Source organism: Roseovarius sp. TE539, from assembly GCF_003298505.1.
Lineage (GTDB): Bacteria > Pseudomonadota > Alphaproteobacteria > Rhodobacterales > Rhodobacteraceae > Roseovarius.
In genome coordinates this window covers 1-57671 of the sequence record NZ_QNGB01000002.1, presented here as the reverse complement: position 1 = coordinate 57671, position 57671 = coordinate 1, and the positions used below count along the sequence as shown (strand labels likewise).

The window sequence follows — 57671 nt, the reverse complement described above, 5'->3', positions numbered from 1 at the left end:
CACTTCTCGATCTGGCCGCCAACGGCACCGCTGTCCTGTGCATAAGCCAGGACCTGGACGAGCTGATGGAAATCTCCGACAGGTTCGGCGCGCTGAATGAGGGGCGCCTTTCCGAGATCCGTCCTGCCCGCGGCCTGACCGTGGAGGAAATCGGTCTGATGATGGGCGGGGCCCACGGCATGGAGGTGGCGCATGTCTGAACCTTGGCGCCGCCCGCGTCCGATCCGGCACCGGACTGTTGGGCACATCATGACCGGCTGTCCGCCGCCCCTTCGCTTTTCGAGGCATCTCGCTGCGGGGGCCTCCTGCACTTTCTTCCCAAGCGATGCCTTGGCGATGGACATGGGGCGCGCACAATGCTGAAACTGGAACAGCGCCCCGAGCCTTCGCGCCTGTGGACCTACCTGACCCCGCCCCTCGCGGTTGCCGTGACGATGATCGCGGGAGGGGCGCTTTTCGCACTTCTCGGCAAGAACCCGGTCGAGGCAATCGCGACGATATTCTGGGAACCCCTTTTTGGCGAATTCGCCTTCTATTACGGGCCTCAGCTTCTGGTGAAGGGCGCCCCGTTGATCCTGATAGCGATCGGTCTCTCGCTGGGCTTCCGGGCCGGGATCTGGAACATCGGTGCCGAGGGACAGTATATCGTCGGCGCGATCACCGGGGCGGGCGCCGGTCTGGCCTTCTACCCGGCGGATTTGTGGGTCGTCTTTCCGGTCATGGTGGTGGCGGGAGCAGCCGGCGGGTGGGCGTGGGCCATGATCCCTGCGTTGCTGAAGCTGCGCTTCGGAACCAATGAAATCCTGGTGTCGCTGATGCTGGTTTACGTCGCCGAACAATTGTTGGCGGCGATGTCACTGGGTTTGCTCAAGAACCCTGACGGATTCGGCTTTCCCGGCTCCCGCAACCTTCAGCAGTATGCCCCGGCCCACAATGCCGAGCTCGTTGCGGGGACAGGGATGCACTGGGGGGTGGTCGCGGCCCTGATCGCCGTCATTTTCGCCTATGTCCTGCTCAACCGCCATGTGCTGGGCTATCATATCCGCCTCACCGGGCAGGCGCCTCGTGCCGCGCGCTTCGCGGGCGTTCGCCCGAAACGGCTGGTTCTTTTCTGTCTGGGCATGTCGGGTGCGCTTGCCGGTCTGGCCGGAATGTTCGAAGTGTCCGGCCCGGCCGGGCAGATCAGCATTGATTTCAACGTCGGTTACGGATTCACCGCGATCATCGTTGCCTTCCTCGGGCGGCTTCATCCGGTCGGCATCCTCCTGGCGGGGCTTCTGATGGCCCTGACCTATATCGGCGGCGAGATCGCGCAATCCAACCTTGGCCTTCCTGCCGCCGCGATACAGGTGTTTCAGGGAATGCTTCTGTTCTTCCTGCTCGCCGTGGACCTTTTCACCAACTTCCGCATACGCGTGATCCGGCCGGAGACAGCGTGATGGACCTCGCCTCGATAAGCCCCGTCCTGTTGCTCGCGTCGCTCATGGTGGCGGCAACCCCGATCCTGCTGGCCGCCCTCGGGGAACTGGTGGTGGAGCGGTCGGGGGTGCTGAACCTCGGGGTCGAGGGAATGATGATCACCGGAGCGATCTGCGGTTTCGCGGCGGCGGTCGAAACCGGCTCGCCCTTCGCGGGGTTCGTCGCCGCGGCACTTGGCGGTGCGGTGCTATCCCTGCTGTTTGCGGGCCTGACACAGGTGGCCCTGGCCAACCAGGTTGCCAGCGGGCTTGCCCTCACCCTTTTCGGGCTCGGGCTGAGCGCGCTCATGGGTCAGGGGTACGTGGGTGTTAAACCACCTCCGACTCCGCGCCTCGACATCCCTGTCCTTGGCGATATCCCGATCCTCGGCCCGATCCTCTTCGGACATGACGTGATGGTCTATGTCGGTCTCGGGCTGTGCGCGGCGATCTGGGCGATGTTGAAATATACCCGCGCGGGGCTTGTCCTGCGTGCGGTCGGCGAAAACCACGACGCCGCGCATGCGCTCGGCTACAAGGTTGTACGGGTCCGGGTGATGGCGATCCTGTTCGGCGGTGCCTGCGCGGGCCTCGGGGGCGCCTACATCAGCCTCATCCGGGTGCCGCAATGGACCGAGGGCATGACCGCCGGCGCGGGTTGGATCGCATTGGCGCTGGTGGTATTCGCAAGCTGGAAGGCAGGGCGTGTCCTGCTCGGTGCATGGCTGTTCGGTGGCGTGACGGTTCTGCAACTCAACCTGCAGGCGGCCGGGGTTGCAATTCCGGTCGAATACCTTTCGATGTCGCCCTACCTCATCACGATACTGGTGCTGGTCATCATGTCCGCCGACCGATCTCGGGCACCAGGGTCGTTGGGGCGTATCTTCCATGCGACCGGATAAGACGTTAGAAAGTACAAAACAGGGAGAAAATCATGAGACTCGAAAAAATCCTGGCCGGAGCAATCCTTGCCGCGGGGCTGGCCGTTCCGGCCGCGGCGCAGGACCCCACCAAGGTGGGATTCATCTATGTCGGCCCGATCGGCGATGGCGGTTGGACCTATGAACATGACAAGGGGCGGCTGGCCGTGGAAGAGCATTTCGGCGACAAGGTCGAGACGGTATTCCAGGAAAGCGTGCCCGAAGGCGCGGATGCCGAACGCGCCATCACGCAGATGGCGCTGCGCGGTGCCGACCTGATTTTCACCACCTCCTTCGGTTTCATGGAACCGACGATCACCGTGGCCAAGAAATTCCCCGACGTTAAGTTCGAACACGCGACAGGGTTCAAGACCGCCGATAACGTGTCCACCTATTCCGCCAGGTTCTATGAAGGACGTGCGATACAGGGCCATATCGCCGCCAGCATGACGGAAAGCAATGTCATTGGCTATATTGCCTCCTACCCCATCCCCGAGGTTATCCGCGGCATCAACGCGGCTTACATCCACGCCAGAAAGGCCAATCCGGATGTCGAGTTCAAGATAATCTGGGCTTATACATGGTTCGATCCGGCCAAGGAGGCCGATGCCGCGACCGCCCTGATAGAACAGGGCGCCGACGTGATCCTGCAGCACACGGACTCCACGGCCCCCCAGGCCGCGGCCGAAAAGGCCGGCGATGTCATCACCTTCGGTCAGGCATCGGACATGGCCGAATACAAGCCGTATCCCCGTGTCAGTTCCATCATCGACAACTGGGCGCCCTATTACATCGAACGCACCCAAGACGTGATGGATGGAACGTGGGAAAGCCAGCAGGTCTGGCACGGCATAAACGAGGGAATGGTGGAAATCGGTGAAATCACCGACGCGGTGCCCGAGGACGTCAAAACGCAGGCGCTGGCGCTCAAGGCCGAGATCGCATCCGGCGACTATCATCCCTTCACTGGACCCTTGAACAAGCAGGACGGCTCTGCGTGGCTGGCCGAGGGCGAGACGGCAGATGACGGCACACTTCTGGGCATGGATTTCTATGTCGAGGGGATTTCGGGCAAAATTCCGCAGTGATCCGCGCCCTTTGACGGGACCGGCCCTGCAGCGGTCCCGTCACCGCATGGCACAACTTGCCCCCCCCGAGCAGAGGCATGAATGGTACGCCGCCTGAATCTCCCCGACAATGCATCGGTCGCGACACCCGGCCAGGACGGTCGCTTGCACGCCCCGTCAGCAGAGCGCAATGCGGGCCCGATCACGGACCTGCTGCGCGACGTCGCACCGCCCCGCGGACGGGCCCTCGAGATCGCCAGCGGGACCGGGCAACACATCGTCTCGTTCGCCCGCGCCCTGCCCGGCCTGACATGGCAGCCCAGCGAGATCGACCCCGCCCGCATGGCCAGCATCAATGCCTGGGCCGCCTCGGCCGCGCTGCCCAATCTCATGCCGGCACAGCATCTGGATGCGACGACGCCGGACTGGCACTCGGTACAATCCGGGCAGACCCTGATCGTGGTCATCAATCTTCTGCACCTGATCAGCGACACCGAAACCCGGACATTGCTTCACGAGGCGTCTGTGGCGCTTGTGCCGGGCGGTCGGCTGGTGGTTTACGGACCGTTCCTGCGCGACGGTGAAACGACATCAGAGGGCGACGCGCGTTTCCATGCCAGCCTGCGGGCAACGGATCCGGCGATCGGATACAAGGATGATTTCGATGTGGTGGATCACCTTCAGGGCAACGGGCTCAGCATGGTCGAGGTTGTCGAAATGCCCGCCAACAACATTGCCATGATCGCCGAGCGCCGGTGAGTGTTGCCGCTTTTGGTACCCGAGGCCGGACTCGAACCGGCACGCCCGCGAGGGCAACGGATTTTGAATCCGTCGTGTCTACCATTCCACCACTCGGGCATTGCTTTCACCTGTAGCGAAGGCCCGGGGCGTCGTCCAGATATCGGGCTGCATTTTTTGCGTTCGCGCGGTTTCGCAGGCGCCACGGGACTTGACCGTCATGGCGGCCCATGCTCTGACGAGCCACCCATACGAGTGGAGCATCCGCCGAATGTTGAGACGCCTATATGACTGGACGATCCGCATGGCGGACCATCCGCAGGCGCTGTGGGTGCTTGCCTTCGTGGCCTTCATCGAAAGTTCCGTCTTTCCGATACCGCCCGACGTCCTGATGATCCCGATGATTCTGGCGCGTCCATCGCGCGCCTGGCTGATCGCGGGGGTGGCACTTGTGTCCTCCGTGCTTGGCGGGCTCCTGGGATACGCAATCGGCGCTCTGGCCTACGAACAGATCGGACGACCGATCCTCGAGGCGCTTGGCAAGGACGCGGCGATGGAGGCCTTCTCGGAACGGTTCAACGATTTCGGATTCTGGGCGGTCCTCACGGCGGGTGTCACCCCGTTTCCCTACAAGGTCATCACCATCATGTCGGGGTGGACGGCCATGCCGCTCGGGGTTTTCATGGCGACATCGGTTCTGGCCCGCGGACTGCGCTTTTTCATCGTGGCCGGACTTCTGTGGCAATTCGGCACCCCGATTCGCGGTTTCATCGAAAGACGCCTCGGATTGATGACACTGCTCTTCATTGTTCTGTTGTTTGGCGGCTTCTACCTTGTGAGGCACCTGTGATGGCACTGTCCCGGACCGTTCTGATCCTATGCGCCGCCGGCGGATCCCTTTTCTTGCTTGGGGCCGCTCTTGCTTTCCAGCACCTCGGCGGGTTGGCCCCCTGCGAGTTGTGCCTCTGGCAGCGCTGGCCGCACGCGGCGGCGGTCGTGATCGGGGGCCTGGCGCTGGTTCTGCCCGGGCGTCTGCTGCCGCTGGCGGGGGGCGCCGCCGCGCTTGCGACAGCCGGCATCGGGATCTACCATACCGGGGTCGAGCGTGGTGCCTGGCAGGGGCCGGGCACCTGCAGTTCCCCGACAACCGGTGACGTGAGTACCGACGAGCTTTTCGATCAGATCATGGCGGCCCCCCTGGTACGGTGCGATGAAGTCGCCTGGGAAATGCTGGGGCTTTCGATGGCCAGCTGGAACGCGCTGGCGGCGCTCTGCCTGGCGGTGCTCTGGTTTATGGCCGCGCGCACCGGTTAGGGCAGTTCGGAACGAATTACCGGGCTGATTTTCGGGTGCTCAGAAGCAGGCTGGTTTCACTGTTGGCAATCCCGTCAAAGCGGCGGATCTGCGCGAGAATGGTATCGAACTCCTCGAGTGTGGCGGCACCGATCTCGACGATCACGTCCCAACGTCCATTGGTGGTGTGCGTCTCGCGCACGGCGCTCAATCCGTTGAGCTGCCGCAGGATCCGGTCGGTGCCGCGCCCCTCGATCCCGAGCATCATGAGCCCGCGCACCGGATCGCGCACCGCGTCCCCTTTCAGCACCACGCTGAACCCCACGATATCGCCCGACCGCCTGAGCCGGTCGATCCGTGCCCGCACAGTGGTGCGCGAAACACCCAAGGCCAGGGCGAGTTCCGAAAGCGACGCGCGTGCGTCATGCCGCAGCGCAGATATGAGCTGGCAGTCTATTTCATCCAAATCGGCATTCCTTGCGTCCGTTTCGAAATTTCACTGCACGAATAGTTCAAAGTGATGGGTTCAATCCACCCCATTCCGAAAGAATCATGGCGGCACGCAAAAGCAAGGCGAATTTGTCATGTCACAAAAAAAATGCATTCTTGTCGGGGCTCCCGTGGATAGCGGCAAGCGGCGCCGCGGTTGCCTGATGGGCCCTGACGCCTACCGGGTCGCCGGCATTGCAGAGGCGCTCGCGACACTCGGTCACGAGGTCCGCGATCTCGGCAACCTGATCCCGGACGAGATCGAAACGCCGGCCACCACCCCGGACCACGTCCATGCTCCGGCCGAAACCATCGGTTGGACCACGCGGCTGAAAGCGGCCGGACAAGAGGCGATGGCGGATGGCGTTCCGATCTTCATGGGGGGCGATCATGCGCTGTCGCTCGGATCGGTGGCAGGTGCGGCGGCCCATGCCGCGGCGCAAGGACGGCCACAATTCGTCCTTTGGCTGGACGCGCACAGCGATTTTCATACACCGCACAGCACCGCGTCAGGAAACCTGCACGGCACGCCACTGGCCTATGTCACCGGTCATGGCGGCTTTGACGGATTTCCCGTGGTCATCCCCCCCATCCCCGAACAGAATATCTGCATCATGGGCCTGCGTTCGGTGGACGGCCCGGAACGCGAGATGCTACAGAAATGTGCCATCCGCCGCCACGACATGCGGGAAATCGACGAGTCCGGCATCGCGCGGCCGCTTTCGGCGTTTCTGGACCGTGTCGCGGATGCCGGTGGCGCGCTGCATGTCTCGCTCGACGTGGATTTCCTCGACCCGTCCTTCGCCCCGGCCGTGGGCACCACGGTGCCGGGCGGGGCCACCATCCGCGAAGCGCACCTGGTAATGGAAATGATCAGTGACAGCGGCCTGATGACATCCCTCGACCTGGTCGAACTCAACCCGTTCCTGGACGACCGCGGGCGTACCGCACAGGTGATGGTCGATCTGGCGGCTTCGGCCATGGGGCGGCGCGTTTTCGACCGCCCCACGCACGCATTCGCCTGAAGAAAGGGACGCGACAATGTCCAACACCCAGCCGTCCGACAAGGCGCTCGTGCCGTTCGTGAGCGTCGAGAACATGATGAACCTCGTGCATCACATCGGGATCGAGAGGATGCTTGGCGGGTTGTCCGCCTATATCGAGGAGGATTTTCGCCGGTGGGAGCTGTTCGACAAGACCCCGCGCATCGCCAGCCACTCCGCCGAAGGCGTGATCGAACTGATGCCCACATCGGACGGCGAGGTCTATGGCTTCAAATACGTCAACGGGCACCCGAAGAACACGCGCGCCGGGCTTCAGACCGTTACCGCGTTCGGCCTTCTGGCCAATGTCGGCAACGGCTATCCGGTGCTGCTCAGCGAGATGACGGTCCTGACGGCCCTGCGCACGGCCGCGACATCGGCGATGGTCGCCCGCCACCTGGCCCCGAAGGGCGCCGACACGATGGCGATGATCGGCGCCGGCGCGCAATCCGAGTTCCAGAGCCTTGCGATGAAATCCATCTGCGGCATCCGCGCCGTGCGCCTTTACGACATCGACCCGGCCGCCACCGCCAAGGCCGCGCGCAACCTCTCCGGCATGGGCCTCGACGTGGCAACCTGCGGCAGTGCCGAGGACGCCATGGAGGGCGCACAGATTATCACCACCTGCACCGCCGACAAGCAATACGCCACCATCCTCACCGACAACATGGTGGGCAGCGGGGTACATATCAACGCCATCGGCGGCGACTGTCCCGGCAAGACCGAGCTTGCCCCGGCCATCCTGAACCGCAGCGACATCTTCGTCGAATACCCCGAACAGACCCGCATCGAGGGCGAAATCCAGCAGATGCCGCCCGATCATCCGGTCACCCAGATGTGGGAAGTCATCAACGGCACCGCGCCGGGCCGGACGAGCGCCGCGCAGATCACGCTGTTCGACAGTGTCGGCTTCGCAATCGAGGATTTCAGCGCCCTGCGCTACATCCGCGACCATATCGGCGGCACCGATTATTACCTCGATCTCGACCTGCTGGCCGACCCGGACGATCCGCGCGACCTGTTCGGCATGCTCAGGCGCGCCGGGCCGGGGTGAGTGCAGGATCGCACGCGCCCTATCGCCTTGTGCCGTCGCGCCGGGAATTGTAAACATGCCGAAAACCCCGAGTGGCAATGGCATCCTTCAAGAAATGGCAAGATCGGCGGCGCAATCCCTGGAGGGGCGTCTTTCACGACGCCTTCCGCCTGTGGAAAAAGGAGAACGGGCAATCCCGGCTGCTTGATTACAATGGGCTTCCTGAGGGGGCTGTGGTTTTCGACTTCGGCGGGTTCAAGGGCGAATGGACGGACACCGTGCTTGGCCAGCAGCCGGAATGCTCGATCCATGTGTTCGAGCCGCATCCCGGCTTTGCGGAGAGGCTCGTAACGAAATACCGTGGCGACAGCCGGGTGTTCGTCCATGGTTTCGCCCTCGGATCGCGGGACGGCACACTGCGCTTGTCGGATGCCGGCGATGCCTCCTCGGCGGTGGCCGGTCACGAAGGAGGTTTCGAGGCCAGGGTCATGTCCGTGACGGAATTCTTCGGTTCAAACGAAATTTCCGGCATCGACCTGGCCAAATGCAACATTGAGGGGGGTGAATATGATCTCTTGCCGGCCCTGATCAATGGCGGGTTCATACGGCGGATCCGGCGCTTGCAGGTTCAGTTCCACCTTTTCGAGCAGGCCCTGGTTGCCGAACGCGACACGATAAGGCGCCAGCTGGCCGAAAGCCATGATTGCGAATGGTGCTACCCGTTCGTCTGGGAAGAGTGGATCCGCCACAGCGCTTACACCGGAGGACCTGCGTCGTGATCTTCCGGCGCGAAGCGCTTTCAGCTTCTCAACTTCCCGCACCCGCATTGAAGGTAAACAACTGCTCACCCGACAGCCGGTAGCCATTGATCAGTTCGGCCGCACGCCGCGAGGTCAGCCAATCCTCCAGCCTTCGGGCCGCGTCGGCCTTCACATGGGGGTGCCGCTCAGCGTTCACCGGCAGGTAGGCATACTGGTTGAACAGCCGCGGATCGCCCGCGTGAAGAAGCTCCAGATCGCCCTTGTTGCCGAAATTGAGCCAGCTGGCCCGGTCCGCCATGATGTAGGCATTCATGCCCGACGCGGTGTTGAGCGCAGCACCCATGCCCGCGCCCACGGCGCGGTACCAATCACCCCCCGGGGCGATGCCGGTCTCGTGCCAGAGCGCCATTTCCTTCTTGTGCGTGCCGCTGTCATCCCCGCGGCTGACAAACGCCGCACCGGTATCCGCGATACGCTCCAGCGCGTCGAGCACATCACCGGCAGCGGCCACGCCGGCCGGATCCTCCGCCGGGCCGACGATGATGAAATCGTTGTACATGATCTCGCGCCGGTGGGTGCCGTGCCCGGCGGCAACGAACGCCTCCTCGGCCCGGCGCGCATGCACCAGCACCGCGTCGACGTCGCCCGCCTCTCCAAGCCTCAACGCTTGCCCGGTTCCGACCACCAGAAGGTGCACCGTGATCCCGGTATCGGCCTCGATTTCCGGCAGGAGCACGTCGGCCAGCCCCGAATTGTGGAATGAGGTCGTCACCGCCATCTTCATTTCCTCGGCGGCTGCGGCGGCCGTCATCATGAGCAGCGCGGCCAGCGCCATGAACGTTTTTCTCAGCATTGCAGATCCTCCATTGCGGTCAGTCGATGATATCACCCTTGAGGAAGGCGCGCGCCTCGGCAGTTCCGGGACCGGCAAAAAAGCCTTCTGCGCCGACACGTTCGTGCACCTGCCCGTTCAGGATGAAAAGAACCTCGTCGGCCAGCCGGCGCGCCTGCCCCATGTCATGCGTGGACATGACGATACGTGTGCCCTTTGCCGCCGCGGCGAGGAGGATCGCCTCGATCTCGCGCGTTGCCCGCCCGTCGAGCGACGCGCAGGGTTCATCCAGGAAAAGCAGGTCCGGCCCGGCAATGAGGGCTCGGGCCAGGGCCAGTTTCTGCCGTTCGCCCCCGGATAGCATTGTCGCCGGCCGTGTCGCCGCGGCCTCCAGGCCGATCCGTGCGCACCAGTCATGCGCAGGTGGCCGCGCCTGGGCCCGCGTCATACCGGCGATCCGCAACGGGTAGATCAGGTTTTCAAGAACCGTGCGCCGCAGCATCACCGGCGTCTGGAAGACGAAGGCCTGCCGGCGCCGGGCCTCCTCCAGCCCGCAGGCCCAGCTCAGCTCGCCCCGGCTCAGCCGCTGAATGCCGTGCAGCATCTTGAGAAGGCTGGTCTTGCCGGCGCCATTGGGCCCGATGACGATGCTCAGACCGTCGCCGGCAAGCGTCAGGTCCACCGGGCCGATGAGGACCTTGCCGCGGTGGCGCACCATCGCGCCGCGTACCTCCAGTGGCAGCAGGACACTCACCACCGGCCTCCGCGCTCTGTGCGGCTCAGCCAGTGGATCGCGAGGTTGACCGAGATCGCCAGCGCGATCAGCACGAAGCCCAGCCCGAGAGCCAGCGCCAGATTGCCCTTGCCGGTTTCCAGCGCGATCGCCGTGGTCAGCACCCGGGTGACATGATCTATGTTGCCACCGACGATCATGATCGCCCCGACCTCGCCGATGCCGCGCCCGAAGCCGGCCAGCGAGGCGGTCAGCAGCGCCCGCCGCCCATCCCAGAGAAGGGTCGCGATGCGCTGCCCCTGCGTGGTGTTCATGGAAATGAGCAGGTCGTGATACTCGGCCCAGAGATCGCGAAGGGACTGGTGCGCGATGGAGGCCACCAAAGGCACGATGATGATCACCTGCGCGATGATCATTCCCGCCGGCGTGAAGAGCAGCCCAAGAACCCCGAGCGGTCCGCCCCGCGACAGCAGGATATAGACCAGCAGGCCGACCACCACGGGCGGCAACCCCATCAGGGCATTCAATGTCGCGATCGTCACCCGGCGGAACGGAAACCGGCGCACCGCCAGGAGCGCGGCCATCGGCAAGGCGATCACAGACGCGATCAAAAGGGCCGTCAGCGTGACGAAAAGCGACCTCAGGGCGATTTCCACCAATTCGGGATCCAGCCCGACAATGAGCCGGAACGCATGCAGGAAACCTTCACCGATCTCGGACATCGCCCGCACCCGCTGTCACTTCGCCGTACCCCGTGCCGGCCATGGCCCTTCTTAATCACAGCTTTCGATCCGGTGGAACAAGCAACTGCGACAGTGTTTCATCGCCCCGGAAACAGGCCCGACAGCGACAACATGGCCCACAGGGCCACCAGCACGGTGGGACAGAAGCTGGCGACCAGTCCGAAGACGCGCAGCGGAACCGAGATGCGGCACCCGATCCAGAAGACAATCAGCGCCAAGGCCAGGCCGAGCCCGAGCATGACGATGACCCCGGGGCCGGCACCGCCCAGTATCACCGCCGCACCGGGCCAGATGCACAAGGCGAGCACCAACTGCTCTGTCGCGGTCGACAGGATCCGGCGGTCAATCCCGGCGTTTCCGGATGGCGACTGCGCCCCGATGATCTTGTCGTCACCGAACCGGCGCCGCGCGATCCACCCGATCATGGCCGCCATCACAAGCCCCGGAGTCAGAAACGCGGTCATGATCGTCGGCATCAGGGTGAAGACCGGGATCTCGACAAAGCGCGCCGCACTCCAGAGCAGGGCCACCGACCAGACCAGGCCCCCGGCCATTGCGACCGTGATTGCTGCGTTCCTGCCCATGCACCTGCCTTTCGACCACCGCGGTGGTGCGACTTTCGGGGCAGGACACCGAACCTGTCAACAGGCCACGACGGCCCGCGGCCGGTTCAGCCGCGCGCGTCGCCGATCAGCCGCAGGATGTCCTGCGCGGCCTCCGGTATGTTGGTGCCGGGGCCGAAGATCGCCTTCACACCGGCTTTCTTCAGGAACTCGTAGTCCTGTTGCGGGATGACGCCGCCGCAGATCACGATGATATCCTCGGCGTCCTTCTGCTTCAGGGCCTCGATCAACTTCGGCGCAAGCGTCTTGTGACCGGCCGCCTGGCTGGAGATCCCGATGACATGCACGTCATTGTCAACCGCATCCTGCGCGGCCTCGTCCGGAGTCTGGAACAGCGGGCCGACATCCACGTCAAAACCGATATCCGCAAAGGCCGTGGCAATCACCTTGGCGCCGCGGTCATGCCCGTCCTGGCCCATCTTGACCACCAGCATCCGCGGGCGGCGGCCTTCGGACTCGGCGAACTCCTCCACCGATTTCTGGATCGCGGCGAAGCCCTCGTCCCCTTCGTAGGCGGCGCCGTAAACCCCGGCGAGCGTCTTGACCTCGGCGCGGTGGCGGCCGAACACCTTTTCCATGGCCATGCTGATCTCTCCCACGGTGGCACGATGACGGGCGGCCTCGACGGCCGCTTCCAGAAGGTTCCCGCCCCCGGCGGCGCAGGACGCGAGGTTGTCCAGAGCCGCGTCGCAGGCGGCCTGGTCACGGTTCGCGCGGATCCGCTGGAGCGCCGCGACCTGGCCTTCACGCACCTTGGTGTTGTCGATATCGCGGATGTCGATCGGGTCTTCCTCGTCGCGGCGATACTTGTTGACCCCGACGATCACTTCGTCGCCGCGGTCGATCATCGCCTGCCGGGTCGCGGCTGTTTCCTCGATCCTGAGCTTCGGCATGCCGGAGGCCACCGCCTTGGTCATGCCGCCCATCCCCTCGACCTCCTCGATCAGCTCCCAGGCTTTCTCGGCCAGTTCGTGGGTCAGGCTTTCGACATAATAACTGCCCGCCAGCGGATCGACCACGTTGGTCACACCGGTTTCCTCCTGCAGGATCAGCTGTGTATGCCGCGCGATGCGGGCGCTGAAATCGGTGGGCAGGGCCATCGCCTCATCGAGCGCGTTGGTATGAAGGGACTGGGTGCCGCCCAGAACCGCGCTCATCGCCTCATAGGCGGTACGCACCACATTGTTGTAGGGATCCTGTTCCTGCAGGCTGACACCGCTTGTCTGGCAATGGGTGCGGAGCATCTTCGACCGGTCCTCCTGCGCGCCGAACCCGGTCATGATCCGGTGCCACAAAAGCCGCGCGGCCCGCAACTTGGCCGCCTCCATGAAGAAATTCATGCCGATGGCAAAGAAGAACGAGAGCCTGCCGGCAAACTTGTCCACGTCCATGCCGGCCTCGATCGCGGCGCGCACGTATTCGCGGCCGTCGGCAAGGGTATAGGCCAATTCCTGCACAAGATTCGCCCCGGCCTCCTGCATGTGGTAGCCGGAAATCGAGATCGAGTTGAAGCGCGGCATCTCGGTGCTGGTGTATTCGATGATGTCGCTCACGATGCGCATGCTGGGCTCGGGCGGGTAGATGTAGGTGTTGCGCACCATGAATTCCTTGAGGATGTCGTTCTGGATGGTCCCGGATAGATCAGCCCGCGAGACGCCCTGTTCCTCGCCAGCGACGATGAAACTGGCAAGCACGGGAATCACGGCACCGTTCATCGTCATGGAAACGCTGACCTTCTCCAGCGGGATACCGTCAAAGAGCACTTTCATGTCCTCGACCGAATCTATCGCCACGCCGGCCTTGCCGACATCCCCCTCGACGCGGGGGTGATCGCTGTCGTAGCCGCGATGGGTGGCCAGATCGAAGGCCACGCTGACGCCCTGCTGCCCGTTCGCGAGGGCCTGACGGTAGAAGGCATTCGATTCCTCCGCCGTCGAGAACCCGGCATATTGCCGGATCGTCCAGGGGCGGCCGGCATACATCGTCGCCTTGACCCCGCGCGTGAAGGGCTGGTCACCCGGAATGCTGCCGAGATGGTCGAGCCCGGCCACATCCTCTTCGGTGTAGAGCGGGCGGACATCTATGCCTTCCAGCGTCTTCCAGGTCAGATCCTCCAGCGGCCGGCCACGCAATTCCTTTTCGGCAATATCACGCCAATCGTCTTTCTTCGAAGCCATTTGGTCGTCCTCTTCTCATCTGACCGGCCGGCGCCTTTCCGAGCGCACTTTTCCGGTCGGTTTCCTCTGTCAGTTCGGCCAGCCCGTCCGCACCGGAACGTAGCCAGAAAAGATCGTCCCCATACAATTCGCCAAGCGCGGCGCATTGCGCCTGCCCGAAGGGCTGCCACCGGCCGGGGCCGGGCGGCAACGCTTCGGGGTCGCCACCGCGTTCGGCCACCCGGTGGCGCAACTCCCACAGGTCCGGGGTGCGGTTGAGCCATTCCGGGGGAGGACACGCCGGCAGACGCTCGCGCCCCGTCATCAGAGCGAGCCTGCGCTCGGGTGTGCCTGCATGGATTTCATGCGGGAATATCTGGATGGGCGTATCGGGAAGCGCGCAGGCAAGATCGGTGATGACATCACGCCAGCCCCGCCGCGAATCCGCTATCCGGCGAAGCCTGCAATCATCTGGAATGCGCGCGCCGCGCGCCACCGAAAAGGCCATCAGCGACGGCCACAGGCTGTCCTGGCCGCGGATCGAAAGCGATACCCGGGCGATACGGCCGCCGAACGCCCTTGCGAAACGCGCCATACGCTCCCCGATGTCCGGATAAAGCGATCCATCACGCAGGGTGCGCCGCGGCGTGCCGATCATGTTCTCGTCACTGACAAGGATCTGACGCAGCCCCAGCCGGGCGGCCTGTTCGACCGCCAGCGAAATGCGTCCCGCGGCGCGCTGCAGTTGCGCATCCCGGCTTTGCGGCCCCGGCACCGGAATGACCCCGGTAAGCAGCCCGTTCCGCGTCCGGCGCGGCCCCCAGAAGCCAAGGCCCTCGGCCTCGAACCGCGCCTGGTTTTCTCGTATCAAATGCTGAAAACTGGTCGTGGCCGTCCTGTGCGCCCCGAGATGAAGGATGATGTCCATGGCTTTATGCGCCTCATGCCGCAGAACCGCGGCGAGCGGTTCAAGAAAGGTCAGGGGCGGCATTCTGCATTCCCGTTTGCCAAGAGCGGATTAACAGGCAAGTTTTCGCGGTTCTCACTCGGATTTGCCTTCGCAATCGGGGCCAACACCACTATATCTTGCTCATCAGGAGGGCACATGAAACCTGTCTTTTTCCTTTTCGCACTTGCGCTTGCAGCTTTCCCGGCCAAGGCCCAGGAAACCGAGGACAGCGCCGATCCCTCGATCATCATGTCGGGGGAAACAGCGGATTTGAGCGAATTCAAGTGGATAAAACGCCCGCTTGTGGTCTTTGCCGACAGCCCCGCCGACCCTCGATACGTGCAGCAGATGGAATACATCTCGGATCGGCTCGAGGATCTGGAAGATCGCGATGTCGTCGTACTCACCGATACCGACCCTGACGCTGACAGCGCCCTGCGTGAGCGTCTGCATCCGCGCGGTTTCATGCTGGTGCTGATCGGCAAGGACGGGACGATATACCTGCGCAAGCCGCTTCCCTGGGACGTGCGCGAGATTTCCCGCACCATCGACAAGTTGCCGATGCGCCAGCAGGAGGTTGAGGAGCGGCGCAGCGGGGACAGCTGAACGCACCCTGCCCTTCCCTCGCCGCCAGGGCTACGCCCGACGGAACAGAGTCGCCCGACATTCGGCAATTCCGGCATCTCCCTACTCGAATTCCATGATCACGTCATCGACGGCCAGGCTGTCACCCGGCCCGGCATTCACCTTTGCAACAACCGCCTTTCTTTCAGCCCGCAGGATGTTTTCCATCTTCATCGCCTCGACCGTGCAAAGCGCCTGACCTTCCTGGACTTCCTCGCCTTCTGCGACGTTCACCTTCACGATCAGGCCCGGCATCGGACAAAGAAGCATCCTGGACGTGTCCGGCGCCTGTTTTTCGGGCATCAACGCCGCCAGTTCCGCCTGTCGGGGGGTGCGCACATGCACCTTGAGGTCAGCCCCGCGCGACCGGATGCGAAAGCCCCCCGACACCTTGCCGACCTTCAGCACCAGCGGCGCGCCATCCACGTCCAGCACCGCCAACTGGTCGCCGGGTGTCCAGTCACTGCTGACGCGCAGCTGGCCTCCATCCTCGAAGCGGATGGTCGACCCCTCCTTGTCGGCCTTGATCGTGACCGCGAAGCGCATGCCCTGCAGGGTCACCACCCAGTCCGTGCCGACATGGCGTTCATGGTTGTCCATCCGCCCCGACACGCGCGATCGCCTGATCTCGGCCAGCCGGTGCATCGCCGCGACACTGGCCGCGATGCGGCGCAGCGTGTCCTCGTGCAGTTCGACCCCATGGAAACCGTCCGGATACTCCTCGGCGATGAATGCCGTCGTAATGGCGCCTGAAATGAACCGGGGATGGTCCATGACCGCGCTCAGGAACGGAAGGTTATGGCCTATCCCTTCCACCTCGAAGGCGTCGAGCGCGTTGCGCATCGCCTCGATGGCCTCGCCCCTCGTGTGCCCCCAGGTGCAGAGTTTTGCGATCATCGGATCGTAGAACATCGAGATCTCGCCCCCTTCGTAGACGCCGGTATCGTTACGGACCACCGCACCCTCGACCGAAAGCTCCTGCGGCGGACGGTACCGCGTCAGCCGCCCGATAGACGGCAGAAACCCGCGATAGGGATCCTCGGCATAGAGGCGGCTTTCGATCGCCCAGCCCGTCAGCGTCACGTCGGCCTGTCGTATGCCCAGCTCCTCGCCATTGGCCACGCGGATCATCTGTTCGACCAGATCCACGCCGGTGATCAGTTCCGTCACCGGGTGCTCGACCTGCAGGCGCGTGTTCATCTCGAGGAAATAGAAGTTCTTGTCGCCATCGACGATGAACTCCACGGTGCCGGCACTGGTGTAATCGACCGCCTGTGCAAGTGCGACGGCCTGTTCGCCCATGGCCTTGCGGGTCGACTCGTCCAGGAAAGGCGACGGCGCCTCCTCGATCACCTTCTGGTTCCGGCGCTGGATCGAGCATTCGCGTTCGCCCAGGTAAATCCCGTTGCCGTGCTGGTCGCACAGCACCTGGATCTCGATATGCCGTGGCTGGGTGACGAACTTCTCGATGAAGATCCTGTCATCGCCGAAACTGCTGGCCGCCTCGTTCTTCGAACTCTGGAAGCCCTCGCGCGCCTCGTCATCGTCCCAGGCGATCCGCATGCCCTTGCCGCCGCCGCCGGCCGAGGCCTTGATCATAACCGGATAACCGATTTCCCGGCTGATCTTCACCGCGTCCTCGGCATCCTCGATGAGGCCCATGACCCCGGGAACCGTGCTGACGCCGGCCTCCTGCGCGATTTTCTTGGATGTTATCTTGTCACCCATGGCCTCGATCGCGCCCTTGGGCGGTCCGACGAAGGCCACGCCCTCGGCCTCCAGCGCCTCGGCAAATTTCGAATTTTCCGAAAGGAACCCGTACCCCGGATGGACGGCCTCGGCCCCCGTCCGCCGGATCGCCTCCATCACCTTGTCTATGACGATGTAGGACTCGTTCGCGGGGGGAGGACCGATATGAACCGCCTCGTCGGCCATCTGCACGTGCAGCGCATTACGGTCCGCGTCCGAGTAGATCGCGACCGTTTCTATGCCCATGTCGCGTGCTGTCTTGATCACGCGGCAGGCGATTTCACCACGATTGGCAATCAGGATCTTCTTGAACATCTGTCGTCCCTTCTTCTTTCGGTTCCTGGGCGCGCGGAAAGGCGCACGGGCTGTGACGTCCGGGCGGCGGTGTCAAAGCCGGGCCGGGCTGTGCTTGACCACCGGGTCGGCGGAAAGCGCATTGTTGAATGACGGGAGGCGTGCCGCGACGAACACGAGGGGCAAGACGCGGCAATCGAAAAAAAGGGCGGCACACAGGAAGCTGCGATACCGCCCTTCAGGGGAAGGGTAACATTGAAGACCATCCGCCCGGAAGAATCGGGAACGAAACCGGGCGATGATGTCAACGGTGCACGCAATTGCTTGCACCACCAAGGGTCATCGGCCACGAGACCGGCGGTCGGCTGCATTCCGCGTAGAAAAGGCGGCATTGCGCGGGATCGTGCCGGCCACGCGGACAGGACGCCCGCTTTCATGTCATCACGACACATCACGGTTGTTCCTCCCGGACGAACGCGTCCGGGAACGCAGCGCGCGCCGCGGCTTCATCCAGCACCAGGAGCGCCTCGTAGCTCTCGGGATCGAAGGGGTCTTCCGCCGGAAGAACCTCTCGGCCAAAAAGCCAGCTGAGCCGACCGGCATCGAGATTTCCGCGATCAAAGGGCTGACTGCCGAAATGGGCCCAAAGTGCCGCCACGAACGCCGTGTCGGCGCGCCGGTCCGCGGGGCGGCGATCGCGGTAGCGTTCGCGCCGGGTGAGCGGGGTTGCGCCCTTGGGATTGGCGCGGCGTATCGTGAACTGGTAGTCCGTCCCGGGCAGACGGCCCGGAAAACCGCGATGTTTCAACATCCCGCCCCCTCCCTGAAAGAGGGGAGAATCCTGCGCCGGACCAATCCGGGGACCGGCCCGGCGCAGATATTTCCGCGGTTCTTACGAGCCGCTGTACTTTCCGTCGTACTTGCCGGTCGGCTCCGGCTCGACCGTGATCGGTTCGGGCTCGACCACGACATACTCTTCTTCCGCAGGCTGGGCACAGGCGGCCACGAGCCCGACAAGACCCAATGAAACAAGGCCCTTGATGCTGTTCGACATGCGTTTCTCCTGTCACTTTCGGCGGCCGGGCGCGGCTTGGAATCCCGGGCCCGTCCGGTTTGCGAGGTAAGGGTTGCGCGAATACAACCACACGCAAAAATAGACGAAATCGGACCGTAAAGATATCCACAAGAGCGGCGCTTGAATGTCTGTGACTCGAAAGCCTCAGAAGTCGTGAAACTTGAGCTTCGTTGCGCAAGATATTGTGGCAAAGGCAGAATCCTGCCCATATACAGACCACGGCGTGAGGCCATGCAATGACCATCCGGCCTGTGGATAAACTCCGGCAATGGCCATTGCCGCGCTGACATGCCAGCCCGGTGGCCAACTGCGCCCGCTGTCGCGCCGCGCCACGGGGTCTGAACGCGACGACGACATTGAACAGGGATTCTGAAGTGATCACCGGTCATGAGGCCCATCCGCTCCAACGTGTGCGGCAACCCGGATCGGACAGCAAGGCGTCGATCCTTGCCTCGACCGCGCTGCGGGCAAGCGGCCCCTCGACACGGCCGCCCGCGGTCACCACGAGACCGGCCCGGGTGGCACTGACACGCACCACGGGAGAGAACCCGCGCAACGACCGCAGGGCGCGCCAGAGATCCTGACGCACCTGCCGCGCCATGCGAAGCCGCGAACGGCCCGGCAACACGGTACGGGCGGCGACATCGAAACGCACTGGCAGGTGGCGGGCCATCGTCAGGCTGCCACCGTCGCGCAGGATATGCCATTCATCTCGTCGCATTGTCGGACCTCGCGATGGGCAAAGGACGGCACCGGCCGCACGCGGGCGCGGCCTTTGCGATCCACGGCTTCTTCTCAGAGCGGAATGTTGTCGTGTTTCTTCCACGGTGCGCTTTTCTTCTTGTTGCGCAGCGCCGCGAAGGCGCGGCTGACGCGCATGCGGGTGGAGTGAGGCTGAATCACCTCGTCGATGAAACCGCGTTCCGCGGCCACAAAGGGATTGGCAAATCGGTCCTCGTAACTCCGGGTATGAGCGGCGATCTTCTCGGGGTCGCCCAGATCGGACCGGTAGATGATCTCGGTGGCCCCCTTGGCGCCCATCACTGCGATTTCCGAGGTCGGCCACGCATAGTTGAAATCGCCGCGCAGATGCTTGGACGACATCACCACATAGGCGCCGCCATACGCCTTGCGGGTGATCACGGTGACCTTGGGCACCGTCGCCTCGCCATAGGCATAAAGCAGCTTGGCGCCATGCTTGATCACGCCGCCAAGTTCCTGACCGGTGCCGGGCAGGAAACCGGGCACGTCCACGAAGGTCAGCAGCGGAATTTCGAAACAGTCGCAAAAACGCACGAAACGGGCCGCCTTGCGCGAACTGTCGATATCCAGACACCCGGCCAGAACCATCGGCTGATTGGCCACGACGCCGACGGTCTGTCCTTCAAGTCGCATGAAACCGGTGACCATGTTGCGGGCGAATTCCGCCTGGATCTCGTAGAAATCGCCCTCGTCCGCGACCTTGTGGATCAATTCCTTCATGTCATAGGGCGTGTTCGGGTTATCCGGGATGAGCGTGTCGAGACTGCCTTCGCGGCGACCCGGCGTGTCGAAGAACGGGCGCATCGGCGGTTTCTCGCGGTTGTTGAGGGGCAGGAAATCGACAAGCCGACGCACCTCCGCCAAGGCCTCGACATCGTTTTCGAAGGCAGCGTCGGCAACCGACGACTTGCGCGTGTGGGTCAGGGCGCCGCCCAGCTCCTCGGCGGTCACATGCTCGTTCGTCACGGTCTTGACCACGTCGGGCCCGGTCACGAACATGTAGGAGCTGTCCTTGACCATGAAGATGAAGTCGGTCATCGCCGGCGAATAGACAGCGCCGCCCGCACAGGGCCCCATGATGACACTGATCTGGGGAATGACGCCCGACGCCTCGATATTGCGCTGAAAGACCTCTCCATAGCCGGCAAGGCTGTCGACGCCCTCCTGAATCCGGGCACCACCGGAATCGTTGATGCCGATGACGGGCGCACCGTTCTCCATTGCCATGTCCATGATCTTGCAGATCTTCTGCGCGTGCGTGGCGCTGACCGAGCCGCCGAGCACGGTAAAATCCTGACTGAACACACAGACCATGCGGCCGTTGATAGTGCCCCAACCGGTCACCACACCGTCGCCATAGGGGCGATTCTGCTCCATCCCGAAATCGGTGCATCGGTGGGCCATGAACATGTCGAACTCTTCGAAACTGCCCTCATCCAGAAGGATCTCGATACGTTCGCGGGCGGTCAGCTTGCCCTTTTCGTGCTGTGCGTCGATCCGTTTCCGGCCACCGCCAAGACGGGCCTCGGCACGACGGCTTTCGAGTTCGTGAAGGATATCTTTCATGGTCCACCCCTTGCGGTTTTCTTGCAGCATAGGGATGGCATTGGGCCGGCAAAAGGAAAATTCGGCAAATTTGCAAAGTTTTGCAAACAAATATTTTTCCGAATGCAAATCTGCAAACACCCCCCCCCCGGCATCCTGGCGTTGTGCCGCAGGGTGACGAACCGGCCGCCAACCCGACGGGTCCGCCGCCGCATGGACTTTCCGCGAAAAGCCTCCTACCGCTACGGTATGACCCACGCCCCCATAGTAGTGCGCTTTCTTGACCGCGGTACACCGCCGCACGTCCTCACCCTGGTCCTGATGGCCTCGGTATCGGCTTTGGCAATGAACATCTTCCTGCCAAGCCTGCCGGGCATGACGGCGCATTTCGACACCGATTACCGGGTTATGCAACTTTCGGTGGCCTTGTATCTTGCGATGAACGGGGTTCTGCAACTTGTCGTCGGGCCGATTTCGGACATGCTGGGACGACGGCCGGTCATCCTCGGTGGCTTGGCCCTGTTCGTGGTTGCGACGGCGGGCTGCCTGATGGCCGGAAACGTGATGGTTTTCCTGGCGTTCCGCATGATGCAGGCGGTGATCGTGGTGGCCATGGTCCTGAGCCGGGCGGTGGTGCGCGACCTGGTACCCGAACGCGAGGCCGCGAGCATGATCGGCTACGTGACCATGGGGATGGCGGTGGCGCCGATGATCGGGCCGGCCTTTGGCGGGCTTCTGGACGAGGCGTTCGGCTGGCAGGCCAATTTCTGGGCATTGATGGTGATGGGCGCGATGGTTTTTTGGCTGACATGGGCCGACCTCGGTGAGACGGCCCCCGCACGCGGCCAGAGCATGGCACAGCAATTCCGTGAATATCCCGAGCTTCTGACCTCGCCGCGATTCTGGGGATATGCGCTGGCGGCGGGATTTTCATCGGGGTCGTTCTTTGCCTATCTGGGCGGCGCGCCGTTCGTGGGCGAAAAGATCTTCGGGCTCAGCCCGGCCGAGGTCGGACTGTTCTTCGGGGCGCCATCGGTGGGGTATTTCGCGGGCAACTACCTGTCCGGACGCTTCTCGGTCCGGGTCGGGGTAAATCCGATGGTCCTCTGGGGCACGCTGATCAATGCGGGCGGCGTGGCACTGAACCTTGCGCTTTTCCGGGCCGGGCTGGGCACGCCGGTGGTATTCTTCGGGTTGATGATCCTGATGGGGTTGGGCAACGGCATGACCATCCCGAACGCCACCGCGGGGGCGCTTTCCGTGCGCCCGCGCCTCGCGGGGACGGCAAGCGGATTGTCGGGCGCGCTGATGATCGGTGGCGGGGCGGGCCTGTCGGCGCTGGCCGGGATGTTGCTGACGGCCGAAACCGGGGCGACGACCCTCTTGTGGATCATGCTGGCGACAGCGATTCTGGCGGTGGTGTCGATCCGGCTGGTGATGCGGCGCGAGGCGCGGCTGGCGCAGGGCTGATGTGGCCCGGACGGGCTTGTGCGCGATGGTTTGCAAACCTATCCTCCGTGAGAAGCAAAAGTGCAAATCAAAAGGGTCACGGATGGCTGTGCAGAAACTCTATGTCGGCGCCAAGCTGCGCGAAACCCGTCACCGGCTGGGCCTGACCCAGAAGGATTTCGCCGCCAAGCTGGGCGTGTCGCTGCCCTATCTCAACCAGATGGAGAACAACAACCGCCCGGTGAGCACCACCGTGGTGGTGGCGCTGGCGCAGGAATTCGGCTTCGATGTGACCGAACTGGCGACCGGTGACGCGGAGCGGATGGTCAGCGACATGCGCGAGGCGCTTGCCGATCCGGTCTTTGCCGACGATCCGCCGCCAATGGCAGATCTGCGGCTGACCGCCGCCAACGCGCCGGCGCTGGCACGCGCCTTCCTGGAGTTGCACAGCGCCTACCGGCAAACCCACGAGCGGCTGGCATCGCTGGACGAGGCCCTGGGACGGGAGGATGCCCGCACCCAGCCCAGCCCCTGGGACGAGGTGCGCGATTTTTTCCACTACTGCGACAATTACATCGACGCGGTGGACCACGCCGCCGAGCATTTCCTGCCCGGCGGGGACATGCGCGGCATCGAGGCGCGGGCGCGCGAACGGTTGGCCGTGGCCGGCGTGTCGGTGAGTGAACGCAGCACCGGCAACCTGCGGCATTTCGACCGTGACGCGAACGTGCTGCACCTGTCGTCGCGCGCGGCACCGGAATCGCGCAGCTTCCAGATGCTTCTGCAGGCGGCGCTTCTGACCCAGGACCAGCTTCTGGAAGCGACGCTGGATCTGGCACGGTTCCAGTCGGACGAGGCGCGTGCAATCGCCAAGATCGGGCTGGCCAACTATTTTGCCGGGGCCGCCATGATGCCTTACGGGGTTTTCCTGCAGGCCGCGCAGGACTGCCGGCACGATCTGGAAATCCTTGCCAACCGCTTCGGGGCCTCGATCGAGCAGGTGGCGCACCGGCTTTCCACATTGCAGCGCCCGGGCGCCAAGGGCATCCCGTTCTTTTTCGTCCGGGTCGATCAGGCCGGCACGATCACCAAGCGCCACAGTGCCACGCGCCTGCAATTCGCACGCTTCGGCGGTGCCTGCCCGCTTTGGAACGTCCACCGCGCCTTCGAAACGCCCGGACGTTTCCTGCGCCAGCTTGCCGAAACCCCGGACGGGGTGCGCTATATCAGCCTCGCGCGGGATGTCTCGAAACCGGGGGGCAGTTTCGGGGCGCCGGTAAGACGGTTCGCCATCGCGCTCGGATGCGAGGTCCGCCACGCCGACGCCCTGGTTTATGCCGACGATCTGGAACTGGGCAATGACCGCGCCTACGAGCCGATCGGCATATCCTGCCGGATCTGCGAGCGCCGCGATTGCCACCAGCGGTCAGTCCCGCCGCTGGAGCGGCAATTGAGCATCGACCCCGACGCGCGCGCGGTGCTTCCCTACGCTGTCGATTGAGGTGCGCGGCATCGGTGCCGGGCACGGGCCGGTCCGACAGGTCGCCCGCAGGTCTCAGATACCGGCCTCGCGCAACAGGCGCGTGGTGCGGCCGAGCCTGCGGGCCAGATGCGTGGCGGCGGTTCGATGGAAAAGATCGGCCAGCTCCGGAGCCGCTTCGGCCAGGGCACCGGGCACGATGCACAGCAGCTCGGACTCCGTTTCGGCGAGGATGGTCGCGGTGCGCGGACTGCCGGCGAAATAGGCGATCTCACCGATCAGCGCGCCGGGCTGGAAACGCGCGACACGCAGCCTCTCGCCCTCGTCGGTAGCAATCTCGGCCCGCAGGTTGCCCGACAGCAGGATGAAGGCATCATCGGAATTCGATCCTTCGGCAAGCAGAACCTCGCCCGGCGCCAGGGTCACGCGGCTGAGCGCATCCGGGGCGTCGCCGCGATCCAGCGCCGCGGTCAGCGTGGCGGCAAGACCGCCTGCCCCGTCCTCGCCGGGGGGCAGGCCGTCGGCGCCGCCGAGCAGCGTTTCCTCGAAGTCCTCGAGCGCGTCATCGAGCGCCTCGGCGATACGGGCCTTTTCATCCGGTCCGGCGCGGCGCAGGTAGGTGGCGCGCAATTCCTCGGACATGCCACTGAAAACGAGCGTCACGTTCTGCCGCCGGCAAAGCTTGCCGATCTTGATCAGAGCAAAGACCGCCGACGCGTCAAGCCCGTGCACACGGCTGAAATCGACGATGATCCGCGCCGGCGGATCGCTGACTGACAGCTCGTCACCGACCCGGCGGGCAAGGCGGTCGGCGGTCCCGAAGAAAAGGTAACCGTTGAGTTCAAGGATGACGGCGGCAGAGCCCTCGCGGGCCAGGAGCCGCAACGCGTCGTCGCCGCGCTCGACCCGCGAGCGGCGTTCGGCCGCCGTGGACCGCATGCGCAGCACGTCCAGCCGGGAATAGGAGAGGATGAAGACCAGTGCCGCCACCATCACGCCAAGCGCGAAGGCAACAATGAAACCCGCAAAAGCGGCAACCAGCAGGATCAGCCAGACGATGGCGTAGTCGCCGGGTGAAAGACGCCGCCTTTCGTCCCACAGCCAGTCGAACAGCAGGTTGAGGCCCAGAAAGCTGACCAGCGCTGCAAAGAGCCCCCTTGGCAAAAGTTCCAGAAGGTCGCTTCCGAAGACCAGTACAATGGCCGATCCAGCTGCGGCTGCGATACCCGCGGCCGGACCTGTCAGGCCGACCCGGGTGGCAAAGAGGGTGGCGCCAAGAAGCTGGAACCCCGATAGCCCCCCTCCGAGACCGCCCGCGACATTGGCAAGACCCGTGGCGCGCAGATCCTGCGCGATGTCGAGATCGCGTTCCAGCGCCATTTCCGTACCCGTCGAATTGAGCAATGTACCAAGGATCGTGAGACCGGCGATGGCCACGAGTGTCGGCGCCTGCGTGGCGATGAGCGCCCAGTCCGCCCGGACGAGAAGGGCCGGCGCGTCAGTGGGCAGAAGGCCCTCGGCGTGGAACGGCCCGAGCATCAGCCCGGCCGCCTGCGCCGCCGCCAGACCGGTGCCGGAAAGCGCGAGCCCCCCGTAGAAGACGACCAGGATAACGACCAGCCCCAGCGGCATGACCATGCTGCTGCCGGTCGCGCGGGTGATTGCCATCATGGCCGCGCCCGCCGCCACCCAGGGCACCCAGTCCCCGAACAGTTCGGGATCGGCCAGCGCCACCAGGCCTCGGTCGGAAAGTTCGGATCCCAGGCTCATGCTCAGCGCCCCGAACAGAAGCATGTAACCGGACGCGGCAAGAAACCCGCCGGTCACCGGAAACGGGATGACCCGGGCCAGATCCCCGGCCCGCAGCCGCCCGGCAAGGTAGGTGAGTGTGCCGGTCACGAAAGGAGCCACGATGATCAGCCCGAGAACCGTGGGCCAGAGCGTGTCCCCGGAGGCCGCCCGGCTGCCGGCGGCAAGACTGGCGGCCGCACCGGCAAGAAGGATCGCTGTGACGTCCTGTGGCTGGCAGATGGTGCCGCGATAGGAAAACAGCACGGACCCCGCCAGCCCCATGAAAACAGCCCCGAGCAGGGCAAGCCCGATCCCGTGGCCGAGATAGGGCTCGAGAGGCCCCCGGTAGACGATGGCGGCGAACGAGATCGCGAAGGCGGCCGAGGTGGCACCGATGACGACAACCGCGACCGCGGATTGCAGCGCCGTGCCGATAAAGCCGTTTAGCGCGGGTTTCGCCCTCATTCGCCCTCTTGTCCGCTGACGCACCTGACCCTTCCCGTGCGGCGACGGTGTCCGATGCTCCGGAACTGGGTAGCAGCAACCGCCGCGTCTGTCATCCTCACGGAACGGAAAGGATGAAGGGATCACGAGCACCCCGCGCGGTGGCGCCTCGCGAGGATCTCCAAAGAGCGGCCCCGGGGCGTCAGGCGGCCGACAACATACGGTAGAGTTCGTCTTTCAGTGCCGCCCGCTTCTTGCGCATCTCGACTTCGGCGAGTTCCTCGACCGGATCGACATTGGTTTCGGCGCGGTGCACGGCGCGGTTGATCTCGTGGTACTCTTCGGCGAGACGGGCGAAATGCGCGTCCGATTGCTTGAGGCGGCTGATGGCCTCGGCGTGTTCGGGAAATTCCTCGTGCAGTTCGTGCGGGGTGTGGGTCATCGCGCAATCCTTGTTGTGTCCTGTCGGGTCATTGCTATCGCCGCCGGCGGGGACGGTCCTTGACACGGATCAAACCCGGCCCGCGGACGGGATATGTCATCCGCGGCGCAGCCCGGCGGGTGATCCGCAGCACGCCAGCACCGGGATCCTCAGCGCCCGCCGTGGCCGGCGCGCAGGGCCGGCGCCCCACCCTCACCTCTGGGCCGTCTTCCACTCGGGGTGTATCCAGGGCGTGGCGTTGTCGGGCGGCAGGGGGGAGCGGCCGAGGATATGGTCCGACATCTTCTCGCCCAGCATGATCGACGGCGCGTTGAGGTTGCCGTTGGTGATGCGTGGAAAGAGGCTGCTGTCGGCGACGCGCAGGCCATCGGCGCCGATCACGCGGCCGTGCGGATCCACCACCGAGCGCGGATCGTCCCGCGCGCCCATCCGGCAGGTGCCGCACGGATGATAGGCGCTTTCGGCATGTTCGCGGATGAAATCGTCAAGCGCGGCATCGCTCCGGACCGCCTCGCCTGGCTGGATTTCATGTCGGCGGAAGGGCTTGAACGCGTCCTGGGCAAAGATCTCGCGGGTGAGGCGAATGCCACGGCGGAAATCGGTCCAGTCACTTTCGGCACTCATGTAGTTGAACCGGATGACGGGATCGTCGCCCGGATCGGCACTGCGCAGGGAGACGGCACCGCGCGACGCGCTGCGCATCGGGCCGACATGGGCCTGGAAGCCATGCCCCTCGGCCGCCGCGCGCCCGTCGTAGCGCACCGCGATAGGCAGGAAATGAAACTGGATGTCGGGATAATCGACCCCGGCACGCGAGCGGATGAAGCCGCAGCTTTCGAACTGGTTCGAGGCGCCGGGGCCGCGCCTGCCCAGCAGCCACCGCAAACCGACCCAGGCCTTGCCGGGCAGGTTCCAGTACCTGTAGAGGCTGACAGGCTGGCTGGCGGCCATCTGGATGTAGAGTTCCAGGTGATCCTGCAGGTTGGCCCCCACGCCGGGACGGTCGGCAACCACCTCGATGCCATGCGCGGAGAGATGCGCGCCGGGGCCGATCCCCGACAGCATGAGAAGTTTCGGAGAGTTGATCGCCGAAGCGGCCAGGATCACCTCACGGCGGGCGCGGATCATCTCTCGTCGTCCCTTTCGGGTCGCCTCGACACCGACGGCCCGTCCCTCCTCGATCACCACCCGGGTCACGAGGCCGCGCACGAGATCGCAATTCGGCCGCTTGAGCGCCGGCTTGAGATAGGCATTGGCCGCCGACCACCGCCGGCCGCGGAAGACCGTCATCTCGAAAGGGCCGAAGCCCTCCTGCCGTTCCCCGTTGTAGTCGGTGGTGCGGCCATACCCGGCCTGTGTGCCGGCTTCGACGAAGGCACGGGTGAGCGGGTTGGCCATGCGTCCGCGTCCCACATGCAGCGGGCCGTCCGAACCGCGCCAGGCGGGATCGCCGCCGTGACCGCCATCGGTCCAGTTCTCCATGCGCTTGAAATAGGGCAGCACATCGGCAAAGCCCCAGCCCTGGCAGCCCTCGTCGCGCCAGTGGTCGTAATCATGGGCATGTCCGCGCACATAGACCATGCCGTTGATCGAGCTGGAGCCGCCGATCACCTTGCCGCGCGGACAGGCCAGACGGCGGCCGCCGAGATGCGGTTCGGGTTCGGTGCGGTAGCCCCAGTCGTAGCGCTTCATGTTCATCGGGTAGCTCAGCGCGCCGGGCATCTGGATGAACGGACCGGCATCGGTGCCGCCATGTTCGACCACCAGGACCGACCGGCCGGCCTCGGACAGGCGCCAAGCCATGGCGCAGCCGGCGCTGCCGGCGCCGACGATGACGTAATCCGCTTCCATCATCGCGCCCCTTTCCCGGCAACGGGCCGGCGGCGGGCGCCGGCAGCCGAGTAATTGTGGAAAGATGAAGCCATCATTCGCCCCGCGGGAACCGCTGGTTCTCTTCCACCTCGTTGAGGTCCATGTGATTGCGCATGTAACGTTCGGAGGCATCGCGCAGCGGCTGATAGTCCCAGGGGTAATAGCCCCCCTGGCGCAGCGCGTCGTAAACGACCCAGCGACGGGCCTGGCTTTCGCGCACCTGGGCGTCGAAGGCATCGAGATCCCACCGCATGCGGGCCATGTCGCTGAACTGTCTCAGGGTGTTGGCATGAGCCGGATCATCCGCGAGGTTGGCAAGTTCGTGCGGATCGTCGCGGAGATCGAAGAGCTGGTCGGGGTCGAGCGCGCAGCGGGTGAATTTCCACCGCCCCCGGCGCAGAGCCACCAGCGGGGCATTCGAGGCCTCGGCGGCGTATTCCATCGCCACGGGCGCCTCCCGCCCGGCGCCCTGGCCAAGGGGCATGAGCGACTGCCCTTCCGTCCACGGGGCGACCTCGTCCATGCTGACGCCGGCCAGGTCGCACAGGGTCGGGCAGACGTCGATCGTGCTGACCGGATCGGTCACGAGGCCCGGCTCCATGCCGGGTGCGGCGATCATCAGCGGCACGCGTGCCGAGCCCTCGTAGAAGGACATCTTGAACCACAGCCCCCGTTCGCCGAGCATGTCACCGTGATCGGAAACGAACAGGATGATCGTGTCCTTGTCCTGGCGGGTGCCCTCGAGCGCCTCCATCACCGCGCCGACATGGGCGTCCAGGTAGGAGATATTGGCGAAATAGGCCCGGCGGGACCTGCGGATGTCTTGTTTGGAGATATCGAAGCTCCGCCAGTCATTGGCATCGAATATGCGCTGCGAATGGGGATCGTGGTCGGCGTAGTCCATCGCCTGCACCTGCGGCTCGAGATGCGCGCAGTCCTCGTAGAGATCCCAGAATTTCCGGCGCGCCACGTAGGGATCGTGGGGATGCGTGAAGCTGACCGTCAGGCACCACGGCCGGGCATCATGACCGCGCGCGAGGTCATAGACCTTCTGGGTGGCGTGGAAGGCGACCTCGTCGTCATATTCCATCTGGTTGGAGATCTCGGCCACGCCCGCCCCGGTCACCGACCCGAGGTTGTGATACCACCAGTCGATGCGTTCGCCCGGTTTGCGGTAATCGGGGGTCCAGCCGAAATCCGCGGGGTAGATGTCAGTGGTCAGCCGTTCCTCGAAGCCATGCAACTGATCGGGGCCGACGAAATGCATCTTTCCCGACAGGCATGTCCGGTAGCCTGCCCGGCGCAAGTGGTGGGCATAGGTGGGTATGTCGGCCGCGAACTCGGCGGCGTTGTCGTAGACGCGGGAACGCGACGGCAGCAGCCCCGACATGAAGCTCGCCCGGCCCGGCGCACAAAGCGGGCTTGCGGTGTAGGCGTTGGCGAAACGCGTCGACCGTTCGGCCAGTTTCGCCAGGTTGGGCGTGTGCAGCCACGCCGCGGGCCCGTCCGGAAAGAGCGTGCCGTTGAGCTGGTCGACCATGAAGATCAGGATGTTGGGGCTGGTCATTCGGGGGCCTCCTTGAGAGCGGTATCGAGGTATTGCACCAACACGTCGATCGCGGCATCCGGCGATATCGGGTCGGTTCGCAGGGCCTGACGGATATAGAGCCCGTCGATCATGGCCGCGAGGCCGCTGGTGAGCATCGGTGCGGCCGCGCCGGCGATCGGGCGCAGCGCGTGGCGCAGGTTCGAGCGCATGCGGCACTGGTAGATGTTGAGAAGCCGCCTGGCCCCGTCGGATTTCTGTGCCTGCACGTAGAAGTTGAGCCATGCCGAAACCATCTCGGGGCGGAACTGCGCGGTGCTGAAACTGGCGCGGATCACCGCCTCGACCCGGTCGCGGGGGGTGTGGGCCATGGTGTAGGCGCCGCGCACCTCGGCGCCGTAGAGGGCAAGGATGTGCCGCATCGCGGCCGCGAAAATCTGTTCCTTGGACCCGAAATAGTGATGCGCCAGCGCGGGGGACATGCCTGCGCGTCGGGCGATCTGGCTGACCGTCACGTCAAGCGAGCCGCGGGCGCCGATCTCGTGGATCGTGGCCTCCACAAGCGCAGAGCGGCGAATCGGTTCCATCCCGATCTTCGGCATTTCGCCTCCAGCGGAAAAAGGTTTGCCACGTCCGCCTAGCCGTGTTTAATTGACTCGTCAATCAATAAAAAACAGTGGAATGGAGACCTTTCACGATCAAAAAACGACATTGCCGTTGCACATCATGAAGACGTCATACTAACTTCGCACCATGCAGCCGGACAGAATGACGATACGCCGGAGCGACAACGGCACCGGGTCAGAACCGCGGTGCCGGCACGGCAACGACCGGCTCGGCAAGGACAACCAACCCAAGGGAGACACCAACATGTCCATTATCAAAGGCGGCCTTCTGGACCGCCGCGGATTTCTCAAGACGACGGCCGCCGGCGCGGCCATGGCCACCCTTCCGCTGGGTGGCGCGGCCGCCGCACCCAAGCGCGGCGGGCATCTGCGCGTCGCCAAGGGCCACGGCCAGACCACGGATACGCTGGATCCCGGCCAGTGGGAGAACGGCTACATGCTGGCGCTCGGCTTCGGCATCCACGGATTCCTGACCGAGGTGGCGCCCGATGGCAGCCTCGTGCCGCAGCTGGCGGAAAGCTGGGAGGCGTCCGCCGACGCCTCGGTCTGGCGCTTCAAGCTCCGGCAGGGTGTCACCTTCCATTCCGGAAAGCCGGTGACGGTCGAGGACGTCGTTGCCTCGATCAATCACCATCGCGGAGAGGATTCGACCTCGGCCGCCGGTCCGATCGTGGAACCGATCCAGGAGATCACCACAGAGGGTAACGATACCATCGTTTTCACGCTTGACGGTGGCAATGCCGACTTCCCGTTCATCCTCAGCGACTATCACCTCGCGATCTGCAAGGCCGAGGGCGAGGGCATCGACTGGAAGTCGGGCGACGGCTGCGGCAGCTACATCCTCAAGAACTTCAATCCCGGCGTCAGTTCCGAGTTCGAGCGCAATCCGAACCATTGGCGCGATGACGTGGCCTGGGTGGACAGCTGCGAGATGCTGTCGATCGTGGACCAGAACGCGCGCACCACCGCGCTCGTCTCGGGCGATGTGCATGCCATCGACCGCGTGGACCTCAAGGCCGCCGCCCTGCTGGGCCGCAAGCCCGGCGTGACAGTCGAATCGCTTGCGGGCACGCAACATTACACCTTCGCGATGTCCACCAATCAGGACCCCTACACCGACAACAACGTGCGGCAGGCCCTGAAATATGCCATAAACCGCGAGGAACTGGTCGAGAAGATCCTGTTCGGCTACGGCTCGGTCGGCAACGACCACCCGATCGGCGAGGGACAGCGATTCTACAACACCGAGCTGGAGCAGAAGACCTACGATCCCGACAAGGCCAAGTGGTACCTCAAGGAAGCCGGCATGGACAGCCTCTCGGTGGCGCTGCATTCTTCGGATGCCGCATTCTCGGGCGCGGTCGATGCGGCGACGCTGTACCAGAACTCCGCCAAGGATGCGGGCATCGACCTCAAGGTGGTGCGCGAGCCCAAGGATGGCTACTGGTCCGACGTCTGGATGAAGGATCCGTTCACCGCCGTTTACTGGGGGGGGCGTCCGGTCGAGGACCAGATGTTCGCCACGGCTTACAAATGCGGCGCGGCCTGGAACGACAGTTTCTGGTGCAACGAGCGCTTCGACGAGTTGATGATCAAGGCACGCGCCGAGCTGGACGAGGACAAGCGCCGCGAGATGTACTGGGAAATGCAGGATCTCGTGGCCAACAAGGGCGGTGTCTGCATCCCCATGTTCGCCAATTACGTCCAGGCCATCGGCCCCGACGTGGCCCATGGCGAGATGGCATCGAACTGGGAAATGGACGGCGAGCGCTGGATGGAGCGCTGGTGGCTGGCCTGACGGCCGCGCCGACCTGAGTTTCCGACCGAAAAGGAACGCTGGCGCAAGGATCGCGCCAGCGTTACCTTTTCCATTACCAAACGAAAATCCAAGGGAGAGACAGAATGACCCTCAAGACAACGTTGTCCGCCCTCGCCATCACGGCGGCGGCAGGCCCCGCTCTGGCCGAGTGCGGCACCGTGACCTTCTCCGATGTGGGCTGGACCGACATCACATCAACCACCGCGGCCACCACGGTGGTCCTGGATGCCCTGGGCTATGACACCGAGATCAAGGTGCTTTCGGTGCCGGTGACCTACACCTCGCTGGCCGCCGGGGATATCGACGTGTTCCTGGGCAACTGGATGCCCACCATGGAGGCCGACATCGCCCCCTACCGCGAGGCCGGCACCGTCGACACGGTGCGCGCCAACCTGGAGGGCGCCAAGTACACGCTGGCCACCAACGCCGCCGGTGCCGAACTGGGAATCACATCCTTCGGGGCCATTGCGGATCACGCCGAGGCCCTTGAGGAGACGATCTACGGCATCGAGCCGGGCAATGACGGCAACCGTCTGATCATGGACATGATCGACGCGGACGCCTTCGGCCTGCAGGCGTTCGAGGTCAAGGAAAGCTCCGAACAGGGGATGCTCGCCCAGGTCGCCCGCGCCGACCGCCGAGACGAGCCGATCGTGTTCCTCGGCTGGGAGCCGCACCCGATGAATGCCAACCACGACATGACCTACCTGACCGGCGGAGATGACTGGTTCGGCCCGAATCTGGGCGGCGCCACCGTCTACACCAACACCCGCGCCGGGTATGTCGAGGAATGTCCGAATGTAGGGGCATTCCTGAACAATCTCGAATTCACCCTGGCCATGGAAAACGAGATCATGAGCGCGATCCTCAATGACGGGGCCGATCCCGAGGATGCCGCGACCGCGTGGCTCAAGAACAACCCCGACGTTCTGGATGGCTGGCTCGACGGCGTGACCACCGCAGACGGCGGCGACGCGATGGCCGCGGTCAAGGGCGAGCTGGGACTCTGAAATCCCGGCCCTGCCGCCCCCTCGGCGGGGGCGGTCCCGGGAGGGGTGGCGCGGGCCAAAGGCCGCCGCGCCCCCTCCCCAAAGATGAAAAAGAAAAACCGGGGGACATCGCGTGACCTGGCTCACTGACACGAAAATTCCCGTCGGCGACGCGGCGGAGGCGTTCTTCCTTTGGCTTCAGGACAACGCGGCCGCCTTCTTCGATGCGCTGGCGCTGATGATGGAAGCGCTGATCGATGCCTTCCTCTGGGTGCTGCAAACACCGCATCCCTTGCTGATCGTGGCCGTATTCGCGGCCCTGACCTGGGTGTTCCAACGCAACTGGAAGACCTGCGCCTTCATCGTCCTGGGGTTCCTCTTCATCCTCAACCAGGACTACTGGGAAGAGACCACCGAGAGCCTCACATTGGTGCTTTCGTCCTGCGTCTTCTGCATGGCGATCGGCGTGCCGATCGGCATCGCCTCGGCGCACCGCCCGCGATTTTACAGCGCCATGCGTCCGGTGCTGGATCTCATGCAGACATTGCCGCCCTTCGTCTACCTGATCCCGGCGATCGTGTTCTTCGGCATAGGCATGGTGCCGGGGCTGATCGCGACGGTGATCTTCGTGGTCCCCGCACCGATCCGGCTGACGCATCTGGGCATTTCCTCGACGCCGAAGGCGTTGCTGGAGGCCGCGCAGGCATTCGGCGCCACGCCGCGCCAGACGCTTTTCAAGGTGGAGCTTCCCTATGCGCTGCCGCAGATCATGGCGGGGCTGAACCAGACGATCATGCTGTCGCTTTCGATGGTCGTGATTGCGGCCCTGGTGGGGGCCGACGGGCTGGGCGTTCCGGTTTTGCGGGCCATCAACACAGTGAACATCGCCCTCGGCTTCGAATCGGGGCTGATGATCGTGGTGGTGGCGATCATGCTCGACCGGATGTTGAGACTAGAGCGGCGCAATGACTGATGCCGTGACATTCGACCGTGTCTCGATCGTCTTCGGGGACGCCCCCGAGACGGCGCTGCCCCTCATGGACGAGGGGCTGGACCGCTCCGAGATCCAGACCCGCACGGGCCAGGTACTGGGTGTGCATGATTGCGACCTGACCGTGAAGGAAGGCGAGATCGTGGTGTTGATGGGGTTGTCGGGGTCCGGCAAGTCCACCCTGCTGCGGGCGGTGAACGCGCTCAATCCGGTCACCCGCGGCGCGGTGCATGTGCATGATGGCGAGGGGCTTGTGGATGTCACCCATGCCGACCCTGCCACCCTGCGGCGCCTGCGGCAGCACAACATCGCGATGGTCTTCCAGCAATTCGGCCTCCTGCCCTGGCGTTCCGTGCGCGAGAATGTCGGCCTCGGCCTGGAACTGGCGGGGATCGCCAATGACGAACGCGCCGAACGCACCGACCGTCAGCTCGAACTTGTCGGCCTTTCGGACTGGGCCGATCGCCGCGTCGGTGAACTTTCGGGCGGCATGCAGCAGCGCGTCGGGCTGGCGCGCGCCTTCGCCACTGACGCGCCGATCCTTCTGATGGACGAGCCCTTCTCGGCGCTTGATCCGCTGATCCGGACACATTTGCAGGATGAGCTTCTGGATTTGCAGACCAAGCTTTCGCGCACCATCGTCTTCGTCAGCCACGATCTTGACGAGGCGTTCAAGCTGGGTGACAGGATCGCGATAATGGAGGGCGGCCGGATCGTCCAATGCGGCACTCCACAGGAGATTTTTACCAATCCCGCAACGGGTTACGTGGCTGACTTCGTGGCCCACATGAACCCTCTGGGCGTGTTGTGCGCCCGCGACGTGATGGAGGAGGCCGCCACCACGCCGGACCGCACGGTGCCCGCCGGGGCGACGATCCAGCAGGTGATGGAGGCCAGCCAGGGCCATGACGGCCCGGTCGGCGTGACCGAAAACGGCGCGATCGTGGGCCAGATCACCCGGAACCGGATCTTGTCGAAACTGCTCGATCCAAGGGGGTGAGGGCCGGCCCCGGCATCAAAGCTTGGTGGCCGAGACCGGCGGTGTGACGGCCCGGCGCTTGAGCACCGCCTCGCGCCAGGTGATGAAGCTGACCGAAGCCACGATCACCGTGCCGCCCAGTATCACGAAGGGATCGACCCCTTCGCCGAAAACCAGCGCACCCAGAAGCACCGCCCAGACAAGTTGCAGGAAGGTCACCGGCTGCGTCACCGCCAGCGGTGCGGCGCGGAAGGCCAGTGTCATGGTGTAATGCCCCGCCGTCGCCAGGCAGGCGACCCCGAAAAGCACAGCCAACTCCCAGAGCGTGGGTGTCACCCAGTCCATCACCGCGAGCGGCGCCAGCCCGATGGTGACCGTGATCGACAGCAGCGCCACGACCTCCGCGGCACTGCATCGCGCGGAAAGCTGCTTGGCCAGCAGATAGGAGGCGCCGAACGCCACCGCGGTGAACAGCATCGCGACATGACCGGGACCGACCTCGCGCAACCCCGGACGCAGGATGATGAGCGCCCCCGCAAGCGCGGCAATCACCGCCAGCACCCGCCGCAGCGCAAGGCGTTCGCCCAGGAAAAGCGCCGCACCGATGGTCACGTAGATCGGCGAGAGATAGTTCATCGCGGTCACGTCCGCGATCGGAATCCGCGCCATGGCGAAGAACCACAAGGCCACCGCCAGAGTATGCGCCACGCCACGCCCGAGCGCCAGCGCCCACTGCTCCGCATCGAGGCGCAGGCGCATCAGGCCGCGCAGCATCGGCAAGAGCAGCACCAACCCCATCGCGTAACGCAGGAACGCCGCCTCGGCAGCAGGCACGCGGGTACCAAGCGTCTTGACCAGCGCGGTCACCCCGACAAAGAGCGCGCCTGTCGTCACCATCCAGAAAATGCCCCAGCCGGGACGCGTTTCGCTTTCGACCGTCATGGCGGCATTAACACGGCGCGGCCGGGAAATGTCGAGGCCCGCACCGGGAATTTCCCGTTTCACCGGCACCACGCTGCGGTGTCAGGCCGGGACGCGCGGTCAACAACGCCCGGGCGGTCTTGGCAAGGCCCGCCACAGGCCCGAGCACGGCCGGAAACACGAAGCAGGAAGCGCGGGATCTGCGCCCGTTTCCGGTCACTTCTGCCGCTTGTGCCGGAATGCGGCGGACCGCCCGCGGACACGGATCCGGTGGACGAGTGTCGCACCTGCAAAGGATCGTGACCCCGGCACGGAGGCGTGGCTGCGCCACACATGTCTCATTTGCGTTCAGGCCACGCGGGCCCCGGTGTCCGACGGTTGGCACGGCCGCCCGGATGAATGGCACTCCACCGGCACCTCCCCCAGGTATTTGGGGCCAGATGAAGGTGGGGAACGCACCCCGCTTCATCTTTCCCCAAATACTCACGAAGGAAACATCCGGAACGACAGCCACAGGCCGGAGGCAGGGCACGGATTCGCGCCTGAAAGACGCTCGATCGGGGAACAGGGCCGCCGAAGACGGATCACCGGGGATCAGTTCGCCGCCTCGCGATGGCTCAGGGTGGTGCCGGTCAGTTCCGCGCTGAACGGCACCGGGTGCGGCGGGCGGCCCAACCGGGCACGGTAAACCGGCAGGCTCTCGGCAACGCGCATGACGTAGTTGCGGGTCTCGCGGAAGGGAATATGCTCGATCCAGTCGATCACGTCCTTTCCGCCATCTATCACCGAAGCGCCCCCGCGCGGGTCGCCGAAGCGTTCCATCCATCGGTCGGGCCTCGAGGGGCCGGCATTGTAACCCGCCGCGATCATGACGACATTGCCCTCGAACCGCCGGGAAAGACCTTCGAGATAGGCGCTGCCGAGGCGGGCATTGTAACGCCAGTCGGTCAGCACGCGGCCGGGCTCGTGGCTGACAGTGATCTCGCGGGCCATCTCGCGCGCGGTTCCCGGCATGAGCTGCATCAGGCCCTGCGCGCCGGCCCCGCTGACGACGGACCCGTCGAATTCACTTTCGCGCCGTGCGATGGCCAGCGCCAGTTCGTGCGGGACCGGCAGATCCATCCTGTCGAGGGGGTGCAAGGCGTAATAGGGTCCCGGCAGGACGATCCCGCGGCGTGCCGCGCGCTTGCCCAGCATCACCTGCAGATGCGGAGTGCCCAGTTCCGCAAGCATGGCACCCATCCGGCCAAGACCGTCGCGATCCTGGCCGTCGGCAAGGTGCAGGAAAAGCCGCTCGGCAAGATCGAGCCGCCCTGCCGCCAGCGCCAGCACCCCAGCCCGGTAGACCGCGGAGCGTGTGAACCCCGCCGCGCGCCACGGTGCAAAATCCTCCTGTCCGGCCAGCGCCGCATCGAAGGGCACGCCGCCACGTTCCGCTGCCAGCAACCCGTAGAAACTGGTCTGGAACCGGGCGGCACGGCGATATGCGTCAAGTGCCGCCCCGGGGTCATCCAGCGCCTCTTGCGCGCGTCCGATCCAGTAGCCTGCCCGTCCCCGCGATATCGGGGTGTCGACCACTGCGGCGAAACGCTGGAAATGGTCCAGTGCAACCGCTGGTTCACCTAGATATCGCAGGGCGAGATATCCCGACAGCCATTCAAGATCGGCATAGGCATACCCGGTCCCCGGCGCCAGCTGGTGCAATGACGCCAGGTCGTAGGCTTCCCGCGCGGCCCCGTCTCGCATCCGGTCACGCGCCAGAAAGCGGCGCCAGCCTGCCCATCGTCGTGGCACGCCGAGTCCGCCGCGCACGCGGCTCTGACGCAGGATCACACGGATCGCGTCGGCGGTGCGGTTGACCGAGATGTAATGGCCGAAAATGGCGTGCGCGATGCCCGGGTGCGCCCTTTCTTCGGCGCTCAGATCATCGATGAGGGCCTGCGTGCCGCTGCCCCCTGCCTCGATCCGTTGCCGGGTGCGGGCCAGTGCACGTTCCGCCTCGGGCACCAGAGGCAGCATTTCCGCCACGTCCCGCAATCCCCGCCAGAGCGCCATCTCCAGCCGCGCGGAATGATGCGGAGCGAGAAGCTCCGCGGCCCGTGAGAGGAACGTTGCGTGCTCGTCGCCCTCGAGGTCGAGCGTGCGCCAGCCGAGCACAAGGGTGGCGTCCGCGGCGCCCGCCTGTCCCGCGGCCCGCTGCGCCGCCGCCAGGGCCAATGCCCCGGTGCCGGTCTGCGGCGCCGCATCGCCGAAAAAGGCCAGAACCTCATCGGGCCTGGTCTCGGCAAGCCCGCCCTCGTGTTGCCGGCGCATGTAGGCCAGGCCGGGCCAGCCCGGGTTCCGGGCAACGAAAATACGGACGTCCCGCGCCGTGCCCTGCCCCGCGCGCAGCCGTTCCCATTCGATAAGCTCGACTGCCGCCGGCCCGGCCCGGGCGGCCAGCCGGGCCGCAACATCCCAACGCCCGTCCGACGCGGCCGCATAGGCGCTGCGCAGCGGCCTCGGCCCCTCTGAAGGCGCGTCTGCGGCTGCGGCGCCGGCGCCTGCCAGGCTTGTCAGAAGCATTATCAGGCACAGAGCACGCAGCATCTCTTGCATTTCCCGCGATTGCGAAGGATAGACGGCCGCAGACTACGCGCGAGCGCCGGCGGCGTCCATGCCCCGCCTTGGCACACAGGCGGCTTCCCGCTAGGGTTTCACGGGGGCGAAGCGCGCGTCATGCACGAGACGGAACGCGAAACAAACAGGAGCGTGTCATGTTCAAAGGATCCATTCCTGCCCTGGTCACGCCGTTCAGAAACGGAGAACTGGATCTCGACACGCTGCGCAAGCTGGTGGAATGGCATATTGGCGAGGGCAGCGACGGGCTGGTGCCGGTGGGCACCACCGGCGAGAGCCCCACTCTGACCCATGCCGAGCACGAAACAGTGGTCGAGGAAGTGGTGCGCGCGGTGGCCGGACGGATTCCCGTCATCGCCGGGGCCGGCAGCAACAACACCCTGGAATCGATCCGCTTCATGCAGCATGCCGAGAAGGTCGGCGCGGACGCGGCGCTTGTCGTCACGCCCTATTACAACAAACCCACGCAGCGCGGGCTGATTGCCCATTTCACTGCCCTGCACGATTGTTGCGACCTCCCGATCGTCATCTACAACATTCCCGGCCGGTCGGTCGTGGACATGAGTCCGGAAACGATGGGTGAACTGGCGAAGCTGCCACGGATCGTCGGTGTCAAGGACGCCACCGGCGACCTGGCGCGCGTCAGCCTGCAACGCATGAGCTGCGGCAAGGATTTCGCCCAGATCTCGGGCGAGGACCCCACCGCCGTCGGCTTCAACGCGCAGGGCGGGTGCGGCGTGATCTCGGTGACAGCAAATGTCGCGCCGAAGCTCGTGGCGCAGGTTCAGGCCGCCACGCTGGACGGTGATTACGCGCAGGCGCTTGACCTGCAGGACAGGCTGATGCCCCTTCACCGCGCGATCTTCACCGAACCGGGGCTGGTTGGTGCCAAATACGCGATGTCGCGGCTGGGCCTGTGCAGCGAAGAGGTCCGCTCGCCGTTGACCGGCCTCAGTGACGAGACCAAGACCCTCGTCGAGGACGGGATGCGCCATGCCGGGCTGATCAACTAGGCCGGGGACAAGACGCGGTCAGTGCCCGCGGTGTGCATCCTCGCCCGTCGCCGCCGTCATGGCGGCGGTCATTGGGGGGCGCGCTGTGACGGGCGCGAGCCTGTCAGCCAAGCATCAGCTTCAGCGCGATAGCCCACATGACAAGCCCGACCGCCAGGTCCAGAATGCGCCAGGCGCCCGGTCGCCGGAACAGCGGATCGAGCATCCGCGCACCGTAGCCCAGCGAAAAGAAGAAGGCGAAGCTCGCGAGGACCGCGCCCACGGCAAAGGACGCGGGGGCTTCATATTGCGCCGAAACCGACCCGAGCAGCACGACCGTATCCAGGTAGACATGCGGATTCAGCCATGTCAGCGCCAGGCAGGTCAAGAGGGCGCGCTGCAGGCTCGCGGTGCCGGTCGCCGTGGCCATGGTCTCTCCACCACGCCAGGCCGCGCGCAGGTTGCGCGCTCCATACCATATCAGAAAAACCGCCCCGCCGTAACGCATGACCGTCTCGAGGCCCGGCACCATGGCAGCCAGTGCGCCAAACCCCGCCACGCCGACGCCGATCAGGACCGCATCGGACACGGCACAGGTCAGCACCACCGCCAGGACATGCTCGCGCCGCAACCCCTGCCGCAGCACGAAGGCGTTCTGCGCCCCGATTGCAAGGATCAGCGAAAATCCAAGCGCGAACCCCGCCAATGCCGCCTGAATGTCCATGTCGCCCTCCGCGCGGCAAAGGCGCCGCTGAAGGGGGTCAACACCACATCCCGACCGATCCTGCAATCCCGCAATGCGACCTGTGGTCCGGCGGCACGGATTGTTGCTGGACATTCGCGGCGGTGCCGCGTCAGATCGGATCCGTGGATGCAGACAGGAAATACCCCGCCCTGAGCGATCTGCGCCGCCGCGCCCGGGAACGGCTGCCGCATTTCGTTTGGGAATTCCTTGACAGCGGCACAGGCACCGAGGCCACGAAGGCGCGCAACCGCAACGCGCTGGACTCGGTCCTTCTGTCCCCGTCGATCCTGCATGGCGAGGTCACGCCCAATGTCGGCACGACACTTCTCGGCCAGCGGATGGCGCTGCCGGTCGGGATCGCGCCGGTGGGCATGTCGGGGCTGGTGTGGCCGGGCGCCGAACGGCAACTCGCACGCGCGGCCGCGGCGGCGGAAATCCCCTACACCCTGTCGACCGTGGCCAGCCAGACCCCGGAGGATCTGGGGGACGTTCTGGGTGACCGCGCCTGGTTCCAGATGTACCCGCCGCGCGATCCGGAGATTCGCGCCGACATGCTGCGGCGCGCGCGCGCCGCAGGCTTTTCCGTGCTGGTCCTGACGGTGGACGTTCCGGTCGGCAGTCGCCGCGAACGGCAGGTCCGCTCGGGCCTGACGCAGCCCCCGAAGCTGACCCCGCGGCTGCTGGCCCAGGTGGCCGCGCGGCCGGCCTGGGCCTGGGGGATGGCGCGCGGTGGCATGCCGCGAATGCGGCTTATCGATGATTACGCCGGGCGCAGCACCGGCCTGCCATCCACCAGGCATGCCGGTTACCTGCTGCGCACCTCTCCGGACCGCGATTACCTGCGCTGGCTGCGCGATCATTGGGACGGCCCCCTGATCGTCAAGGGCGTTCTGAGGTCCGAGGACGCCGCCATGCTGGAAGCCGACGGCGTCGATGCGATCTGGATCTCCAACCATGCGGGACGACAGTTTGATGCCGCTCCCGCCACGATCGAGGCGCTGCCGGACATTCGCGCCGCCTGCACCCTGCCCCTGATCATGGACGGGGGGATCGAGGGTGGTCTCGATATCCTGAGGAGCGTCGCACTCGGTGCGGATTTCGTCATGATGGGCCGCGGCTGGCATTACGCGCTTGCCGCCCTCGGGGCACAGGGCCCCGGGCATCTGGCCAAGGTTTTCAGGGCCGATCTGGAAGCGAACATGGGGCAGCTCGGTCTGAGCCGGCTGGACGAGGTGCGCACGCGCCTTCTGGCAGACCGGGCACACGCGGACGAAAGACCCGCCTGAGGCCCGCGCGCACCAACGACCGTGGACAGCCACGCGGCCCTGCTCTTGCGGGTAGGAAATGTCGCGAAAGGGTGAAAGAAGTCGCGGTGGCATTGCGCAAGCCCTTCACAAATCCTACAAGTTCGCCGCAACCGGCGCTGCGCTGCGGCAACCGTCGCAGTGGCCGCGCGCATGGAAAGGCATTCAATCACTCAGTCGGGGGATGCGGCAGTGACAGAGTTCGGAAAAATCCTCATCGCCAACCGTGGCGAGATCGCAATCCGGATCATGCGGGCGGCCAACGAGATGGGCAAGCGCACGGTCGCCGTCTTCGCCGAGGAGGACAAGCTTGGCCTGCATCGCTTCAAGGCCGACGAAGCCTACCGCATCGGCGAGGGGCTGGGCCCGGTCCAGGCATACCTGTCGATCGACGAGATCATCCGCGTGGCCCGCGAATGCGGCGCGGACGCGATCCATCCCGGTTATGGGCTTCTGTCGGAAAACCCCGATTTCGTGGACGCTTGCGCGGCCAACGGCATCACATTCATCGGGCCGCGTGCCGAAACCATGCGCGCCCTCGGCGACAAGGCCAGTGCCCGGCGCGTGGCCATCGAGGCGGGCGTGCCCGTCATCCCGGCCACCGAGGTTCTGGGCGAAGACATGGCCGCGATCCGCGCCGAGGCGGACGAGATCGGCTACCCGCTGATGCTCAAGGCATCCTGGGGCGGCGGCGGGCGCGGCATGCGCCCGATAAACGGCGCCGACGAGCTTGAGGAAAAAGTCCTCGAAGGCCGCCGCGAAGCCGAGGCCGCCTTTGGCAATGGCGAGGGCTACCTTGAAAAGATGATCACCCGCGCCCGGCATGTCGAGGTGCAGATCCTCGGTGACAAGCACGGGGAGATGTATCATCTCTATGAACGTGACTGCTCGGTGCAGCGGCGCAACCAGAAAGTGGTGGAGCGTGCGCCCGCCCCCTACCTCACCGAAGCGCAGCGCGCCGAGATCTGCGAGCTGGGGTACCGCATCTGCAAGCACGTGAATTACGAATGCGCCGGCACGGTCGAATTCCTGATGGACATGGAAACCGACCGCTTCTACTTCATCGAAGTGAATCCGCGGGTACAGGTGGAACACACCGTGACCGAGGAAGTGACGGGCATCGACATCGTGCAGGCCCAGATCAGGATTGCCGAGGGCAAGACACTGGCCGAAGCGACCCGCAAGACCTGCCAGGACGAAATCACCCTGAACGGTCATGCACTGCAGACCCGGATCACCACCGAAGACCCGCAGAACAATTTCATCCCCGATTACGGCCGCATCACCGCCTTCCGCGAGGCGACGGGCATGGGCATCCGCCTTGATGGCGGCACTGCCTATTCCGGGGGCGTGATCACCCGCTACTACGATTCGCTCCTGGTCAAGATCACCGCCCATGCCCAGACCCCCGAGGCGGCGATCGCCCGGATGGACCGTGCCCTGCGGGAATTCCGCATCAGGGGTGTGTCAACCAATATCGCCTTCGTCGAGAATCTTCTCAAGCACCCGACATTCCTGTCCAACGACTATACGACGAAATTCATCGACACGACGCCCGAGCTCTTCAAGTTCTCAAGGCGGCGCGACCGCGGGACAAAGGTGCTGACCTATATCGCCGACATCACGGTGAACGGGCATCCCGAAACACAGGGCCGCGCCAAGCCGGCCGAAGCGCGCCCTCCCCGCCCGCCGAAACCGCGCGCCGAGACCCCGCCCCGCGGCACCAGGACACTGCTGGAGGACGGCGGCGCCAAGGCGGTGGCAGACTGGATGCTGAATCAGGACAGGCTGCTGCTCACCGACACCACGATGCGCGACGGCCACCAGAGCCTGCTGGCCACGCGCATGCGCTCGATCGACATGATCCGGGTGGCCCCGGCCTATGCCGCCAACCTGCCACAGCTCTTCAGCGTCGAATGCTGGGGCGGCGCAACGTTCGACGTTGCCTACCGGTTCCTGCAGGAATGCCCCTGGCAGCGCCTGCGCGACCTGCGCGCGGCGATGCCCAACCTCTTGACGCAGATGCTCCTGCGCGCCTCGAACGGGGTCGGCTATACCAACTACCCCGACAATGTGGTGCAGGAGTTCGTACGGCAGGCGGCCGAAACCGGTGTTGACGTGTTCCGCGTCTTCGACAGCCTCAACTGGGTGGAGAACATGCGCGTCGCCATGGACGCGGTGATCGACACCGGGCGCATCTGCGAGGGCACGATCTGCTATACCGGCGACATCCTCGATCCCGACCGGGCGAAATACGATCTGAAATACTACGTGGGCATGGCCCGCGAGCTTCAGGCGGCGGGCGCGCACGTGCTGGGCCTCAAGGACATGGCGGGCCTTCTGAAACCGGCTGCCGCCACCTTGCTGGTGCGTGCGCTCAAGGATGAGCTTGATATCCCCGTCCATTTCCATACCCACGACACGTCCGGGATCGCGGGGGCCACGATCCTGGCCGCTGCCGAAGCCGGGGTCGACGCCGCGGATGCCGCGATGGACGCCTTCTCGGGCGGCACCAGCCAGGCTTGCCTGGGATCGATCGTCGAGGCGCTGCGGGGCGGACCAAGGGAAACCGGGCTGGACATATCACAGGTGCGCGCGATCAGCGACTACTGGGAACAGGTCCGCGCGCAATACGGCGCCTTCGAGAGCGGCCTGCAGGCCCCGGCGTCTGAGGTCTACCTTCACGAAATGCCCGGCGGGCAGTTCACGAACCTGAAAGCCCAGGCGCGATCCCTCGGGCTCGAGGACCGCTGGCACGAGGTTGCCCACACTTACGCGGAGGTGAACCGCATGTTCGGCGACATCGTGAAGGTCACGCCGTCTTCCAAGGTGGTCGGCGACATGGCGCTCATGATGGTGAGCCAGGGCCTCAGCCGCGAGGAGGTCGAGGACCCGGAGGTCGATGTTTCATTCCCGGACTCGGTGGTCGACATGATGCGGGGCAATCTGGGCCAGCCACCGGGCGGTTTTCCCGATGCCATCGTCAAGAAGGTGCTCAAGGACGAGGCGCCGAACCCCGAACGCCCCGGCAAGCACCTGGAGCCGGTGGACCTTGAAGCCACCCGCCGCAAGGTCATCCAAGAGCTGGACGGCAAGGATGTGGACGACGAGGATCTGAACGGCTACCTGATGTACCCGAAGGTTTTCCTGGACTACATGGGCCGGCACCGGCAATACGGGCCGGTGCGCAGCCTGCCCACCCGGACCTTTTTCTACGGCATGGAGCCCGGCGAGGAGATCACCGCCGAGATCGACCCCGGCAAGACCCTTGAAATCCTGCTTCAGGCCGTCGGGGAAACCGGAGAGGACGGCGACGTGAAAGTGTTCTTCGAACTCAACGGTCAGCCGCGCGTGATCCGCGTTCCCAACCGCCTGGTCAAGAGCCAGGCCGCGGCGCGCCCAAAGGCGGAAGCCGGCAATCCCGATCACGTCGCGGCCCCGATGCCCGGCGTGGTGGCCAGCGTCTCGGCACAGGCCGGCAAACCGGTCAAGGAAGGCGACCTGCTGCTCACCATCGAGGCGATGAAGATGGAAACCGGCATCCATGCCGAGCGCGACGCGACCGTGACGGCGGTGCATGTCCAGCCGGGAGGCCAGATCGACGCCAAGGATCTGCTTGTCGAACTGGAATAGCCGGGGGCGCTCGTCCGCCCTTGCGGTCGGCCTCGCAAGGTGCCGGCGCCGGCACCCGGGCCAGCCTTCCTGCCATACCGGACCCTGGTGGCCATGTGGCGCGCCGGGGCCCCAAAACCGGGAGATTTTCGATGCTTGAACTGCTGAACGATCCCGCCGTCTGGGCCTCCTTCGTGACATTGACAATCCTGGAAATCGTTCTGGGAGTGGACAATGTCATCTTCATTTCCATCGCCGCCTCGCGTCTTCCCGAACACCATCGCGCACGGGCGCGCATGATAGGCTTGTCCGGGGCGCTTGTGCTGAGGATCGTATTGCTCTTCTCGATCGCCTGGATCATCACCCTGTCCGAACCGTTCACCGAGATCATGGGCCAAGGCGTGTCCTGGCGCGATGTCATTCTGTTCCTTGGCGGGCTGTTCCTGATCTACAAGGCCGCGACGGAGATTTTCGAGGAGGTCGAGGGACAGCAAGCCGAAAGGGCCGGCCGCAAGGCGGCCGAGGCCGCCTTTGCCGCGGTGATCGTCCAGATCATGCTTCTGGACATGATCTTTTCGATCGACAGCGTGATCACCGCCGTGGGCATTGCCGATCATGTCGAGGTGATGATCGCCGCGGTCAGCGTGGCGATCGTCGTGATGATGATCTTCGCCAATCCGATCGCGGCGTTCATCGAGGCGCACCCCTCCACCAAGATGCTGGCGCTGGCGTTCCTCGTGATGGTGGGCATGGCTCTCGTGGCGGACGGCTTTCACTTCCATGTGGAGCGCAGTTTCATCTATGCCGCGATGATATTTGGCGGCGCGGTCGAGGGGCTCAACCTGCTGCGCCAGAAGCGACGCCGCGCCGGGGCATGACCCCCGGCCGGGACGATCCCGGAGCGGGCCGGTGCACAGGGCTCAAAAAATCCCGCCGACGATGCGATTTTCGCTTGCAGGCCGGGGCCAGAGTTTATATCTCACGCCTCACCCAAGGATGCGGGTGTAGCTCAGGGGTAGAGCGCAACCTTGCCAAGGTTGATGTCGTGAGTTCGAATCTCATCACCCGCTCCAACAAATCCTTTCCCGACGACGCAGTGCCGCGATATCCGGATCGCCTGTCACCCTTCGGCATGGCTCAGTATGGGTAGATCCATGGCACGCGACCGCGCCTCGCCCCGCCGTCACATGCCGGGGTCGTGCCGGCGACGTACGGTTGCCGGCCGGTGCGGGATTGACAGACGGGAATCGCCTCGTGGCGCCTCGGAAACAATCCTGCCATTGGAAATCACGCAAAGCCGGGCGGGGCGGAGCCGCAGCGCCTCCACCGGATCGCCGGCATCCAGAACCACGAGAGAGCCGCGCGCCCCCACATGCAGCCCGTAGTCGGGGAGGTTCAGGATGCGTGCGTTTTCCGTCGTCACCATGTCGAAGCACCGGCGCATCTCGTCGGGATGCGTCATCTGCGCGACATGCAGGCCCATGAAGGCCACGTCCAGCATGTCGGCCGTGCCCAGCGGATACCATGGATCGAGCACGCAATCCTGCCCCCAGCCCACGGTGATGCCATGCGCCTGCATTTCCTTCACGCGGGTCAGCCCGCGGCGTTTGGGAAAGGTGTCGTGCCGCCCCTGGATGGTGATGTTGATGAGCGGGTTGGGAATGGCGGACAGCCCGGCCTCGGCCATCAGCGGCAGCAGCTTGGAGACATAATAGTTGTCCATCGAATGCATCGAGGTCAGGTGGCTGCCCGCAGCCCGGCCCTGCAAGCCAAGCCGCGTGACCTCGTATGCCAGGGTTTCGACATGGCGGGACGCGGGATCGTCGGTTTCGTCGCAATGCAGGTCGATCATCAGCCCGCGCTCGGCGGCTGTTTCGCAAAGATCACGGACCGAGGCCGCACCATCCGTCATCGTGCGTTCGAAATGCGGGATGCCACCGACAACCTCGACCCCCATGTCCAGCGCGCGCAGGGTGTTGGCGCGCGCCGTGGGATCGCGATAGAGACCGTCCTGCGGAAACGCCACCAGTTGCAGGTCGATGTAATCCTTCACCTGTTCGCGAAGCTCCAGCATCGCCTGCACACCGAGGAGCCGGTCATCGCAGGTATCGACATGGCTGCGGATGGCCAGCAGGCCCGTCGACGCGGCCCAGTCGCAGTATCGCAGGCCCCTTGCGACCATCTCCTCGATCGTCACGATCTCCTTGAGTTCCCCCCAGAGGGCGATGCCCTCCAGCAGGGTACCCGAGGCGTTCACCCTCGGCTTGCCGTAGCTCAACGTCGCATCCATGTGGAAATGCGGATCGACGAAGGGCGGCGATACCAGATCGCCGCTCGCGTCGAACACGCGCCCCGCCCCGGCACCGGCCAGATCTCCGATCGCCGCGATCAGGCCGTCCCGAAGACCGATATCGGCCACGGTTCCGTCGGGGAGCGTCCCGCCCTTGACAATGATATCGAACATCAGCGTTCTCCGCGGTTGAAGGCCACCATGAGCGCCGCGGGCACCTCGGCCCGGCGCGACATTGCGATGAGCGCAAGGATCGACAGGATGAACGGCATCATCAGGAAGAACTGATAGGGCACCACCGCGCCGATCGGCGTTTGCTGAAGGCGGATCTGAAAGGCGTCGAACGCGGCATAGAGAAGCGCGCCGAGCACCGCCTTGCCCGGCTTCCAGGCGCCAAAGACCACCAGCGCGATGCAGATCCAGCCGCGCCCGTTGACCATCTCGAAGAAGAAGGACGAAAAGGCCGACAGCGTGAGGAACGCGCCACCCACGGCCATCAGGCCCGAGCCCACGATCACCGCGCCCATGCGCAGTCCGGTCACCGAAAGACCCTGAGCCGCCGCCGCCGCCGGGTTCTCTCCGACGCTGCGCAGCGCCAGACCAAGCGGTGTGCGGTAAAGCGTGAAGGCCACGAGACCGGCGAGAAGGAACGCCGCGTAGGTCATCGGCGTCTGCGCGAAAAGCGCCGGACCGATCAGCGGAACGTCGGACAGGAGCGGTATCTCGTAGGGTTGGAACGGCGCGATCTTGGGCGGCGACGAAACCTCCGGCAGCATCAGGCGATAGGCGAAATAACTGGTCGAGGTGGCCAGAAGTGTCACGCCCAGCCCGACCACGTGCTGCGACAGGCCGAAAGGCACCGTCAGCGTCGCGTGCAACAAGCCGAAGAGCATGCCAGCACCCATCGCCACGGCCACCCCGAACCAAAGGGGCGCCCCGACATACACGGCCATCCAGCCCGCGAAGGCGCCGATCACCATGATGCCCTCGATCCCGAGGTTCAGCACCCCGGCGCGTTCGCAGATGATCTCTCCCATGGTGGCAAAGATCAGCGGCGAGGCGATGCGCACCGCGGCGGCCCAGAAGCTCGCCGACAGCAGGATATCCAGAACCTCCATCATCCGCGCCGCACCCGGACTCGGGTGAGCAGGATCGCCGGAACCATGAACAGCAACGCGATGGCGGTCAGCATGTCGGCGATGTAGGTGGGCACGTCGGCCGCGCGGCTCATGCTGTCGGCGCCGACGAAGACACCGGCGACAAACACCGCCGAAACCACCACCCCGAGCGGGTGCAGAAGCGCCAGCATTGCCACGATTATGCCGGTATATCCGAAACCGGGGCTCAGATCGAGGCTGAGATGCGCCTTGAGGCCGGCGACCTCGGAAAAGCCCGCCAGCGCCGCCAGCCCGCCGGACAGAAGCGCCGTCTTGACCAGAACGGCATTGACCGGAATGCCCGCGAAACGCGCGGCCCGGATGTTTTGGCCCACGGCCCGGATCTCGTAGCCCAGCGTGGTGCGGGTCTGGATGATCCAGACGGCAAGCGCGGCGATCAGGGCAAGCGCGAACCCCCAGTGCAGCCGCAGGCCCTCGACGATCCGGGGCAGGCGCGCATCACCGGGGAGGCGTTCGGATTTGGGCCAGCCCATGCCCATCGGATCCTTCATCGGCCCCTCCAGAAGGTAGGAGACAAAGAGCAGCATGATGAAATTGAACAGCAGCGTCGTCACCACCTCGTCGACGCCGAAACGTGTCTTGAGGATGACAGGGCCAAGAAGGATCAGAGCCCCGGTCAGCGCCGCCGCCAGCCCCATCAGCAAAAGATGGGGCACCGCCGGCAGTGCCGACAATGCCGAGGTTCCGACAACCACGGTCAGAATGGCACCGCCGTAAAGTTGTGCCTCGGCGCCGATATTCCAAAGCCTGGCGCGGAAGGCCACCGCAACCGCCAGCCCGGTGAAGATCAGCGGCGTGGCCCGGTTGAGCGTTTCCAGCAGCGCGAACTTGCTGCCCGCGGCGCCCTTCAGGATGAGCCCGAGGGTGGCAAGGGGATCGGCCCCCGCGATCAGGGCCAGTGCCGAAGCCACGACGACGGTAAGGCCGAGTGCCAGCGCCGGATACCCCATGCGGCGGGCCAGCGAGGGGTTGGCAACGGGTTCAAGCCGCATCGATCGCCTCCCCGAACCCCTGCCCGGCCATCCAGAGACCCAGTTCCGCAGGTGTCCTGGACCCTCGTGAGAATTCCGGCGAGAGGCGGCCCTCAGATATCACGTGGATCACATCCGAAAGCTGGATGATCTCATCCAGATCCTCCGAGATGAGCAGGATGGCGGCCCCCGCATCACGCGCCGCGAGAAGGCGGTTGTGGACATAGGTGATCGCGCCGATATCCAGCCCCCGCACCGGCTGATTGGCGAGAATGACCTCGGGATCCTGTTCCAGCACCCGACCAAGGATCAGCTTTTGCATGTTGCCGCCCGACAGCAGGCGTATCCGCGCCGAAGGACCGGGGCAGCGAACGTCATAGGCTTCGATGACGTCGCGCGCCCGTTTCTCGGCTGCGCCCCAGTTCATCCATCCCCAGCGGCTTATTGGCGGGTCCATGTAGGTTTCCAGGATCGTGTTCTCTGTCAGGTCGAAATCGGCGATTGTACCGGTGTGATGCCGGTCTTCGGGGATACGGGCGATGCCGGAATGCACCGCGCGGCGGGGCGTCCAGGCCTTCCTTTCTTCACCACCGAGGCACAGCGTGCCCTCTTGCGGCACGATCACCCCGGAAATCAGGTCCGACAGCGCCGCCTGGCCGTTGCCCGAAACGCCGGCAAGCCCGGTGATCTGCCCTGCCCTGAGATCCATCGTGACGGATTTCAGGCCCGGTGCGGCGCCATGATCGGGCGTGGTGACCCCGGACAGCTTCAGGATGGCGAGACCGGGACGGGCGGGGGACACGTCCGGCGGCACTATTTCGGCCCCCACCATCATCGAGGCCAGCGCGTGACGGTCTGTCTGATGGGTGTCCGCCTCCCCCACCAACTTGCCGTGCCGCAAGACCAGACAGCGATCGGAAATCGCCATGACCTCGTGAAGCTTGTGGCTGATGAAAACAATGGAAAGTCCCAGCCCGACAGCCTTTCGCAGCGTCTCGAACAGGGCCTCGGTCTCCTGCGGGGTCAGGACCGCGGTGGGCTCATCGAGGATCAGGATACGCGCATCGCGATAGAGCGCCTTGAGGATCTCGACCCGTTGGCGTTCACCAACCGTCAGCGCGCCGACCTTCGCATCGGCATGCACCGAAAGTCCGAAATCCCGCGAGAGTTGCGCGATACGCGCCTTGGCACGGGTCAGGTCCAGGCGCATCCGCCACAGGGGCACGGTGCCCAGAAGAATGTTTTCTGTCACGGTGAGGTTGTCGGCCAGCGTGAAATGCTGGTGCACCATGCCGATACCCGCTGCCAGCGCGGCACGCGGATGGCCCGGCGGCAGCGGCTCGCCGAACGCCTCCACTGTGCCCTCGTCGGCCACGTAATGGCCGAAGAGAATATTCATCAGAGTGGTCTTGCCGGCCCCGTTTTCCCCAAGAAGCGCGACAACCTCACCCCGCTGCAACGTCAGGCTTACCGCGTCGTTGGCGACAAGCTTTCCGAAGCGTTTGGTGATCCGGTCGAGGCGCAGGACGACGTCCCGCGCCCCGTCTTGCGCGGCGTTCACGAGGATTTCGGCTCTTCGTCGTTGATTTCGACGGTGTATTCACCCGCCTTGATCGCCTTGCGGCGCTGCTCCACCAGATCCAGGGCGTCCTGCGGCACTTTCCCTTCGAAGGTGCCAAGCGGCGCCAGGGAACAGCCGCCATGTTTCATGAACGAATAGATGCCGTAATTGTCGGCCTTGAATTCGCCTGCCTGCACCTTCTCGATCGCGGCCTGGAGCGTCGGCTCGAAATGCCAGATCGCCGAAGCGACAACGGTGTCCGGATACTCGGACTGCGTGTCGATCACGTTGCCGATGGCGAGGATATCCTTTTCCTGCGCCGCGTCCGAAACGCCGAAGCGTTCGGCGTACAGAAGGTCCGCACCGTTATCAATCATCGCGAAGGCGGTCTCCTTGGCCTTGGGCGGGTCAAACCATGAGCCGATGAAGCTGACCTGGAAAGTGGCATCGGGCGTCATCTCGCGCACGCCCGCCATGAAGGCATGCATCAGACGGTTGACCTCGGGGATCGGGAAACCTCCGACCATGCCGATATTGCCGGTTTCTGTCATCGCGCCGGCGATGATCCCGGACAGGTAACTGGCATCCTGAATATAGTTGTCGAAGACCGCGAGATTGGGCAGCGCCTCGTCATGAAGGAACGACGACCCCATGAGGAAGGCCACGTCGGGGTATTCGGCCGCCACTTCGCGGGCTTCCTGCTCGACCCCGAAGATCTCGCCGATCATGAGCTTGACGCCACTTTCGGCATATTCGCGCATGACACGCGAATAATCGGTGTTGGCGATGTTCTCGGTGAACGTGTAGTCAAGCTGCCCGGCCTTCTGCGCGGCCTCGGCGGCGACGTGGATGCGGCTGACCCATTGCTGTTCCACCGGAACGGTATAAAGCCCGGCAGTCTTGATGGGCTCCATCCCGAAGGACATGCGGGGATTGAGCCCTGCAGTGGCAAGGGCGGCGCCGCCGCCCAGCAGGACCCCGCGGCGCGACGGGCCGGGTGTGATCAGTTTCTTCATGGTTCGCTCCCCAGTTTGGTGGCTGTTTGGTATTTGTTTGACCAAACGGTAAAATATTTTTCGATTCCCGCCAAGCATTATCACGCGGTCCGGTCACGCAGACCGTATCCTGACGGATGACGCGGGAAAAAAGTGCGCTCCGCAGGGCTCGTGCCCACTGAAACGGCACTTCATGCGCCGCCGCACATGAACGCGGCGGCCGGGTCAGGACAAGACGGCGGTCGTCTCGCCTCCGCCAATATCGGACGGTGCGACCGACACGGTCTTTACAATCGCATGCGCCTCCGTGCCCGGCGCCAGCGCCAGCGCCCGTGCCGAGCGCTGCGTGATCCGGGCAAGCAGACGCCCCGCCCCGGTGTCCACGGCCACGATCGCCCCCGGTCCCGCGCCCGATCGTATTTCGCTGACAACACCCGGCAGGATGTTGAGCGCCGAAAGGCCGTCCGGCCGACCCCGCGAGAGGATCACATCATGCGCCGCGATGCGCACCCGCATGGCGGTTCCCGGAGTCTGGGACACACGCGGCACAAACAGGGATATCCCGCCCGCGTCCAGTTCGCTCAGCCCGTCGTCGTGATGTGCCGCGACGGTGGCGGTCAGAATGGCGCCCGCTTCACGCGCACCGGCCGGCAAAACCGCGGGATCGCCCAGAACCTCGGCGGCCGGCCCCTCACGGATCACCCTGCCGGCATCGAGTGCGACAACCGTGGTCGCAAGCCGCGCCACCTCGGTCGCGGAATGGCTGACGTAAAGGATGGGCACGTTGACCTCGTCGCGCAGCCGCTCCAGGAAGGGCAGGATCTCGGCCTTGCGCGCTTCGTCGAGTGCGGCGAGCGGCTCGTCCGCCAGGATGAGGCGCGGTGCGGACAAGAGCGCCCGACCGATGGCGACGCGCTGTTTCTCGCCGCCCGAAAGCGCCCCGGGGCGGCGATCCAGCAGATGACCGATGCCCAGCAGGTCCACGACACGGCCCATATCCTCGCGCGGGGCGCCTTTCGGCGCGAACCACGCGCCGTAGGCCAGGTTCTGCCGGACGGTCAGGTGCGGAAACAGCCGCCCCTCCTGGAAGATATACCCCAGCCGGCGGCGATGTGGCTTGAGGCGGATGCCCCGGCGCGTATCCAGCAGGGTCCAGTCGCCCGAGGCGATGCGCCCCGCATCCGGCATCAGCAGCCCCGCCACGGCGTTGATGATGGTCGTCTTGCCCGACCCCGAGCGCCCGAAAAGCACCGTCACCCCCGGCGGCGCACGGAACGCGACATCCACCGAAAAGCTCCGGAAGACATGACGCACGGAAACCTCCAGCATCACGCGCCCCCGACCCGAGCGGCCACGCGGCGCGAAATCCACTCCGAAAGGGCCAGCGCCGTCGCCGCCAGCAATATGGACAGCCCCGCAAGCCGGGCGGCCCGCGCCTCCCCTCCCGGCGTTTCCAGAAGCAGGTCAATGGCCAGGGGGATCGTCTGGGTCTGGCCGGGAATGTTCGATACGAAGGTGATCGTCGCGCCGAATTCGCCCATGCCCTTCGCGAAGGTCAACACCGTTCCGGCGATCATGCCCGGCAGGATCAGTGGCAGGGTCACCGTCATGAACACCCAGATCCGCGAGGCGCCCAGGGTCGACGCGGCCTGTTCCAGCTTCGGGTCCACGGCCTCGATCGACAGGCGCACCGCGCGCACCATGAAAGGGAAGGCCATCACCCCGGCCGCCAGCGCCGCCCCCGTCCAGCGGAAGGCGAAGGTGAAACCGAGCACGCTGTCCAGAAAGCCGCCCACCGGCCCGCGCGTTCCGAAGGCCAAAAGCAACAGATATCCCGTGACCACGGGCGGCATGATCAGGGGCAGGTGCACAAGCACGTTCAGCGCCTCTCGGCCCGGGAACCGCCAGCGCGCCAGCGCGTAAGCCACCAGGATGCCGACCGGCAGGCTGAACACCGTTGCCCAGAGCGCCACCCGCAGGGACAGGCGCACCGCGTCCCACTCCGCCGGGGAAAGCCAATCCGCCATACCGCGCCTATTCGCCTGCCATGGTGAATCCCTCGGCCTTGAACGCCTCCCGCGCCTCGTGGCCGCGCAGGAAATCGAGGAAGGTCGCGTTCAGCGGATTGTCGCTCGCGGTCAGCGCGGCGGCGGGATAAACGATGGGCGGATGCGTCTCGGCCGGGAAGGTGCCAACGACCGTCACCCGGTCTTCGGCCACCGCATCGGTGGCGTAGACGATTCCATAGGGGGCCTCGCCCATGGCGACGAAGGCCAGCGCGGCGCGCACGTTGTCGGCCTGCGCCACACGGGGCGCAACCTCGTCCCATATCCCCAGGCTTTCCAGCGCCGCCTTGCCATAGATGCCCGCCGGCACGGCGCCGACCAGCGCCATCGCCAGCCGCCCGCCGCCCAAAACGCCCGCCAGATCCATCTCCGGCCCGATCTCGACCGGCTTGGCCTCGGGATCGGCGCCGATCAGAACGATCGCATTGTTCAGAAGGTCGAACCGCGTGCCGTCCTCGACCAGCCCGCCCTCCTCAAGCGTATCCATCCAGCCCGGATTCGCCGAGATGAAGATATCCGCCGGCGCACCCTGCCGGATCTGCCGGGCAAGCGCGGAGGATCCGGCGAGCGAGACGATCACGTCATGCCCGGTGGCGGCCTCGAACCTCGTCTCGACTTCGGTGATCGCGTTGGTCAGGCTGGCGGCGGCAAATACGGTGATCTCGGCGGCGGCAACAGCCTGTGGAAAGATCCCGGCTACACCCGTCGAGAGCGCGGCGGCTCCGACCGCGCGGCGAAGCAAGGCGGGTTTGAACATGATCGCGAGCCCCTGCTTTTTGTATAGTTTCTCAAACATATCGCAAGCGCGCCTCCTGCGATCAAGCGTTATTTCTCCGCCACCCCGTCCCTGAGCAGAGAGCGGAGGACGCCGATGCGTGCAGCGCCCGCCTCGGCCATGATCTCCTCAAGTTTCCTGTACTGCGCGAGCACCACCTCACCTGCTTTTGTAAGGCGGGCGCCGCCGCCCCTCACGCCACCGCGGCTCGACTCCACGAGAGGATCCCGGAATGCCTTGTTCAACTCATCTACAAGCATCCACGCACGCTTGTAGCTCATGGACATGCTTCTGCCCGCTGCCGCGATCGACCCCGTCTCGCGGATAAGTTCGAGGAGATCGGCCTTGCCCGGCCCCAGCATCGCATCCTCCCCGAACACGATCCGGATCCGGAGGCTTGGGGCGTCCTGTCCATCTGTCGCGAAATCATTCATGGATTCAAACATGACAGCAAAGCGCTATTTCCTGCAAGACATATTGCTAGTGCCGAAAATCGAGCGCGCAAACCCCCTCCAAGGCAGGTGTTTCTCCCGGCATTGCCGAATGCCGCAGAAGGCGCCAGAGAACCCGTAGAGGCCACGCACGCCCCGGCGAGACAACGGATTCAAGAAGCGGCGCGGCAAAATGACCCCGCACAAACCGGTCGGACCCGCAATCCAGAAGGTAAAGACAAATGGCGCACCTGAAAGAACTCCACCGAAATGCGCAGAATCAATGGGTTGTGCTGGCATGTTGTCAGAATGTGGTGCTATATGAATCAATGGGTTACGTTGCGTGGTGACAACTCCACAAACGCAAAAAACCCCGGCACCGCAGCGCCGGGGAGTAGAGGGACAGTTACCCTTGGGCAACGAGTGCCGGATAGCGTCCGGCGGCGCAAACCGGCTGGTGCCGGAATGTCGTGATGGCGCATGGCGGGAGATTTTGCTACGATGCCCCGCATGAGCCACATCACCATTTACGAGGCGGCCATCATGGGCCCGTTCTACGCCTTCGTTGTGATGGCGGTGTATTACCCGCTACTTGCTGTTTTGCCGGATGTCGAATGGCGGCACCGGGACAATGCCCTGATGGTGCTGGCAATGATCGTGGCCACCTTCGTTGTCTGGTGGGTGGCGAACGGCTATCGCGGCGACCCGGCCCCGTTCGAGGAAGGGATCGTGACCCAGCCGGGATATGAGTATGAGCCCTAGTCCCGCGCCGAGAATCGCTTGCGCCACTCCGCCTTGAGCCTCTGCTTCTTCCGCTCGACATTCTTCAGGCCCGCCTCGTATGCCTCGCGGTCGATGAGTCCGCGCTGCCGCTGCCGCTTCAGGCTGCTGGCTTGTGCGCCCAACTCGCGGCTGACCTTCTCGAATTGGATCTTCCACCCGGCATATCCAGCCTCGATGTCTTTCGGTTTCAGCTTCACACCAAAGGAACTGGAGATCGCCTCGCCCAAGCTGTAGGGTTCATTACTGTGCCATTGCCGGGCGTCTCCCTCGAAGGCCCGCCATATCTTTTCCTGATACCAGGAGTTCGGCACCCACGGCGCCGACGGCATCCACGACTTGTATAGAAACTCCCCGCGCTTTGTCATGCGCTCCCCGAAAGTGTCGGTCAGCGGGTTCACGATGTCGTCGCCGGTGAATGCCGCCCGGTTCAGATAGACCTCTGCGGCAATGACGGCCGGGCCGCCGATCTGGAGCCATGACGGCACGTCGCCTTGCAGGTCGAACACATCTCCGGCCGGAACCCAGCGTCGGATGTCAAGAAACACCGGATCACCGGAATCAGACAGCCACGGCATCCGAAGCATCCGGTCGGTGTAAACCCACGTCTTGCCGGTTTCGCCCTCGCGGAACGAGTTGCGCTCTTCCTCTTCGTCGTAGTCGCTCGGCGCCACCGAATAGGCCAGCATATTAAGGCCCTGCGAAATAGCTACATACTTAGCGACCTTCCACGGGCGTTCGGCCACCGTCTGCGAGATTTTCGGGATGGCGCGGTAGGTGTAGGCGATGAATGGCAGCGCGGTCGCACGCGCCGCGTTTACCCAAGGCGCGCGGATGTCGTAGTTCAGGAACTGGTCTCGCGCCTCGATCGCAGCATCCTCCACGCTCACGCCCTGCTGGCGGCGGCGGATATAGGTTGCCATGTGAATCGGCATGCAAAAGTGACCCACTTGGGTGGGTATGATCATCTAAAACTGACCCACCTGCATTGTTAACATCCGTGCGCTTTGGCACGGAGGAAGAGCAGGTGTTACTGATGGAAACGTCAATGAAGATCCGAGGCTGGATCTTGGGGGATGGGCGCAGCATCCATTCCGTGGCGCGCGAGACGGGGATT

Annotated in this window: 52 protein-coding genes and 2 tRNA genes (1 of these 54 running past the window's edge); 23 read left to right on the top strand and 31 right to left on the bottom strand. The window is 64.8% G+C overall.

What is annotated here, in order from left to right:
* The 5 genes from DQW77_RS01605 to DQW77_RS01585 all read left to right on the top strand — a co-directional run.
* A protein-coding gene (locus DQW77_RS01605; protein ID WP_113256586.1) for an ABC transporter ATP-binding protein crosses the window boundary here: on the top strand, window positions 1-200 show its 3' end. It extends 1318 nt beyond the left edge of the window; 200 of the gene's 1518 nt are visible here — the last part of the coding sequence; its start codon lies off the left edge, out of view; its stop codon occupies window positions 198-200.
* A gap of 156 nt (window positions 201-356) precedes the next feature.
* Complete coding sequence (locus tag DQW77_RS01600) at window positions 357-1439, top strand: ABC transporter permease (protein WP_113256432.1); 1083 nt, start codon at window positions 357-359, stop codon at window positions 1437-1439.
* Complete coding sequence (locus DQW77_RS01595) at window positions 1439-2359, top strand: ABC transporter permease (protein ID WP_113256431.1); 921 nt, start codon at window positions 1439-1441, stop codon at window positions 2357-2359. Before DQW77_RS01600 ends, DQW77_RS01595 begins: the two co-directional genes overlap by 1 nt.
* A gap of 32 nt (window positions 2360-2391) precedes the next feature.
* Complete coding sequence (locus tag DQW77_RS01590) at window positions 2392-3465, top strand: BMP family ABC transporter substrate-binding protein (protein WP_113256430.1); 1074 nt, start codon at window positions 2392-2394, stop codon at window positions 3463-3465.
* Window positions 3466-3546: 81 nt separating this feature from the next.
* Window positions 3547-4203 (top strand): DUF938 domain-containing protein, encoded by a 657-nt coding sequence (locus DQW77_RS01585; protein ID WP_113256429.1) that lies wholly within the window; start codon window positions 3547-3549, stop codon window positions 4201-4203.
* Between the two features lie 13 nt (window positions 4204-4216).
* Here DQW77_RS01585 and DQW77_RS01580 read toward each other — a convergent pair.
* Window positions 4217-4302: transfer RNA gene (locus DQW77_RS01580), tRNA-Leu, on the bottom strand.
* Window positions 4303-4453: 151 nt separating this feature from the next.
* Here DQW77_RS01580 and DQW77_RS01575 point away from each other — a divergent pair.
* Both DQW77_RS01575 and DQW77_RS01570 read left to right on the top strand, forming a co-directional pair.
* A complete protein-coding gene (locus DQW77_RS01575; protein ID WP_113256428.1) occupies window positions 4454-5032 on the top strand; it encodes a YqaA family protein in 579 nt (192 codons plus the stop codon).
* Entirely contained in the window at window positions 5032-5496 is a 465-nt protein-coding gene (locus DQW77_RS01570; RefSeq protein WP_113256427.1) for a disulfide bond formation protein B, read from the top strand. Before DQW77_RS01575 ends, DQW77_RS01570 begins: the two co-directional genes overlap by 1 nt.
* Before the next feature lie 16 nt (window positions 5497-5512).
* Here the strand turns inward: DQW77_RS01570 and DQW77_RS01565 are convergent, their stop codons facing one another.
* Window positions 5513-5941, bottom strand: a complete 429-nt coding sequence (locus tag DQW77_RS01565; protein ID WP_113256426.1) for an Lrp/AsnC family transcriptional regulator — start codon at window positions 5939-5941, stop codon at window positions 5513-5515.
* A 118-nt stretch (window positions 5942-6059) separates the two neighbouring features.
* Between DQW77_RS01565 and rocF the strand changes: the two genes are divergently transcribed.
* The 3 genes from rocF to DQW77_RS01550 all read left to right on the top strand — a co-directional run bounded on the left by rocF (window position 6060) and on the right by DQW77_RS01550 (window position 8819).
* A complete protein-coding gene (gene rocF / locus DQW77_RS01560) occupies window positions 6060-6989 on the top strand; it encodes an arginase (protein ID WP_113256425.1) in 930 nt (309 codons plus the stop codon).
* A 16-nt stretch (window positions 6990-7005) separates the two neighbouring features.
* Entirely contained in the window at window positions 7006-8061 is a 1056-nt protein-coding gene (locus DQW77_RS01555; RefSeq protein ID WP_113256424.1) for an ornithine cyclodeaminase, read from the top strand.
* Window positions 8062-8138: 77 nt separating this feature from the next.
* Entirely contained in the window at window positions 8139-8819 is a 681-nt protein-coding gene (locus tag DQW77_RS01550) for an FkbM family methyltransferase (RefSeq protein WP_113256423.1), read from the top strand.
* A 28-nt stretch (window positions 8820-8847) separates the two neighbouring features.
* Here DQW77_RS01550 and DQW77_RS01545 read toward each other — a convergent pair whose 3' ends face one another.
* The 6 genes from DQW77_RS01545 to DQW77_RS01520 all read right to left on the bottom strand — a co-directional run bounded on the left by DQW77_RS01545 (window position 8848) and on the right by DQW77_RS01520 (window position 14879).
* Complete coding sequence (locus tag DQW77_RS01545) at window positions 8848-9654, bottom strand: substrate-binding domain-containing protein (RefSeq protein ID WP_113256422.1); 807 nt, start codon at window positions 9652-9654, stop codon at window positions 8848-8850.
* 19 nt (window positions 9655-9673) lie between these two features.
* A complete protein-coding gene (locus DQW77_RS01540) occupies window positions 9674-10351 on the bottom strand; it encodes an ATP-binding cassette domain-containing protein (protein WP_113256585.1) in 678 nt (225 codons plus the stop codon).
* Between the two features lie 32 nt (window positions 10352-10383).
* Window positions 10384-11088, bottom strand: coding sequence for an ABC transporter permease (locus DQW77_RS01535; protein ID WP_113256421.1), 705 nt, complete (start codon window positions 11086-11088; stop codon window positions 10384-10386).
* A 98-nt stretch (window positions 11089-11186) separates the two neighbouring features.
* Window positions 11187-11693 (bottom strand): MAPEG family protein, encoded by a 507-nt coding sequence (locus DQW77_RS01530; RefSeq protein WP_147094916.1) that lies wholly within the window; start codon window positions 11691-11693, stop codon window positions 11187-11189.
* Between the two features lie 86 nt (window positions 11694-11779).
* The gene (gene scpA, locus DQW77_RS01525) at window positions 11780-13909 is read right to left on the bottom strand and encodes a methylmalonyl-CoA mutase (RefSeq protein ID WP_113256419.1); all 2130 of its coding nucleotides are present in this window, start codon (window positions 13907-13909) and stop codon (window positions 11780-11782) included.
* Window positions 13881-14879, bottom strand: coding sequence for a hypothetical protein (locus DQW77_RS01520; RefSeq protein WP_258523636.1), 999 nt, complete (start codon window positions 14877-14879; stop codon window positions 13881-13883). The genes scpA and DQW77_RS01520 overlap by 29 nt, the downstream gene beginning before the upstream one ends.
* Window positions 14880-14993: 114 nt before the next feature.
* Between DQW77_RS01520 and DQW77_RS01515 the strand changes: the two genes are divergently transcribed.
* Complete coding sequence (locus DQW77_RS01515) at window positions 14994-15443, top strand: DUF4174 domain-containing protein (protein ID WP_113256418.1); 450 nt, start codon at window positions 14994-14996, stop codon at window positions 15441-15443.
* An 81-nt stretch (window positions 15444-15524) separates the two neighbouring features.
* On the opposite strand, the gene DQW77_RS01510 is transcribed toward DQW77_RS01515, so the two are convergent.
* From DQW77_RS01510 to DQW77_RS01490, 5 genes are all read right to left on the bottom strand, one after another.
* On the bottom strand, window positions 15525-17525 hold the full coding sequence (locus tag DQW77_RS01510) for an acetyl/propionyl/methylcrotonyl-CoA carboxylase subunit alpha (protein ID WP_113256417.1): 2001 nt from the start codon (window positions 17523-17525) through the stop codon (window positions 15525-15527).
* A gap of 430 nt (window positions 17526-17955) precedes the next feature.
* Complete coding sequence (locus DQW77_RS01500) at window positions 17956-18315, bottom strand: hypothetical protein (protein ID WP_113256415.1); 360 nt, start codon at window positions 18313-18315, stop codon at window positions 17956-17958.
* Window positions 18316-18396: 81 nt separating this feature from the next.
* Entirely contained in the window at window positions 18397-18558 is a 162-nt protein-coding gene (locus DQW77_RS18160) for a hypothetical protein (protein ID WP_181711173.1), read from the bottom strand.
* 406 nt (window positions 18559-18964) lie between these two features.
* Window positions 18965-19300 (bottom strand): hypothetical protein, encoded by a 336-nt coding sequence (locus DQW77_RS01495; protein WP_113256414.1) that lies wholly within the window; start codon window positions 19298-19300, stop codon window positions 18965-18967.
* Between the two features lie 74 nt (window positions 19301-19374).
* Window positions 19375-20907 carry an acyl-CoA carboxylase subunit beta gene (locus tag DQW77_RS01490; protein WP_113256583.1) on the bottom strand — a complete coding sequence of 511 codons (1533 nt, stop codon included), beginning with the start codon at window positions 20905-20907 and terminating at the stop codon, window positions 19375-19377.
* A 192-nt stretch (window positions 20908-21099) separates the two neighbouring features.
* Between DQW77_RS01490 and DQW77_RS01485 the strand changes: the two genes are divergently transcribed.
* Both DQW77_RS01485 and DQW77_RS01480 read left to right on the top strand, forming a co-directional pair.
* Complete coding sequence (locus DQW77_RS01485; protein WP_113256413.1) at window positions 21100-22356, top strand: multidrug effflux MFS transporter; 1257 nt, start codon at window positions 21100-21102, stop codon at window positions 22354-22356.
* An 82-nt stretch (window positions 22357-22438) separates the two neighbouring features.
* Complete coding sequence (locus DQW77_RS01480) at window positions 22439-23836, top strand: short-chain fatty acyl-CoA regulator family protein (RefSeq protein WP_113256412.1); 1398 nt, start codon at window positions 22439-22441, stop codon at window positions 23834-23836.
* A gap of 54 nt (window positions 23837-23890) precedes the next feature.
* Here the strand turns inward: DQW77_RS01480 and DQW77_RS01475 are convergent, their stop codons facing one another.
* The 5 genes from DQW77_RS01475 to betI form a co-directional block, all read right to left on the bottom strand.
* Window positions 23891-26071, bottom strand: coding sequence for a SulP family inorganic anion transporter (locus tag DQW77_RS01475; protein WP_113256411.1), 2181 nt, complete (start codon window positions 26069-26071; stop codon window positions 23891-23893).
* Between the two features lie 181 nt (window positions 26072-26252).
* On the bottom strand, window positions 26253-26492 hold the full coding sequence (locus DQW77_RS01470) for a YdcH family protein (RefSeq protein ID WP_113256410.1): 240 nt from the start codon (window positions 26490-26492) through the stop codon (window positions 26253-26255).
* Window positions 26493-26684: 192 nt separating this feature from the next.
* Window positions 26685-28343 (bottom strand): choline dehydrogenase, encoded by a 1659-nt coding sequence (betA, locus tag DQW77_RS01465; protein ID WP_113256582.1) that lies wholly within the window; start codon window positions 28341-28343, stop codon window positions 26685-26687.
* A gap of 73 nt (window positions 28344-28416) precedes the next feature.
* Entirely contained in the window at window positions 28417-29931 is a 1515-nt protein-coding gene (gene betC / locus DQW77_RS01460; RefSeq protein WP_113256409.1) for a choline-sulfatase, read from the bottom strand.
* Complete coding sequence (betI, locus tag DQW77_RS01455) at window positions 29928-30512, bottom strand: transcriptional regulator BetI (protein WP_113256408.1); 585 nt, start codon at window positions 30510-30512, stop codon at window positions 29928-29930. Before betI ends, betC begins: the two co-directional genes overlap by 4 nt.
* 268 nt (window positions 30513-30780) lie before the next feature.
* Between betI and DQW77_RS01450 the strand changes: the two genes are divergently transcribed.
* From DQW77_RS01450 to choV, 4 genes are all read left to right on the top strand, one after another.
* Entirely contained in the window at window positions 30781-32334 is a 1554-nt protein-coding gene (locus tag DQW77_RS01450) for an ABC transporter substrate-binding protein (RefSeq protein ID WP_113256581.1), read from the top strand.
* Window positions 32335-32438: 104 nt separating this feature from the next.
* A complete protein-coding gene (choX, locus tag DQW77_RS01445) occupies window positions 32439-33365 on the top strand; it encodes a choline ABC transporter substrate-binding protein (RefSeq protein ID WP_113256407.1) in 927 nt (308 codons plus the stop codon).
* 112 nt (window positions 33366-33477) lie between these two features.
* On the top strand, window positions 33478-34317 hold the full coding sequence (gene choW, locus DQW77_RS01440; protein ID WP_113256406.1) for a choline ABC transporter permease subunit: 840 nt from the start codon (window positions 33478-33480) through the stop codon (window positions 34315-34317).
* The gene (gene choV, locus DQW77_RS01435) at window positions 34310-35335 is read left to right on the top strand and encodes a choline ABC transporter ATP-binding protein (RefSeq protein WP_113256405.1); all 1026 of its coding nucleotides are present in this window, start codon (window positions 34310-34312) and stop codon (window positions 35333-35335) included. The genes choW and choV overlap by 8 nt, the downstream gene beginning before the upstream one ends.
* A 15-nt stretch (window positions 35336-35350) precedes the next feature.
* On the opposite strand, the gene DQW77_RS01430 is transcribed toward choV, so the two are convergent.
* Entirely contained in the window at window positions 35351-36256 is a 906-nt protein-coding gene (locus tag DQW77_RS01430) for a DMT family transporter (protein WP_113256404.1), read from the bottom strand.
* Window positions 36257-36829: 573 nt separating this feature from the next.
* Entirely contained in the window at window positions 36830-38824 is a 1995-nt protein-coding gene (locus DQW77_RS01425) for a lytic transglycosylase domain-containing protein (RefSeq protein ID WP_309301303.1), read from the bottom strand.
* A 167-nt stretch (window positions 38825-38991) separates the two neighbouring features.
* Here DQW77_RS01425 and dapA point away from each other — a divergent pair, with 167 nt between their 5' ends.
* On the top strand, window positions 38992-39867 hold the full coding sequence (gene dapA, locus DQW77_RS01420; RefSeq protein WP_113256402.1) for a 4-hydroxy-tetrahydrodipicolinate synthase: 876 nt from the start codon (window positions 38992-38994) through the stop codon (window positions 39865-39867).
* Between the two features lie 103 nt (window positions 39868-39970).
* On the opposite strand, the gene DQW77_RS01415 is transcribed toward dapA, so the two are convergent.
* Entirely contained in the window at window positions 39971-40564 is a 594-nt protein-coding gene (locus tag DQW77_RS01415) for a LysE/ArgO family amino acid transporter (protein WP_113256580.1), read from the bottom strand.
* Between the two features lie 128 nt (window positions 40565-40692).
* Between DQW77_RS01415 and DQW77_RS01410 the strand changes: the two genes are divergently transcribed.
* From DQW77_RS01410 to DQW77_RS01395, 4 genes are all read left to right on the top strand, one after another.
* Window positions 40693-41877 (top strand): alpha-hydroxy acid oxidase, encoded by a 1185-nt coding sequence (locus DQW77_RS01410; RefSeq protein ID WP_404947918.1) that lies wholly within the window; start codon window positions 40693-40695, stop codon window positions 41875-41877.
* 210 nt (window positions 41878-42087) lie between these two features.
* Window positions 42088-45528 (top strand): pyruvate carboxylase, encoded by a 3441-nt coding sequence (locus tag DQW77_RS01405; protein WP_113256400.1) that lies wholly within the window; start codon window positions 42088-42090, stop codon window positions 45526-45528.
* Window positions 45529-45659: 131 nt separating this feature from the next.
* Window positions 45660-46385, top strand: coding sequence for a TerC family protein (locus DQW77_RS01400; protein WP_113256399.1), 726 nt, complete (start codon window positions 45660-45662; stop codon window positions 46383-46385).
* Window positions 46386-46505: 120 nt separating this feature from the next.
* Window positions 46506-46580, top strand: a tRNA-Gly gene (locus DQW77_RS01395).
* A 110-nt stretch (window positions 46581-46690) separates the two neighbouring features.
* Here DQW77_RS01395 and DQW77_RS01390 read toward each other — a convergent pair.
* The 9 genes from DQW77_RS01390 to DQW77_RS01350 form a co-directional block, all read right to left on the bottom strand.
* Window positions 46691-47971, bottom strand: coding sequence for an amidohydrolase family protein (locus tag DQW77_RS01390; RefSeq protein ID WP_113256398.1), 1281 nt, complete (start codon window positions 47969-47971; stop codon window positions 46691-46693).
* Window positions 47971-48915, bottom strand: a complete 945-nt coding sequence (locus tag DQW77_RS01385; protein ID WP_113256397.1) for an ABC transporter permease — start codon at window positions 48913-48915, stop codon at window positions 47971-47973. The genes DQW77_RS01390 and DQW77_RS01385 overlap by 1 nt, the downstream gene beginning before the upstream one ends.
* Window positions 48915-49967: an ABC transporter permease gene (locus DQW77_RS01380; protein WP_113256396.1), complete on the bottom strand. Its 1053-nt coding sequence runs from the start codon at window positions 49965-49967 to the stop codon at window positions 48915-48917. Before DQW77_RS01380 ends, DQW77_RS01385 begins: the two co-directional genes overlap by 1 nt.
* Window positions 49957-51507 carry an ABC transporter ATP-binding protein gene (locus DQW77_RS01375; RefSeq protein ID WP_113256395.1) on the bottom strand — a complete coding sequence of 517 codons (1551 nt, stop codon included), beginning with the start codon at window positions 51505-51507 and terminating at the stop codon, window positions 49957-49959. The genes DQW77_RS01380 and DQW77_RS01375 overlap by 11 nt, the downstream gene beginning before the upstream one ends.
* On the bottom strand, window positions 51504-52523 hold the full coding sequence (locus DQW77_RS01370) for a BMP family protein (protein ID WP_113256394.1): 1020 nt from the start codon (window positions 52521-52523) through the stop codon (window positions 51504-51506). Before DQW77_RS01370 ends, DQW77_RS01375 begins: the two co-directional genes overlap by 4 nt.
* 204 nt (window positions 52524-52727) lie before the next feature.
* On the bottom strand, window positions 52728-53831 hold the full coding sequence (modC, locus tag DQW77_RS01365; protein ID WP_113256393.1) for a molybdenum ABC transporter ATP-binding protein: 1104 nt from the start codon (window positions 53829-53831) through the stop codon (window positions 52728-52730).
* Window positions 53831-54529: a molybdate ABC transporter permease subunit gene (modB, locus tag DQW77_RS01360; RefSeq protein ID WP_113256392.1), complete on the bottom strand. Its 699-nt coding sequence runs from the start codon at window positions 54527-54529 to the stop codon at window positions 53831-53833. The genes modC and modB overlap by 1 nt, the downstream gene beginning before the upstream one ends.
* A 7-nt stretch (window positions 54530-54536) precedes the next feature.
* Window positions 54537-55325, bottom strand: coding sequence for a molybdate ABC transporter substrate-binding protein (modA, locus tag DQW77_RS01355; RefSeq protein WP_113256579.1), 789 nt, complete (start codon window positions 55323-55325; stop codon window positions 54537-54539).
* A 68-nt stretch (window positions 55326-55393) separates the two neighbouring features.
* Window positions 55394-55777 (bottom strand): winged helix-turn-helix domain-containing protein, encoded by a 384-nt coding sequence (locus tag DQW77_RS01350; protein WP_113256578.1) that lies wholly within the window; start codon window positions 55775-55777, stop codon window positions 55394-55396.
* Between the two features lie 507 nt (window positions 55778-56284).
* Between DQW77_RS01350 and DQW77_RS01345 the strand changes: the two genes are divergently transcribed.
* The gene (locus tag DQW77_RS01345; protein WP_147094915.1) at window positions 56285-56536 is read left to right on the top strand and encodes a hypothetical protein; all 252 of its coding nucleotides are present in this window, start codon (window positions 56285-56287) and stop codon (window positions 56534-56536) included.
* Here the strand turns inward: DQW77_RS01345 and DQW77_RS01340 are convergent.
* Complete coding sequence (locus DQW77_RS01340; RefSeq protein ID WP_147094914.1) at window positions 56533-57477, bottom strand: hypothetical protein; 945 nt, start codon at window positions 57475-57477, stop codon at window positions 56533-56535. The two genes, DQW77_RS01345 and DQW77_RS01340, sit on opposite strands and share 4 nt — an antisense overlap.
* Window positions 57478-57671: the final 194 nt, after the last annotated feature.

Excerpts from the sequence above, each read along its gene's own strand:
- betA (WP_113256582.1), bottom strand. The coding sequence starts at position 28,343 with ATGGAAGCGGATTACGTCATCGTCGGCGCCGGCAGCGCCGGCTGCGCC.
- DQW77_RS18160 (WP_181711173.1), bottom strand. The coding sequence starts at position 18,558 with ATGTCGAACAGCATCAAGGGCCTTGTTTCATTGGGTCTTGTCGGGCTC.
- DQW77_RS01545 (WP_113256422.1), bottom strand. The coding sequence starts at position 9,654 with ATGCTGAGAAAAACGTTCATGGCGCTGGCCGCGCTGCTCATGATGACG.
- DQW77_RS01595 (WP_113256431.1), top strand. The coding sequence starts at position 1,439 with ATGGACCTCGCCTCGATAAGCCCCGTCCTGTTGCTCGCGTCGCTCATG.
- dapA (WP_113256402.1), top strand. The coding sequence starts at position 38,992 with ATGTTCAAAGGATCCATTCCTGCCCTGGTCACGCCGTTCAGAAACGGA.
- DQW77_RS01550 (WP_113256423.1), top strand. The coding sequence starts at position 8,139 with ATGGCATCCTTCAAGAAATGGCAAGATCGGCGGCGCAATCCCTGGAGG.
- DQW77_RS01400 (WP_113256399.1), top strand. The coding sequence starts at position 45,660 with ATGCTTGAACTGCTGAACGATCCCGCCGTCTGGGCCTCCTTCGTGACA.
- DQW77_RS01555 (WP_113256424.1), top strand. The coding sequence starts at position 7,006 with ATGTCCAACACCCAGCCGTCCGACAAGGCGCTCGTGCCGTTCGTGAGC.
- DQW77_RS01470 (WP_113256410.1), bottom strand. The coding sequence starts at position 26,492 with ATGACCCACACCCCGCACGAACTGCACGAGGAATTTCCCGAACACGCC.
- DQW77_RS01515 (WP_113256418.1), top strand. The coding sequence starts at position 14,994 with ATGAAACCTGTCTTTTTCCTTTTCGCACTTGCGCTTGCAGCTTTCCCG.
- DQW77_RS01490 (WP_113256583.1), bottom strand. The coding sequence starts at position 20,907 with ATGAAAGATATCCTTCACGAACTCGAAAGCCGTCGTGCCGAGGCCCGT.
- DQW77_RS01495 (WP_113256414.1), bottom strand. The coding sequence starts at position 19,300 with ATGCGACGAGATGAATGGCATATCCTGCGCGACGGTGGCAGCCTGACG.
- DQW77_RS01585 (WP_113256429.1), top strand. The coding sequence starts at position 3,547 with ATGGTACGCCGCCTGAATCTCCCCGACAATGCATCGGTCGCGACACCC.
- DQW77_RS01510 (WP_113256417.1), bottom strand. The coding sequence starts at position 17,525 with ATGTTCAAGAAGATCCTGATTGCCAATCGTGGTGAAATCGCCTGCCGC.
- DQW77_RS01340 (WP_147094914.1), bottom strand. The coding sequence starts at position 57,477 with ATGGCAACCTATATCCGCCGCCGCCAGCAGGGCGTGAGCGTGGAGGAT.
- DQW77_RS01450 (WP_113256581.1), top strand. The coding sequence starts at position 30,781 with ATGTCCATTATCAAAGGCGGCCTTCTGGACCGCCGCGGATTTCTCAAG.
- DQW77_RS01390 (WP_113256398.1), bottom strand. The coding sequence starts at position 47,971 with ATGTTCGATATCATTGTCAAGGGCGGGACGCTCCCCGACGGAACCGTG.
- betC (WP_113256409.1), bottom strand. The coding sequence starts at position 29,931 with ATGACCAGCCCCAACATCCTGATCTTCATGGTCGACCAGCTCAACGGC.
- DQW77_RS01345 (WP_147094915.1), top strand. The coding sequence starts at position 56,285 with ATGAGCCACATCACCATTTACGAGGCGGCCATCATGGGCCCGTTCTAC.
- DQW77_RS01535 (WP_113256421.1), bottom strand. The coding sequence starts at position 11,088 with ATGTCCGAGATCGGTGAAGGTTTCCTGCATGCGTTCCGGCTCATTGTC.
- DQW77_RS01540 (WP_113256585.1), bottom strand. The coding sequence starts at position 10,351 with ATGGTGCGCCACCGCGGCAAGGTCCTCATCGGCCCGGTGGACCTGACG.
- DQW77_RS01350 (WP_113256578.1), bottom strand. The coding sequence starts at position 55,777 with ATGAATGATTTCGCGACAGATGGACAGGACGCCCCAAGCCTCCGGATC.
- DQW77_RS01530 (WP_147094916.1), bottom strand. The coding sequence starts at position 11,693 with ATGGGCAGGAACGCAGCAATCACGGTCGCAATGGCCGGGGGCCTGGTC.
- modC (WP_113256393.1), bottom strand. The coding sequence starts at position 53,831 with ATGCTGGAGGTTTCCGTGCGTCATGTCTTCCGGAGCTTTTCGGTGGAT.
- DQW77_RS01600 (WP_113256432.1), top strand. The coding sequence starts at position 357 with ATGCTGAAACTGGAACAGCGCCCCGAGCCTTCGCGCCTGTGGACCTAC.
- modA (WP_113256579.1), bottom strand. The coding sequence starts at position 55,325 with ATGTTCAAACCCGCCTTGCTTCGCCGCGCGGTCGGAGCCGCCGCGCTC.
- DQW77_RS01570 (WP_113256427.1), top strand. The coding sequence starts at position 5,032 with ATGGCACTGTCCCGGACCGTTCTGATCCTATGCGCCGCCGGCGGATCC.
- rocF (WP_113256425.1), top strand. The coding sequence starts at position 6,060 with ATGTCACAAAAAAAATGCATTCTTGTCGGGGCTCCCGTGGATAGCGGC.
- DQW77_RS01370 (WP_113256394.1), bottom strand. The coding sequence starts at position 52,523 with ATGAAGAAACTGATCACACCCGGCCCGTCGCGCCGCGGGGTCCTGCTG.
- DQW77_RS01425 (WP_309301303.1), bottom strand. The coding sequence starts at position 38,824 with ATGCTGCGTGCTCTGTGCCTGATAATGCTTCTGACAAGCCTGGCAGGC.
- DQW77_RS01485 (WP_113256413.1), top strand. The coding sequence starts at position 21,100 with ATGGACTTTCCGCGAAAAGCCTCCTACCGCTACGGTATGACCCACGCC.
- choV (WP_113256405.1), top strand. The coding sequence starts at position 34,310 with ATGACTGATGCCGTGACATTCGACCGTGTCTCGATCGTCTTCGGGGAC.
- DQW77_RS01380 (WP_113256396.1), bottom strand. The coding sequence starts at position 49,967 with ATGCGGCTTGAACCCGTTGCCAACCCCTCGCTGGCCCGCCGCATGGGG.
- DQW77_RS01385 (WP_113256397.1), bottom strand. The coding sequence starts at position 48,915 with ATGGAGGTTCTGGATATCCTGCTGTCGGCGAGCTTCTGGGCCGCCGCG.
- DQW77_RS01590 (WP_113256430.1), top strand. The coding sequence starts at position 2,392 with ATGAGACTCGAAAAAATCCTGGCCGGAGCAATCCTTGCCGCGGGGCTG.
- betI (WP_113256408.1), bottom strand. The coding sequence starts at position 30,512 with ATGCCGAAGATCGGGATGGAACCGATTCGCCGCTCTGCGCTTGTGGAG.
- DQW77_RS01480 (WP_113256412.1), top strand. The coding sequence starts at position 22,439 with ATGGCTGTGCAGAAACTCTATGTCGGCGCCAAGCTGCGCGAAACCCGT.
- DQW77_RS01430 (WP_113256404.1), bottom strand. The coding sequence starts at position 36,256 with ATGACGGTCGAAAGCGAAACGCGTCCCGGCTGGGGCATTTTCTGGATG.
- DQW77_RS01520 (WP_258523636.1), bottom strand. The coding sequence starts at position 14,879 with ATGCCGCCCCTGACCTTTCTTGAACCGCTCGCCGCGGTTCTGCGGCAT.
- choX (WP_113256407.1), top strand. The coding sequence starts at position 32,439 with ATGACCCTCAAGACAACGTTGTCCGCCCTCGCCATCACGGCGGCGGCA.
- DQW77_RS01500 (WP_113256415.1), bottom strand. The coding sequence starts at position 18,315 with ATGTTGAAACATCGCGGTTTTCCGGGCCGTCTGCCCGGGACGGACTAC.
- scpA (WP_113256419.1), bottom strand. The coding sequence starts at position 13,909 with ATGGCTTCGAAGAAAGACGATTGGCGTGATATTGCCGAAAAGGAATTG.
- modB (WP_113256392.1), bottom strand. The coding sequence starts at position 54,529 with ATGGCGGATTGGCTTTCCCCGGCGGAGTGGGACGCGGTGCGCCTGTCC.
- DQW77_RS01475 (WP_113256411.1), bottom strand. The coding sequence starts at position 26,071 with ATGAGGGCGAAACCCGCGCTAAACGGCTTTATCGGCACGGCGCTGCAA.
- DQW77_RS01575 (WP_113256428.1), top strand. The coding sequence starts at position 4,454 with ATGTTGAGACGCCTATATGACTGGACGATCCGCATGGCGGACCATCCG.